This window comes from Bacillus sp. FSL K6-0073, from assembly GCF_038006085.1.
Classification (GTDB): domain Bacteria; phylum Bacillota; class Bacilli; order Bacillales; family Bacillaceae_G; genus Bacillus_A; species Bacillus_A cereus.
In genome coordinates this window covers 320,001-377,671 of sequence record NZ_JBBOUN010000001.1, presented here as the reverse complement: position 1 = coordinate 377,671, position 57,671 = coordinate 320,001, and the positions used below count along the sequence as shown (strand labels likewise).

The following is a 57,671-nucleotide window of genomic DNA, read 5'->3' as shown; positions in this document are numbered from 1 at the left end:
CACCTTTCCTACTCATTATACCCGTAGTCGTTATGGTATTGGTCGCTAAAAAGGTCCCTGCCATACCAGCGATTCTCGTCGGTATTATTTTAGGATTTTTATCACAAGTCTTTATTCAAGGTGGTTCTGTCTCAGCATCTGTCGGTGCACTCCAAGCTGGATTTGTTATAGACACTGGAAACAAGCTAGTAGACGAACTATTTAACCGCGGTGGCTTAGATTCGATGATGAATACAGTCTCTATGACAATTGTCGCTATGACTTTCGGAGGAGTATTAGAACATACAGGTATTCTTCGCTCAATTGTAAATCAAATTTTAAAGTTAGCGAAATCAGCAAAAGGGCTTATCGCTTCTACTATCGCATCTTGTTTTGCAACAAACCTTACTTGCTCTGAACAATATATTTCAATTGTTGTCCCTTCAAGAATGTACGCAAATGCATACACGGAAAAAGGACTACATTCAAAAAACTTATCCAGAGCATTAGAAGATGGTGGAACATTAACTTCTGTCTTCGTTCCTTGGAATACGTGCGGTGTATTTATTCTCGCAACACTTGGCGTAGGTGCATTTGAATATGCTCCTTATGCTATTTTGAATTTCATCGTACCTATTATCTCAATCATTTATGGTATAACAGGCTTCACAATTGTAAAACTATCAGACATTGAAAAAGCAGAACTACTAAAGAAACAAAAAGCTCAACTAGAAGCTTAAAAATAGCGGTAAATTCAGTTCATATAGTGCGCGAGGTCGCCCTTGTTGATAGGGCATTTCCTCGCCGCAAATATGAGCATACCCGTAATCAACTAATTTCTTTAACAACCTTTCTGTCGATCTTCGAGTCACTTGTAAGTACTCAGAAAGGTCAGCTGCTGTAAACTTCAATGACGGGTGCGATTGACTAAATTGAATGATTTTTGACAAATTGGCCGGACTAAGCTTTGTTTCCTTCGCTATTTTCATTAGTTCCGGATTATCATTTTTCAAACTTTGTACTCTCTGTTCTTTCGGGAACGGACCAAACAAATCTTTATCACTTGTTAGTATATAAAAACAACGATCTATTGGATTGTTCTTTGCAAAACTTTGAGCAATTTTTGCATTTTGCTCCGCCTCTTTCACGGTTTTTCCATAACCAAATCCAATAGCTATTGTTCCTTCTACGCTCGCAAACAAGTTATCTATCGCATTTGTTTTAATAATCGATTCGATATCACCACGAGTTGTATACAAAATGCATGTCATTTCATCCACTTGTTTAAATGAACCACGTAGTTCTTTTGAAATGACATCTAGTTTTTCAAGCAAACGCGTTCGTAATTCTAAAGAAGAAATAATACAAGCACCAACAGTAGCTGAATAGCTTTTTGCTAACTCAGCTTTTATTTTTGCATCTTTTAGCCCATGTATAATGGACTGTGTTGGATCAATCATGCGCTCTGAAGGAACACCTATTTTTTGAAGCTCGTCGTAAACAGCGTGAATACTAGTTAAAGCTAAATGAGCTTCTCCAGATTGATATTTAGCTACATGAAAATCGATAACTCTATTTATCTCATCTTTACTCCACAGCATATTTTCATAATCCAACACTTGCGGGCTTTCTTTTATACCAATATCATGGAACACATTTGTAATAAACGAGCGGTCTACTAAATCGATGGAAATGTTATGTGGTTGAATACTTTGATGATACATGATAGAAAGAATTGAAGATGCGACAGTTGTCTCGTTTTGCTGTAAGTATGTACTTGGAATTCGTAATTGTTCTCTTATTTCTTTTGCCATATAATAAGGTAAAGCACCTGAGAAAAAGATGACATCACAAGGCTTTAGACACTTTAATAGTTCAGAAGATTCCGTCGGATGAAGGTAAATATATGGATCAATTTCTATTCCTTCTAATTTTTGAGCAATAGGAAAAAGGTTCTCCATAAACTCCTTTGAACCGACAACTGCAATTTTTATCATCATTTTCTCTAACTCCTTATCATTAATTAACGACCATTTAACGTCAACTATATCAAATGTACAAAACTATTGTAAACAGGAAGGGGTTTCTATTCAATGAAAATCACAGCTATTCATCTTTACGCAATTCGTTTACCGCTTCGCAATCCGTTTGTTATTAGTTATGGCTCTTATTCTGATATGCCCTCTATTATCGTCAAAATGGAAACAGATGAAGGTATTATCGGTTACGGTGAAGGCGTTGCTGATGATCACGTCACAGGTGAATCATGGGAAAGTACTTTCCATACTTTAAAACATACGCTAACCCCGGCCCTAATCGGACAAAATCCAATGAATATCGAAAAAATACACGACATGATGGACAATACAATTTACGGTGTTCCAACAGCGAAAGCCGCAATTGATATTGCTTGTTTTGATATAATGGGCAAAAAACTAAATCAACCTGTATATCAATTAATTGGCGGGCGCTATCATGAAGAATTCCCTGTCACTCACGTTTTAAGTATTGCCGATCCTGAAGATATGGCTGAAGAAGCTGCTTCTATGATTCAAAAAGGTTACCAATCTTTCAAAATGAAAGTTGGTACGAATGTAAAAGAAGATGTGAAACGTATTGAAGCTGTACGAGAACGTGTAGGAAATGACATTGCGATTCGCGTTGATGTAAATCAAGGCTGGAAAAATAGCGCAAACACATTAACAGCACTGCGTTCATTAGGACATTTAAACATTGACTGGATTGAACAACCTGTTATCGCGGACGATATTGATGCCATGGCTCATATCCGTTCTAAGACAGACCTCCCGCTTATGATTGATGAAGGACTAAAAAGTTCTCGTGAAATGCGCCAAATTATTAAATTAGAAGCTGCTGATAAAGTGAATATAAAACTAATGAAATGCGGTGGCATATATCCAGCTGTAAAGCTCGCTCATCAAGCTGAAATGGCCGGCATTGAATGCCAAGTGGGATCAATGGTCGAATCATCTGTTGCCTCTTCCGCAGGATTCCATGTCGCTTTCTCAAAGAAAATCATTACGAGCGTAGAGCTAACGGGACCATTAAAATTCACGAAAGACATCGGAAACTTACATTACGATGTACCATTCATTCGCTTAAACGAAAAGCCCGGACTCGGCATTGAAATAAATGAAGATACACTACAAGAACTAACCGTCTTTCAAGATGTTGTACGCTAAAGGAGGACTATCATATGACGGTTCTATACGAAGGAACATTAAAACAAAATAACGAATCATTTCACGTTACATTACTATCACTAGAGCACATCGAACAAATTTTATCACTACAAAACATTGTAGTTGAAGCACTAGAAGATAAAAGTCGTTTACAACCACTCTCACAAGAAGAATTTCAATACATTCTAGAAGGAAACGGCATGATGATCGGTGCTTTTATCGAAAACGAACTCATCGCATTTCGCGCTCTACTCGTCCCTCCTATCGACGATGAACATTTAGGGTTTGATATTGGTTTGCCAGAAAGTGAACTACACCGCGTCATCTATCAAGAAATCTCAAACGTTCATCCGAACTGCCGAGGAAATGGTATGCAAAAAATATTAGCAAAAGTCATTATGGAAGAATTGCAAAAAGAAGACAGCAAATATGATTATGTATGCTGCACCGTTGCTCCTTTTAACATTCCGAGTTTGAAGGATAAGTTTGCGCAAGGGATGGAGATTGCTGCACTGAAAGAGAAGTATGGTGGTAGTCTGCGGTATGTTTTTGTGAAGGAATTGCGCGGAGATAAAGAAAGAGATTGGACGGATGTTCAAAGTATTCTAATGAATGATGCTGTTGGACAGCAGGCGTTGCTTTCGGATGGATATCGTGGGTATGATATGGAGAAAGTTGATGAAGATTTTATTGTGAAGTTTGGACGATAATCTATATACTCGAAAAGAGGAGATGTCTGCTGTGACATCTCCTTTTACTTTCTCTTCATTGAACATATCGATTGCAACTCCAAATATATCGGCGGTTTTCGAAATATATCGGCGCAACTTCAAATATATCAGCGATTTTCGAAATATATCGACTTACCGACAAAGATTGACAATAATCGCAACCTATACAAAGCGCAACATTAAACCGTCATCTTCCAACTAGATAATGCTAACCAATTCTCCATTTCTTTATAATCAGGCATTATCTTCCCGACAAGACGCCAAAAAGATCGATCATGATTTAAATGAACCATATGACACATTTCATGAACAACTACATAGTCAATTACTCGCTGTGGTGCCATTGCTAGCTTCCAATTGAATGTTAGTTGTAAATTCGAATCGCAAGTACCCCAAGTACGACTACTATCTGTAATACGAATAGAACGTGGTTTTGTCTTAAAGTTACTTTGATGCACTTTAATGCTCTTCTCTACTAAAGTTTTACACTGCTTATAATAAAATCGTTTTAAAGCTTGCTGTATTTTCTCATCCTTTAGCTCTTTTACATAAATATGTAACTTATCCTTTTCAAACACTGCATTGTCTTGCGTAATGCTTGCGTCTTGAGAAATTTGTATCGGATACGTATTTCCTAAATATAAAAAGCCTTCTCCTTGATCATAATCCTTTTCCTGTGGTCCACGCGCTCGCTCCGCCATTTCCTTACGTGTTGTCTGAATCCAATCCCACTTTTCCTCTAGCAACTGGACTAAGTATTCAACAGGTGTCCCTTTCGGAGCTTGCACTTCCACATTTCCATACGAATCCACAAAAAGACGCACGGACTTTTTCTTCTTATAAGTTATATGAAAATTAATTGTCTCACCTAAATATGTATGTACCATTTCATCACCTAGCGTATTATTTTACAAATAAAAAAGAGTAGGATACGAACGTCCTACTCTACCTATTATATCATTTACTGCTTTAACGAACTCATTATCCTCTATACTTTACAGCTAATCCTTTAATGAAGTTCCTTGCGTATTTATCGCCGCACTCTTTGTAATTTTTATGGCCTTTTTTTCTTAATAGAGCGCCTAACTCTCCTTTTGTTACCGTAACGCCCACGCTATCTAATATATCAAGTACATCCTCACTCGTTAAAGATAGTGCGATTTTCATTTTCTTTAGAAGAAGGTTATTGGCACTCTCCTTGCTCTGTACAGGTGCAGGCTGCCCTGGTTTCGGATCTTGCTTCCCTCTTTTTAAGGTAATAAATCCATTTAAAAACGCCTCTAACATCATCATATCGCATATTTTTACGTACTCATCTTCAGCTACCTCATCATTTTCAGCTTCATGCTGAGGCGCTCTCTTTATTTTTGTAAGCATATCAACTACGTCTTCTTTCGTTACTTCCATCCCGCCAAGTTTAAAGATTTCTACCATATCTATATCTTTTATATCTAAAGCGTATCTTACTCTTTTTAATATATCGTTGTTGCTCATTGCCATTGGGTTTCCTCCTGAAATGTTGATTATTTATTCAGCGGTTAAAGTTTATGCTATAACCTGCTTTAAATTATCATGTTTAATCTAACCTTTTAGTTATTGTCCGCTAAATTAATACTTTAACATTTTAAAGATATGTTTTATAGTCTTACCCGAACTTTTCTCTATCATTGTATCTACAGAGCTCTTACATGTTTTTTATATGCCTATAAAAAGATTTCTCTCTTAACATTAACTAAAAGAAAAAAACAGTGCTTTGATTTCTCAAATACACTGTTCTTTTCCAGCTCTGCACTTATTTTCAACTCACTCATGTCATGCACTACATATGAAATGATTTAACTGCTTAAAAGTTAAACCGTCTCACTATCCTGAGCCACACCAACACTATCCTCAAACTTATCCAACAAAGCACGCACTTCATCCGTCGACTTCGTGCTCATCAATTGATTTCTTAGTTCAGCAGCTCCTGGGAAGCCCTTCACATAAATTTTGAAGAAGCGATGTAATCCTGTTATGGATCGTGGTAATACTTCTGCATATTGATCTTGAAGATCAAGTTGTAGTCTTAAAAGATCTAGATGTTCTTTGCTGCTATGCTCTCTTGGCTCTTTTTCAAAAGCAAATGGATTTTTGAAGATGCCTCGTCCGATCATTACGCCATCAATGCCGTATTTTTCAGCAAGTTCCAGCCCCATTTTACGATCAAGGATGTCTCCATTGATTGTTATTAACGTATTGGGTGCAATGCGGTCACGTAATTTTTTAATTTCCGGAATTAGTTCCCAATGCGCATCTACTTGGCTCATTTCTTCTCTTGTACGTAAGTGAATAGAAAGGTTTGCAATATCTTGTTTGAAAATGTGCGTTAACCAATCTTCCCACTCGCTTAACTCTTTAAAGCCAAGTCTTGTTTTTACGCTGACAGGTAGTCCGCCCGCTTTTGCTGCTTGAATAAGTTCTGCTGCAACGTCTGGACGTAGAATAAGGCCACTACCTTTCCCTCTTGATGCTACATTCGGTACTGGGCAACCCATATTAATATCGATGCCTTTAAATCCTAGTTCTGCCATACCGATACTCATTTGACGGAAGTATTCGGGATTGTCTCCCCAAATATGTGCTACCATCGGCTGTTCGTCTTCTGTAAAAATTAAACGGCCACGTACACTTTTCATACCTTCTGGATGGCAATAGCTATCCGAGTTTGTAAACTCTGTGAAGAATACATCCGGACGACCAGCTTCACTTACTACGTGACGGAAAACAACGTCTGTCACATCTTCCATTGGTGCAAGTACGAAAAATGGTCGTGGTAATTCACGCCAAAAATTATCTATCATTTCAAATTCAAATCCTCTCACTATGAATACAATTTCAAAATCTAAATTTATAATTTGTGAAAATCAGCAATATTTATTTTAACTAAAATCGCTTATGAATGGTATTTTTGTAAACCAAAAAGCAGGTGGTATAGATTTTTTCTATATCAACTGCTTTCCTATTATACTAACTTAAGCCAAGCCACACACTCCACATGAGTCGTATGCGGGAACATATCAACAGGTTGTACTTCCTGTGTTTTATATCCGCCTTCTTCTAGTACTTTTAAATCACGTGCTAATGTTGCTGGGTTACATGATACGTATACGACGCGGTTTGGCTTCATGTCAATGATTGTGTTTAGTAATGCTTCGTCACAGCCTTTACGCGGTGGGTCTACGACCATTGTGTCAGCAATTACGCCTTCTTTGTACCATTTTGGAATAACTACTTCTGCTTCTCCTACGCCAAATTCAGCGTTTGTCATGTTGTTTAGTGCTGCGTTTCGGTTTGCGTCTTCGATTGCTTCTGGGACGATTTCAACGCCGTACACTTTTTTCGCTTTTTGCGCTAGGAATAACGAGATTGATCCGATTCCGCAATAGGCATCGATTACTGTTTCGTTACCATTTAATTTTGCGTATTCTAACGTTTTATCGTATAGCACTTTCGTTTGTTCTGGATTTACTTGATAGAATGAACGTGCTGAAATCGCAAATTTAATGTCACCGATAAAGTCATAAATATATTCTGATCCGTATAATACTGTCGTTTTGTCTCCGAAAATTACGTTTGTACGCTTCGTATTTACGTTTTGAACAATCGATTTTACTTCTGGGAATTTCGCTGCAATTTCTTCAATAATTGCTTTTTTGTTCGGCAATTCTGCTGTACGTGTAATGAAGACCAGCATAATTTCTCCTGTTACTTGCCCGTAACGAGCCATTACGTGACGAAGTGTTCCTTTGTTACGCTCTTCGTTGTACGCAGTGATACCGTGCTTTTCACAAATACGTTTTACTTCTTGAATTAATATATCGTTTTCTTCTGCCTGAATTAAGCATGATTCCATATTAATGATATCATGCGTTCCTTGGCGATAGAAACCAGCTACAAGTCCGCCTTCACGTTCTCCGATTGGTACTTGTGCTTTATTACGGTATACCCACGGATTTTGCATGCCAAGTACAGGATGAACAGGAACATCACCTAGTCCTCCAATGCGCTGCATAACGTCACGTACTTGCTTTTCTTTCGCCTGTAATTGTCCCTCATATGATAAGTGCTGAAGCTGACAACCGCCGCACTGATTATATACTGGGCATTCAGCATCTTTACGATATGGGCTTTCTGTATGAAGCTTCATTAAACGACCAAATGCAAAGTTTTTCTTCACTTTAATAATTTTAATTTGCGCTTCTTCACCTGGTAATCCGTTTTTAACGAAAATAGGATAGCCCTTTACTTTCGCAACACCGGCACCATCATGTGTTAAATCTTCAAATACTACATCTATAAACTCGTTTTTCTCAACTGGTGGCGTCATTTTAGTACTCATTTTCCGACCTCTCTTTTTCATAACACTGCGTTACATTTTATCATACTTATATGGTCTTTTTCTATTGGAAGAAAAAAAGCTATTGACGATACTTCTCTGTTAATGTTACGCTACTACTAATTTAATACGGACGATGTTACCTCATATATACTTGATAATATGGATCGAGAGTTTCTACCCGGCAACCTTAAATTGCTGGACTATGGGGAAAACTAATGAATATTAGCCTATGCGCAAAAAAGGACTCATATTGATTAGCTTTCTCTCATAGATGAAAGTGAATCCATATGGGTCTTTTTTTATTTTTATTTTTCTAAAAGGTCAGACATCTTACGTATGACATAAAATCTCATTCCTTTATTTTTAGTAATATAACGAGCGTTTTATGTACAAACTTTATACGAACTTCTGAAAGGGGCAACTACATGCAATATGTAATGAGCATTATCGGTATTATTGCCGTGTTAGGTTTATGTTTTGCTTTGTCAAACAACAAAAGTAAAATCAACTTCCGTGCAATTGCAATTATGATTGGTTTCCAAATTTTAATCGGTTGGTTTATGTTTGCTACAAAGATTGGTCAACAAATCATTATTTTAATTAGTAAAGTTTTCAACAAACTAATTAAACTTGGTACGACAGGTGTCGATTTTCTCTTTAATGGAATTCACAGAGATTTTGTCTTTTTCTTAAACGTATTATTAATTATCGTATTTTTCTCAGCACTACTTTCAATCTTTAGTTATTTAGGTGTTTTACCATTCATCGTTCGTGTTGTCGGCGGTGCAATTTCAAAAATTACTGGTTTGCCACGCGTTGAGTCATTCCACGCAGTAAACTCTGTATTCTTCGGTTCAAGTGAAGCGTTAATCGTTATTAAAAACGATTTACAGCATTTCAATAAAAACCGTATGTTTATCATTTGTTGTTCTGCGATGAGCTCCGTTTCTGCTTCTGTTACAGCATCATACGTAATGATGTTAGATGCAAAATACGTACTAGCAGCTCTTCCGCTAAATTTATTCTCAAGCTTAATCGTTTGTTCGTTATTAACACCAGTTGATACGAAGAAAGAAGATGAAGTGATTCAAAAATTTGATAGAACGCTATTCGGGGACAGCTTTATCGGTGCAATGATTAACGGTGCGCTTGATGGTTTAAAAGTAGCTGGTATCGTTGCCGCATTAATGATCGCCTTTATCGGTGTGATGGAAGTTGTAAACTACGTAATTAGTGCAGCTTCAGGCGCAATGGGACATGCCATTACTTTACAACAAATCTTCGGTTACGTACTTTCTCCATTCGCATTCTTAATGGGTATTCCAACTCAAGATATTATCCCAGCTGGTGGTATTATGGGTACGAAGATTGTTTTAAATGAGTTTGTAGCAATCCTTGATTTAAAAGACACAGCTACAACATTAGCTCCACGTACAGTTGGAATCGTTACAGTATTCTTAATTAGCTTCGCAAGTATTAGCCAAATTGGTGCAATCGTTGGTACAATCCGTGCCCTTTCTGAAAAACAAGGAAGCGTTGTTTCTAAATTTGGTTGGAAAATGCTATTTGCATCAACACTTGCTTCTATTTTATCTGCGACAATCGCTGGATTGTTTATTTAATAAAAAATCATCTTACTTTAACGAGTAAGGTGATTTTTTTGATTATTTATGAAACCGAGTGAAATTCAACTGCTTCTTCTGTATTGATAATCCTATCTTTATATATACCTTTTATTGAAATGTAAATGATAGATTTGTTTATGTTTTTTAACTTTCCTAATGAAAAATGATAAAGCAATCCATTGCTTTTTAAAGTCCACATCTTCCCACTCCATGGACCAGTAGCTTTTTGTTCATCCGACGCCTTTATTTCACCTTCATATTCGCATTCTCCCAAAGGAGTTTTAATTGTATTCTTCTCTGTATCAATTCGAATATTTTTAATTAGATTCAAATTTTCATCAGAGAGAATTTGAATTTCATGATCTTTCTTTTTAAAAAAGAGTTTTCCGTCTTTGGTATTTATATATTCTGCATTATCCATTTTATCTATCATAAAATCATATTCTTCTTTTGTAATACCTAAGTTTTGATGATAAGGAAACGTTTTTTTCGGTATAATTTCTTCTTCGGCATACTTCAAATACCAATCTAAATTATTTGTAATACTATCGCTCATTTTATTTCCGATTTTCTCTAATTTCTCTTTTATCTCATAAGGAAATTCAAGTGTCATAATATCCGCCGTTACTTCCGCATTCATAAGATGCGATGGAATATACTCTTCCACACTATTTGCTTTACTCACTTCACTTTGACAACCAACTATAAATAGCGATATGAAAAAGATATATATTATTTTTTTATATTTCATTTCTATTCTCCACTCCATACATTATTCTTACTTAGTTTTATAGCGGTTTTTATTATAGTATAAAATCTTTATATTTTAATAAAATACATATTCTTATGCAAAATTGCATATTAATAAGTCTGCTTCTTACTTTAAAATTAGCTTAAATTACTTTCCAAATTATACAAATAACAAGCATTAAATGTTATAATTTGTAAAAAACATTGGAGGACCTTATGAAAATTCACGCCCTTTTCGATTTCTTACATTTACTAGTCTTAACCCTGAAAAGCTATTATGTATGGGGAATGCCTATCTATGTCTTCATTATTCCTCTTATCTTTGTAGTCGGTTATATTATTATTAATTCTAATAAGAAACAAAAAAACACATCTATTCAAAGTCACTAATCTATTACATTAATAACCTCCTAAAAATCATATTCCCCTCATTTTCTTCAAATGATATGATGAACAAGGGTATATCCCCACCACTCTTATAGCGGTGGGGATTTTAATGTAAATATGCAACATACTACACAATAGAAGGTGATTTTTATGAGAAAATACGCAGCAATTGCTTTATTTACGTCTGCCATTCTAGCAGGCTGTAATACTAACAATGTAAGTCCAGAACCTAAAAAAGAGAAAACGGCTCAAGGGATTAAGAAACAAGCAGAGACTGTGCAAGAACAAGGTAAAATCTCATATAATGCAATTACACATGAATCTACAAACACAAGTATTCATATTACAGACATAAAAGATTCTTTAAATGAAGTACAATATAAAATTTGGCGCACAGCTGATGGAAAGGAACGTGCTAAATCTTTTTCTTCTAAAGAAAAGGAGAAACAATTTGCAATTCCTTTTGATATAAAAGAATTTGAAGGAAAACGCGGTGAGTTTCAAATTGAAGCAACAGGAATGAAAGAAGATGGGAAAACAATCCCGCTTACGAAATCTACTATTACTTTCGAACAAAAGGTTCCTGTTCTTATGTATCACGCAATCGATGATTATCATGGTCAAGGTATTAAAGACTTATTCGTATCACCAGCTAACTTTGAAGCACAAATAAAATATTTAAAGGATAATGGTTATACGCTTTTAACGTTTGAACGCTGGGGCGATATAAATAAAGTAAATAAGCCGATTTTTGTTACATTTGATGACGGTATGAAAAATAATATGAATGCATTTCACATTTTACAAAAGCTAAAAGATGATACTTTTAAACCGGCAGCAACAGAATATATGATTGTTGATAACGTTGATGTAGAAGGAGCATTGTCTACTTCTGAAATAAAAGAAATGGTTGATTCCGGCATTTTCTCGGTGCAATCTCATACTGCAACACATGCAGACTTACCGAAAATTACAAACTATGAGGAAGAGTTAAAAGGTTCAAAAGAAAAGCTAGAAAAAATAACAGGTAAGCCTGTTATCGCGATTGCTTATCCATTCGGTCATGTAGATGATAAGGTTGTTGCAGAAACGAAGAAGTATTATCAATTTGCGACGACGACAAAGCCTGGGCAATTCATTACGAAGGGTGAACCTGATGAATTGTTAAAGATGAAGCGCGTTCGTATACACCATACAACGACTGTAGAGCAGTTTGCTTCTTCAATTAAGTAAATATAAGGGCTCAATACATTTTGAGCTCTCTTTTTACTTTATATTTATATATATTTTTAGAATTTTCTTGTATTATATATAGTAAGAAATCTTTCAAATTAAAGGAGATTATACATATGTCATTTGAACAAACGTTAGAGAAATATGCTGCTCTTGCAGTTAATGTTGGTGTTAATATTCAACCTGGACAAACTTTATCAATTAGTGCACCTCTTGAAGCTGTACAATTTGTACGCCTCGTTACAGAAAAAGCATATAAATCTGGTGCAAAACACGTATATGTAGATTGGAATGATGAGACGTTAACACGCTTAAAATTCGATCTAGCTCCTGAAGAAGCTTTCGCTGAATTTCCATCTTGGAAAGCACATGCTCGTGAAGAATTAGCAAAAGAAGGCGCTGCATTTATGTCTATCTATGCAGAAAACCCTGATTTATTAAAAGGTGTAGAACCATCGCGTATCGCAACAGCTCATAAAGTAGCTGGAGAAGCAATGAAAGTATACCGTGATTACGTACAAGCAGATAAAGTAAGTTGGTGTGTCATTTCTGTTCCTACGAAAGAATGGGCTGCGAAAGTATTCCCTGACGTAGCGCCAGAAGAACAAGAAGCAAAGTTATGGGATGCTATTTTCAAAGCTACTCGTGCTGATTTAGAAAATCCTGTAGAAGCATGGAAAGAACATGATGAAACATTACATACAAAAGTGGATTACTTAAACGAAAAGCATTATAAAGCTCTTCACTATACAGGTCCTGGAACAGATTTAACAATCGAACTTCCAGAAAAACATGTATGGGCTGGTGCTGGTAGCTTAAATGAAAAGAACGTACCATTTATGGCTAATATTCCAACTGAAGAAGTATTTACAATGCCACTTAAAACAGGTGTAAACGGCCAAGTTTCTAGTACAAAACCGTTAGTATTTGCAGGTAATATTATCGATAATTTCACGTTAACATTTGAAAACGGACGTATCGTAGACTATAAAGCTGAAGCTGGTGAAGAAGCTTTAAAACATTTAGTAGAAACAGATGAAGGTTCTCACTTCTTAGGGGAAGTAGCTTTAGTACCTCATGACTCACCAATTTCAAACACAAATGTTTTATTCTACAATACACTATTTGACGAAAATGCATCTTGCCACCTTGCGATTGGAAATGCTTACGCATTTAACTTAGTTGGCGGAAAAACAATGTCTAAAGAAGAACTTGCTGAAAACGGCGCAAACGCTAGTATCACACACAACGACTTCATGATTGGATCAGCTGAGCTTGATATTGACGGTATTACTGCTGATGGCAGACATGAGCCTATCTTCCGTAAAGGTAACTGGGCGTTTTAAATTTATTACCATAAAGAAACACATTGGATAATCCAATGTGTTTCTTTATTTATTTGGTTTCAATTCAAATTTTATTATTCTATTTTCACGCGTAAACTCTGGTCTATACGTAGCGATATACGTATTTTCTTTCGCTACGTCAAATAGCATGATATCTTGAATTTTTTCTTCTGGTGCTAACTTTTTACTAATAAAGCTATCAGGGTTATTATATTCTTTAAATCTTGTACCTTTCTTATCGGTAATCTCAAATTCATAAAATGCAAAAGGTATTTCCTTTTTACTATTATTTTCCACTTTGAAAATAATCCCCAAAATCTCCTCTTTCTTTTTATCCTCATCATAATCCGGATATCCTAATTTAACTGAATCGATAGTTACTTGCAAACCATCTACTTCTACTGTCTCCCCTATTTTATACACTTTATCTTGAACATCTTCTTGTTTACTTTCATTACTATCTTTAGTCTCAGTGCAAGCACTTAAACTAAAAGCTATGCCAAAAATCAAAAAAATTTGACTCACCTTTTTTAACATACTCTTTCCCCCACATAAGACAATATTTCATATGTATCATAACAAAATGCTTTACGCTTTCTTGTCATATTTTGTCGTATTAATTGCTAACTGCACAAATAGAAAAAAGCTATCTTCTACAAAAGATAGCTTTCATGATGCCGATGAAACCTTAAGCCCAATGACACCCAAAACAATAAAAAGAATACAAAATGCTTGGAATAAACTAATATGCTCTTTAAAAAAGTAAACACTAATGATTGTAATAAGTAATGTTCCAACGCCAGACCAAATAGCATAAGCAATGCTTAAATGAATCTTTTTAACGACGATGGCAAATACGCTAAAACAAATACCATAGAATACGAAAATCAGTACACTCGGAACGAGCTTTGTTAAACCATTTGATAGTTTCATCGCAATTGTTCCAGCTACTTCAAAAATAATTGTAACAAGTAATAATAGCCAATATACCATACTAAAATCTCCTTCTCTGTTACCTTATAGAGATTCTAGTATACTACTTATAGTCCCAATGAAATATATTTAATTTCTAAATATTCCTCGATGCCGAAATGGCCTCCTTCACGACCGATACCACTTTCTTTAAAGCCACCGAATGGTGCTTGTGCAACTGATGGAAGACCGTCGTTTAGACCGATAATACCGTACTCTAACGCTTCACTAATTTGGAATGCTTGGCTAATGTCTTTCGTGAAAATATACGCAGCTAAACCGTATGGTGTATTATTTGCACGTTCGATTACTTCATCAACTGTTTTAAATTTCGCAACTGGTGCCACTGGCCCAAATGTTTCTTCATTCATACAAAGCATCGTATCATTTGCCAATCCAATTACAGTCGGTTGAATGAAATGTCCCTCTAACTCTGCGACCTTTTGACCACCATATAAAACTGTTCCACCTTTTTGAATAGCATCTTCAATATGTTCTTGTACTTTTGAAATTGCATTCTCATCAATAAGTGGTCCGACAGTCGTTCCGTCACTGAAACCGTCTCCTACTTTCAACTGCCCTACTGCCTTTTGGAACTTCTCTACAAATACTTCGTATACTTCTTCTTGAACGAATACTCGGTTTGTACATATACACGTTTGTCCTGCGTTACGGAATTTCGAACCAATCACCGCTTCTACTGCTTTATCTAAATCTGCATCCTTCATTACGATAAACGGAGCGTGACCACCTAACTCAAGTGAAACTTTTTTCATCGTTTGCGCCGCACTAGCCATTAACTCTTTCCCAATTTCCGTTGACCCTGTAAAGGACACTTTTCGAACGCGACTATCTTCCATCCATGTATCAGCAATTGCTTTTGCACTACCTGTTACGATATTGATTACGCCCTTTGGAATATCTGCTTCATGAGCTAATTCAGCTAATTTCAATGCAGTTAATGGCGTTTGACTCGCCGGTTTCACAACGGCTGTACAGCCTGCTGCAAGCGCTGGGGCTACCTTTCTCGTAATCATCGCTGCCGGGAAGTTCCAAGGTGTAATAGCTGCCATAACGCCAACTGGTTGCTTCATAACTAAAATGCGCTTATTCGGATGAGAAGCAGGAATCATTTCACCATACACACGTTTCCCTTCTTCTGCATACCATTCAACAAAACTATTTGCATAATTTACTTCACCAAGCGCTTCTGCAAACGGCTTTCCTTGTTCCTTTGTCATAATCGCTGCGATCTCTTCTTTGTTTTTATCAATAAGCATGAACCACTTTTTTAACTTCGTTGCACGGTCTGCTGCCGTTAACTTAGACCACGTTTTAAAAGCTTCATGTGCAGCATCAACAGCTTGCTTTGCCTCTGTTACTCCGCCTTTTGGTACAGTTGCAAATATTTCCTTCGTCGCAGGATTATTTACTTCAATTTGTTCTTGTAGTGTAATCCACTCACCATTTATATACATCGCCTTTTTATCTATACTTACGAAAGTCGCCTTTTTATCCAATGTTTTCTTCCTCCTCTATGAACTTCTTAATTTTCCTAGTAGCAGCAGATTGACTAATTTGCAAAAACTCAGCCACTTTATAACTTGATCCATACGTTTTATACGCTTTAAGAATAATATTTCTCTCTACCTCTTCCAGCATTTTATAAAGGCTTTGCCCCGATTGTTCAACTGCAGCCTCTTGCATAGAGAGTGGCAAATCCTCTACCGTTACAACATCATCGACAGTAATAACAATTCTCTCAATTACATTCTCTATTTCTCTATTGTTTCCTTCCCACGGATATCCAACAAACATTTGTAACGTACTCGGCGCTAGTTTCACATCACGTCCGTACTTTTTATTAAAGTGCTGCAAGTAATGATAAATAAGCGGCAAAATATCTTCTGTTCTTTCCCTAAGCGGGGGAATTGCAATTGGAATAACATTCAGACGATAGTATAAATCTTTCCGAAATGTTCCTTGTTTCACCATCATACTTAAATCTCTATTTGTTGCCGCCACAATTCGAACATCCACTTTTTTTAATTCTCTTCCGCCTATAGGACGAAATGTTTTTTCTTGCAATACTTGCAAAAGCTTCGCTTGAATTTCCAGCGGCATTTCACCGATTTCATCTAAAAAAAGAGTTCCTTTATGCGCGGATTCTAATAGTCCCTTTTTCCCTTCACGATTCGCACCTGTAAAAGATCCACCTGAATATCCAAAAAGCTCCGATTCAATTAAATTAGTTGGCAATGCCGCACAATTAATTTCATAGAAACTTTCATTCTTACGGTGACTCACTTCATGTAAATGGCGTACTAATCGACTTTTCCCAACTCCAGTCTCGCCTAAAACGAGAACAGTACTATCCACTACAGATACTTTTTTGATTGTATCGACTATTTTTTGCATAGCTAGACTTTTAAAAATAAGTCCTTCATGCTCATATGTTTCTCTTAATTCTTTTTTATATGTTTTTAGCTGATTATCCATTTCCTCTACCTTTTGACGTAATTGATAGAGTTCAGTAAGGTCCCGAGAATAACTAATCACTCTTCTTAAATTTCCCTCATCATCAAAAACAGGCCTTGTACGAACGTGTAAATACTCTCCTGATTTTGTAGTTTGAACGAGTTCAATTGGCCTCTTTTTTTCAATCACTTCTAATGTCGCTGATGGATAAAAGATTCCATCCTTTTGTAGTTCTTTTACATGCTTACCAACTAACTCTTCGGCAGCTAGTTGGTAGTGCCTTTCACATGTACTATTTACACGCACAACGATCCCCTGCTCATCTGTAACAAAAATTTCGTCAAACGCATATTCAAATACATCTTTTAAATCCATTAACACTCGTTCCTTTTCTGCAACCATCCTAGCCACCCCTAACTTCAAATCCATCGATCCACTTCACTACCTTTATTATAAAGTGAATTTTCTGCATTTAATATAGAGTCAGCTAGAATGTTTGCTATTTATACTTCAGTTTTTAAACGCGAGCGATGTTTGTTTGCTCATAACAAGCTTGCAATGATTCTTCAATTATTGTTAAACCTTCTTCAAGTTGCTCATCTGTAATAACTAAAGGCATTAACACACGGATAACATTTCCATATGTTCCTGCTGATAATAACAGTAACCCACGCTTATTTGCTTCTGCACATAGATTAGCCGTTAACGTTTTGTCAGGTGCTTTCGTCTTACAATCTTGAACGACCTCAAATGCACACATTGCACCTAACCCACGCACATCGCCGATGCAATGATATTTATTTTTCATCTCCTTGAATCGGTTCATTACGACTTTTCCTAATTCTATCGCTCTATCATTTAATTTCTCATTTTCTATTACATCGAGAACAGCTAATGCAGCCGCACATCCTAATGGACTTCCTGCATACGTTCCACCAAGTTCACCTGGTGCAGACTCATTCATAATTTCTTTACGTCCAATGACACCACTTATCGGTACACCAGCACCTAATGATTTAGACACTGTAATTAAATCTGGAACGACATCATAGTGATCAATTGCAAAATATTTTCCTGTACGACTAAAGCCTGTTTGTATTTCATCCGCTACAAATAAGATGCCGTTCTCTGAACAAATGCGGCGTACTTCTTGAACAAATTTCTTACTTGGGACGATAAACCCACCTTCCCCTTGAACAGGTTCCATTACAACAGCTGCGATTGTTTCTGGTGCTACTTCCGATATGAAGAAGTTCTTAAACTCTTCAATAATAAAATCATCATACTGCTCTTCCGTTAATCCCTCTGGGCGACGGTATTCGTATGGAAATGGCGCTTTATATACTTCTGGAGCAAATGGACCAAACCCAAATTTATATGGCTTCACTTTACTTGTCATCGTCATTGTCATTAATGTACGCCCGTGGAAACCTTTAGAAAATGCGATAATACCAGGTCTCTTCGTATATTTACGAGCGATCTTCACCGCGTTCTCAACTGCTTCTGCACCACTATTTAAAAAGAGGACTTGCTTATCGAAACTTCCCGGTGCCAATGCCGCAAGCTTTTCCGCTAATTCAATATATGGCTCATACATCATGACATTAAATCCAGTATGAATGTATTGATCGACTTGTTTATGGAGCGCTTCTTTAACCGTTGGATGACAATGCCCTACGTTAATTGTCCCAATTGCTCCTGCAAAATCAATGTACTGATTACCATCAACATCTGTTACAAGAGCACCATTTGCAGATTGTACAAACGTTGGGATGCCGTTACTTACTCCTTTTGGTACTATATTTTGACGGCGTTCTAATAAAGATGCCGCTTTCGGTCCTGGAATTTGTTCATTTACTTTAGCAAATTTTTTTGTGTTCATTGCGTACCCCATCCTTTTCTTTACATTGTTTTCTCTTTTTATTGCAAAATGTATGCCAACTTTCTTTTCTAGCATTTATCCTATATTCTTTGTATCCAGGCATAAAAAATAAGTCTATAAAGACTCATTAAGAGTCTTTATAGACTTATTTTCCTTACACATTAGACTTTTCTTTCTCCCAGAAAAACTCACCCGATTGAGAAATAAACTCTTCAACAGAATCTAACACTAAATCAGCAAGTGGTTCTAATGTTGGACGGTCTCCCGTACCAGATAGCACCCCAATTGCATAGCAATCGCCATTTTTGGCTAAATGTAAATCAGTTGGCGTATCTCCAACAACCGCAACCTCACATGATGCTAAATTAAATTTCTCACAAAACACTTCTATAATCTTTTTATCTGGTTTTTGCGCAGGGAATGTATCCGAGGCTATAATATAATCAAAAAAGTTCTCCAACTTATATTGTTTTAAAAATAATTCTGTTGGTGCAAAATCATCCGCCGTGACAACCCCTAATATAAATCCTTTATCTTTTAATGCCTGTAACACTTTCGGTAAATCTGCTGTCATTTTCATATGCGAACGATGCTCATACATAAGGGAAAATAACTTCTCACTTACCCAATGATGCATCTCTTCTTCTCTAGCAGACTCAATATAATTACAAAGCCCCTTCGCTACATCAAGGCTTGTTCCAGCAGCTATTGCACTCCTCGGATTAACAAATGCTCCCTCTACACCGATCTCTTCTAATAAGGTCTGCCCTATTGTACTTGGTAAATGATATAAACTTATACATTCAGCTACAAGTTCTTCAGCTACTTTTATCCATATTGAATGAAAATCCATTAATGTCCCATCTTTATCAAATAATATCGCCTTTACCTTCTCCATAGCACCCTACCTCTCATTTCTTATCTCTTCCAGTGTATCAATAAAGTATGGATGTAAAATAAAAGAATTGTAAAAATACCATAAAAATCAAACTAACTCCCAATTTACAATTCATTTTAACAAAGTAAAAAGGATGCCTTTACAGGGCATCCTCTTGATGTTCAGGAACAAATAGTTCTAAACAATGATATATATTTTCGAATTCCATCGGTGCATCTCCACCATACTCACCATCTAAATTAATCATTAGTTTATCTGGTGAATGTACTTTAATTCGGTTCGCTTGTGTATATAACACTTTTGGATTATTAATATGTTCACCACGTTGTGCTTGTGTTGCTGCTTTAATTAAATCAGCGATAGAACCTTTTTTCAGTACTAATAGGTCAAATAACCCATCGTTAATAGATGCATACGGTGCTACCTTTTCAAATCCACCTACTGAACGAGTATTCGTAATTAAAAACATCGTAATTTCTTCTTGTAGTAACTTTCCATCATACTCAATTTCAACATATGTCGGATGCAATGATGGTAACATCTCGATACCTTTTAGGTAATAAGCAAGTTGTCCTAATACTGTCTTTAACTTACTCGGTACTTCGTATGTTAATTCTGTAATACGACCGCCACCAGCGATGTTAATAAAATATGTATCGTTCGCTCTACCAAGGTCTAATGGCACTGTTTTTCCTTCGCAAATAATATCTGCTGCCTCTTCAATAGAACGAGGTACACCAATTGCACGTGCAAAGTCATTTGTCGTTCCAACTGGAATAATTCCAAATTTCGGACGGAATTCATGCCCAACTAAACCGTTTACTACTTCATTTAATGTACCGTCGCCACCAGCCGCAATAACAACATCAAACTTACGATCCGCAGCTTGTCTCGCCGCCACAGTAGCGTCTCCAGGACCCGTTGTCGCATGACAAGATGTCTCATAGCCAGCTTGTTCTAATTTTTGTAATACTTCTGGTAAGCTCTTCTTAAATAGCTCACGCCCAGAAGTAGGATTATAAATAATTCTTGCTCGCTTCATCATTTATTAGCACAGGAAATTTCTTTATATATCGAAAAAGAACATACTGAACTTCTATTCAGTATTCCCATGCCTACCTCCTCTCATCTTGCTATCCTTCTTTTATCCCGCTCAAACAGGCAGTAAGAACCCGATTCGTGTAGTCCATCAAAAGTAAATATTCATTTCAATGGTTTTTTATTTGACTCCAAAATTTATCCCGCTATTTGCGGGCAGTAAATGCCCGATTGGTGAGGGCTAATAATCAATGGTGGATGAACCTCCTACTGATTAAAGTTTCACTTTATTTCTATCCATTCTTCCATAAAAATTTACATATAACGAATAATAACTATCTATTATTTCATGAGATGAAAAAAACCTCTATGTTTAGATTTATCATTATTCCCACCTTTTTGCAACTATCATACCATAGTTGCTATACAAACATTTTTCCACTTTTGACAGTTAATCAAACGTTTGTTTAAACGATTTTGTCTCATTTAAACAAACGTTTGATTAACCTAGAAAAACACCCATGTACGGGTGTTTTTCTGCTTAATCTTTAAAAGTCACTACTATTATCGCTTATTAATCTCTTCAAGTAAGATTTTGTTAACAAGCGGTGGATTTGCTTGTCCTTTTGTAGCTTTCATAATTTGACCAACTAAGAAGCCAATTGCACGGTCTTTACCGTTTTTAAAGTCTTCGATAGATTGCTCATTATTATCAAGAATTTCTGTTACAACTTTACGAAGTGTACCCTCGTCAGAAATTTGAACAAGACCTTTCGCTTTAACGATTTCTTCTGGGTCTCCACCTTTTTCAATTAATTCATTAAATACTTTCTTCGCGATTTTAGAAGAAATTGTACCTTTTTCAATTAATTGAACCATTTTAGATAAACCAGCAGGCGTTAATGCAACGTCTTTTAATTCTTTTTGTTGTTTGTTTAAGTATGCAAGTACTTCACCCATTAACCAGTTCGATGTTAATTTCGCATCAGCACCGTCTGCAACAGTTGCTTCAAAGAAATCAGACATTTCTTTCGTTAATGTTAACACGTGTGCATCATAAGCTGGTAAGCCTAGTTCTGCAACGTAGCGAGCTTTACGTGCATCTGGAAGTTCTGGAATAGAAGCTCGAACTGCTTCTTTCCACTCATCATCGATGTAAAGTTCAACTAAGTCTGGCTCCGGGAAGTAACGGTAATCGTCAGATCCTTCTTTCACACGCATTAAGATTGTTTTCTTCGTTGCTTCATCATAACGACGTGTTTCTTGTTGGATGATGCCACCAGATAACAGTTCTTTTTCTTGGCGCACTTGCTCATGCTCAAGACCTTTTTGTACGTAAGTGAATGAGTTTAAGTTTTTCAGTTCCGCTTTTGTACCGAACTTCTCTTGTCCAACTGGACGAAGAGAAATGTTCGCATCACAACGTAAGGAACCTTCTTCCATCTTACAATCAGATACACCAGTGTATTGAATGATTGATTTTAACTTCTCTAAGTATGCATATGCTTCTTCTGGCGTACGCATATCTGGCTCAGATACGATCTCGATTAAAGGCATACCTTGACGGTTGTAGTCTACTAATGAACCATCAGCTGTATGCGTTGATTTACCAGCATCTTCTTCTAAATGAAGACGTGTAATACCGATACGTTTCTTTTTACCGTCTACTTCGATTTCAATCCAACCATTTTCACCAATTGGCTTATCAAATTGAGAGATTTGGTAAGCTTTCGGGTTATCTGGATAGAAATAGTTTTTACGGTCAAACTTCGTTTCCGTTGCGATTTCACAGTTTAATGCCATTGCAGCTTTCATTGCAAAGTTAACTGCTTCTTTATTTAAAGTAGGAAGTACCCCTGGGTATCCTAAGTCAATTACACTTGTTTGTGTATTTGGCTCCGCTCCGAATTCTGTTGGACTCGCAGAGAAAATTTTCGAATTTGTTTTTAACTCAACGTGAACCTCTAAACCAATAATTGTTTCTAAATTCATCTATGCTCGCCTCCTTACAGACTTGCTTTTTTTGTATGATAGTCTGTTGCTTGCTCAAACGCATGTGCAACGCGGTAAATTGTCGCTTCATCGAAGTGTTTACCAATGATTTGTAGACCAAGTGGCATGTTGTTAGCACCGAATCCACATGGAACAGAAATCGCTGGAACACCCGCTAAGTTTACTGGGATTGTTAAAATGTCATTTGCATACATTGTCATTGGATCATCAACTTTTTCGCCCACTTTAAATGCCGGAGTTGGCGTTGTTGGTCCAATAATAACATCATAGTTAGCAAATACATTTTCAAAGTCGTTTTTAATTAATGTACGTACTTGTTGTGCTTTCTTGTAATATGCATCATAGTAACCAGAGCTAAGTGCAAAAGTACCAAGCATAATACGACGTTTAACTTCATCACCGAAACCTTCACTACGTGTGTTTTTGTAAAGATCTAATAAGTTATTTACATTATCAGAACGAACACCGTAACGCACGCCATCAAAGCGTGAAAGGTTCGCAGATGCTTCAGAAGAAGATAGTAAGTAATACGTTGCTAGAGCGTATTTAGAGTGTGGAAGAGATACTTCCTCCCAAGTTGCGCCCATACCTTCTAATACTTTTAAAGCAGCTAGTACTGACTCACGAGCTTCTTCGCCAACACCTTCGCCTAAGTATTCTTTCGGTACAGCAATGCGTAAACCTTTAACATCGCCTGTTAAACCAGCTAAATAGTTTCCAACTTCAACGTTTGCAGAAGTTGCATCCATGCGGTCAATACCTGAAATAGCTTGTAATAAGTATGCATTGTCTTCGACTGTACGTGTAATCGGTCCGATTTGGTCAAGTGAAGATGCGAATGCTACTAATCCGTAACGAGATACGCGTCCGTAAGTTGGTTTTAAACCTACAACACCGCAATATGCAGCTGGCTGACGGATAGAACCACCCGTATCAGAACCTAGAGAGAATAGTACTTCTCCTGCTGCTACAGCTGCTGCAGAACCACCACTAGATCCGCCCGGAACGTAATCTAAGTTCCATGGGTTTTTCGTAGCGTAGAATCCTGAGTTTTCATTTGAAGAACCCATTGCAAACTCGTCCATGTTTAATTTACCGATTGTAATCGTGTCAGCAGCTTTTAGCTTTTGCACAACTGTCGCATCATAAATTGGATCGAAGTTTGCTAGCATTTTGCTCGCACAAGTTGTACGAAGGCCGTTAGTTACAATGTTATCTTTTACACCAATTGGCATACCGAATAATAAACCATTATCTTCAGCGCCGATTTTTGCATCTAATTCTTTCGCTTTTGCGCGTGCATTTTCTTCATCTAATGTAAGAAAAGCTTTTACGTTATCTTCAACATCCGCAATACGTTTGTAAGATTCTTCTACTAAATCCGTAACGGAAATTTCTTTGTTGTTTAACTTCTTATGTAACTCTGATACTGAATGATCAAATAATGACATCGAAATTCCCCTCCTCTATTCTAATACTGCTGGAACACGGATTTGATTATCTTTGTGATCCGGTGCATTTTTTAATACTTCTTCAACTGGTAAACCTTTTTCTGGTACATCTTCACGCATAACATTTTTCATAGTTAATACATGAGTTGTTGGTTTTACATCTGTTGTATCTAATTCATTTAACTGTTCTGCAAATGTAACAATTGCATCTAGTTGTTTTTGAAATTTTTCTGCTTCTTGATCAGTAATTGCAAGACGTGCTAAATGTGCTACGTGCTTTACATTCTCAACGGAAATTCTTGACACGGCTAGGCCACCTCCATAATATATCGTTCAATCTACAATACTATTGATGATACCAAATTTTCAGTACTTCAAGCAAGTCAACACAGAGTACTTACGCCATTTTTACATAAAAAAAGAAAGGCAAATGCCTTTCTTTACAATTTACTCTTTATCTAACGTTTTATTTTTCGGAAATCTCTCGTTATCTTCTTCATTATCACGAATTGTTTTTTGTAATACAAAACAAGACATCGTTAAAAATAATGTTCCAATTAAATAGTATCCTTTTACACTAAGCGTTTCATCTAACGTATAAATCCCAATTAGCATACCTGAAAGCGCACAAACAAATGAAGTCCATGCTAAAAACGTGAACGCTTGCGTATTACGTCTTCTCATCGTTCTCCCCCTCGTTAGCTGTATACCCATTATAGATAAGTATATTTACCATGATGGATTTTTATGTAAATTCTAGTTTTATATTTATAAATCTACCATAAAAGAATACTATTTTAAAGAAAGTTTTCTGCCTAATCTGAAAAAACAATTAAAATCATTGACAATTATTTCTATTCTACATAAAATAAATATTACGAACCTCGAAATATACGGGAGTGGAATTAATTGTTGCAATATGAACATTTTTTAGACTTACTGCTAGATAACGCCAAGAAACTTTTCTATCCTGAAGAATGGGTAAGCCTAGATTTAACACTTTCTAAAACAGAAGTATTTTGTTTACTTTGGATGGAACGAAATACAGATATTACAATGACGAAAATTGCTGATCTTCTTGATATACCGATGAGTACAACAACGGGCGTTGTAAATCGCCTTGTAAAAAAGGGATATATTGAACGCTACCGTGATGAAAATGACCGACGTATTGTATTAATTCGGTTAACAGAAAACGGCGTAATGCTCGTTCAAGAAGTAAAACAAAATGCGGCCCATTACTTTAGCTTAGTAACAGAAGCATTATCAGAAGAAGAAAAAGCATTCTTACTACAAATCTTCCAAAAAATCATGAATCACATCGCTACGTCACAGCGAAAAACAGAAGAAAAGATTTCTACACCTAAAATGAAAAACATTCCGATTGAATAAAACCCTATCTGGGTTTTTATTCAATCATTTACTTCGACACTCGTAATATTCGACATTCGAAACAAAGGGGATATGAATGATGAGAATTATCTTGTATACAGGTAAAGGCGGCGTAGGAAAAACTAGCATTTCAGCAGCAACAGCAATTCAAAGTGCGAAACAAGGATTAAAAACATTAGTAATGAGCACAGATCCTGCTCATAGTTTAGGAGATTCATTTGGTATAAGGCTATCTTCTGAACCACTAGAAATTCGTGAAAATTTGTGGGCACAAGAAATTAATACGATTTATGAAATGGAAAAAGGCTGGGGAAAATTACAGAAATATATTACACTACTCTTCACTTCCAAAGCAGCTGATGATATTACAACAGAAGAGTTAACGATGTTTCCTGGTATGGAAGATTTAATTAGCCTACTTCGCGTACTCGATTATTATAAACAAAACACATATGATGTTATTATCATTGATTGTGCTCCAACAGGAGAAACATTAGCAATGCTAAGCTTTCCAGACATGCTCGGCTGGTGGATGGAAAAATTATTTCCTATTAAAAGAAAAGTTTTAAAAGTCGTTCGTCCTGTAGCTCAACCACTCCTTGGTGTCCCTCTTCCAACCGACGATATTATGGACGAATTAACAAGTACACTTGAACAGCTCGGAGAAATGAGAGATATTTTATCAAATCGAGAAGTAACAAGTATCCGCATCGTTGTAAATCCTGAAAAAATGGTCATTAAAGAAGCCCAGCGCAGCTTTACTTATTTGAATTTATACGATTATAACGTAGATGCCATTATGATTAACCGCGTCATCCCTAACACTGTCACCGATCCTTATTTTCAGGCATGGAAAGATACACAGAAGAAATATAAAACATTAATTAAAGATAGTTTTCAACCCCTTCCTATTTACGAAGCTCCAATGTTTGAACAAGAAGTTGTTGGTTTGTCTATGTTAGAACGTGTAGGAGATTCTTTATTTAAAACTGATCATTCCCCTACAGAAGTGAAATTTAACGGGCGCACTCAATATGTAAAAAAGGATGGCGATGAGTATATTTTCGTTCTGTCCATTCCCTTCTCAAACAAAAGTGAACTTTCCTTAAATCAAAAAGGTGATGAACTTATTATTCGAGCTGGTTCTGTTAAACGGAACATCACGTTACCAAAAACATTAACACACCTTTCTATTCAAGGAGCAAAATTTGAAGAAGATGTACTAAATATTCGGTTTGGAGGTGTAGTACATGCATGAGGAATTACTACGAAGGGTAATTCGTACAAAAGTAAAAGTCGGGATGCATATATTAGAAGAGCTACCTAATCCCATCCAGCATTCAGCTAAGCAAATATTAAATATTTTACAAGAGGAACTAGCTGCTTATCCGAAAGAACAAGAGCATCATGAAGTTAATTTAAAAAATATCATAATTGAATAACTATCTCTGTATAGAGGGCCTTTTTTAGGCTTTCTATACTTTATTGGAGTGATGTAAATTGATGAAAAAACATCCCACTACTATATTCTGGATCATTCCCTTATTATTTTTCATTCATAACCTTGAAGAAGCTTTCCAAATGCCACAATACCTTGCTAATCAATTTTCAATCCGTCTTATAACTAGCCAACAATTTTTCATTGCCATTTCCGTATTAACAATCTTTGTATTACTTATCGTCTTTCTATATCAACTTAACTTCTTGTCTTCTATATGCTGGATTATTTTTATACAAGGGGCCATCTTCTTCAACTCTGTTCAACATATTATTTTGTTTTTCATTTATCGCTCCTATAACCCCGGCGTAATATCAGCATTTTTCATTACTCTCTTTTCTATTTTCTTTTTTTTATCAAAAAAACACTTAATTCATCCAAAGCAATTCGTAATTACACTCCTTTTCAGCTTATTTTCTTATCCCATTATAATTTGGATTACCTTACTGTTCGCTAGCTACTTTCATTCATAAAAAAAGACCAGGAAAACTCCTGGTCTATCACTCTACTTAACAAACATTGGATTCTATGTTATACAAAATTGGAAAGTACAGAATTAGGGTTTGTTTGTTAAGTTTATATGTTGAACGAACTAACAGCGGAGGGGTTCCTTCTGTTAGTCCATTAAACCCAATGATTATTTTACGATTTTTTCAAGCTCATCAAGTGAAAGATCTACTGAAATGGAACCATCATTTGTTTCTTTCTTAATTGCGTCTGTTACTTCTTTTGAATGATATAGTTCAATTACTTTTTTCAATGTTGGATCATCTTTATCTTTCGTACGAGCTGCAAAAATATTAATATATGGCTTCGCATTTGCATTCTTTGGATCTTCTAAGAAAATAGGATCCTTAGCTGGATCTAATCCAGCTTGACCAGCAACACCGTTATTAATAACTGATGCCGCTACATCTTTTAACACACGAGGTGTTTGCTGTGCGATAACCGGTGTAATTTTTAATTTCTTCGGATTTTCAGCAATACCACTTGGATCTCCAAATAGACCAAAGTCTTTTTTAAGCTTTAATAATCCAGCTGCATCAAGAAGTTTTAATGCCCGTGCTTGGTTCGTTGGATCGTTTGGAATTGCAATTTCTGAACCATCTGGGATTTCATTTGCTTTCTTATATTTTTCAGAGTATAAACCCATTGGCGCAATTTGCGTTGTACCAACAGCTGTAATATCTAACTTATGCTCTTTTTTAAATTGCTCTAAGAAAGCAATATGCTGGAATGAGTTTAATTCAATATCTCCATCAGCTAACGCTTTATTTGGCTTTGTGTAATCAGAGAACTCCACCAGTTTAATCTTAATCCCTTCTTTTTCAGCTTTTTTCTTCAAAATTTCCCAAGCGTCTCCATCCGTTCCAGTTACACCGACGCGAACTACTTTTTCTTTCGCTCCTGCACCCGTGTCTCCACTTGAGCAGCCGCTTAATGCTGAGACTCCTACAATCGCTGATAATGCAAATGCTAAAATTTTCTTCATTTTCTTTTCCTCTCTTCCTTTTTATGATCTGCGTAACAAGACTTTCGCAAAGTAGTTTCCTAAATTTTGAGCTATCTGTACGAGAATGATAAGTAACACGACCGTTACGAACATAACTGATGTATCAAAACGTTGATAACCATATGTCATTGCCAAGTCACCAAGACCGCCACCACCGACAAGCCCAGCAACTGCAGAGAATTCAATTAAACCAACTGTCATAAATGTGACACCTAAGATTAATGGTGCTAACGCTTCTGGTACAAGGATTTCAAAAACAATTCTAATTGGCGAGGCGCCCATTGCTTGCGCTGCTTCAATTACTCCTTTCGGAACGGAAACAAGGTTTGTTTCAACCATTCTAGCAATACCAATTGATGCGACTAACGTCATCGGGAAAATTGCCGCTGCTGTTCCAATCGTCGTTCCGATAACACTTCTTGTTAGTGGACTTAAGGCTACTAAAAAGATAATGAATGGTACCGGACGAATTGTATTAATTATGATGTTAAGAATAGAAAAGACCCATTTATTTTCTAAAAAGTTTCCTTTTCTCGTTACATATAAAAGTAAACCTAGAGGTATACCCAGAATTGTAGCAAATATAAGGGTTACAATTACCATTAAGAGGGTATCCCCCGTCGCATCTAGTATACGCGGCCAAAATATACTCCAATCAACTCGCATGAGCTTCTACCTCCTTCAGCTGCACTTGCAGTCTTAGATGTTGTAATGCTTTTTGAATTTCCCTCTGCTCACCTTGCAACTCTACAAGAAGATTTCCAAATAGCACATTTTGAAGTTCAATAATATTTCCGTACAGTACATTTACATCGACGTTATAGTTTTTTGCGATATATGATAGTACCGGCTGTCCTGTCTCCTCACCAGTAAATGTTAGACGATAAATTTGACCACCATTTTGAATTTTCGCTAGAACACTTTTCGGTAAATGATCATTAATGACAGAACGTACAAAGTTTTGAGTCGTCTTTGTTTTTGGTTGTGTGAAAACATCAAACAGTTTTCCTTCTTCAATAACTTTTCCCTTCTCCATTACAGCTACACGGTGACAAATTTCTTTCACAACATGCATTTCATGTGTAATAAGAAGAATTGTTAAATTGTATTCTCGATTTACTTTCTTTAATAAGTTTAGAATTTCTGTCGTTGTTTCTGGATCTAAGGCTGATGTTGCCTCATCACATATAAGAATATCTGGCGATGTCGCAAGTGCTCTAGCAATGCCCACACGCTGCTTTTGTCCACCTGATAGCTGCTCTGGGTAATAGTTTGCTTTATCTTCTAACCCTACAAACTTCAGCAGTTCATTTACTCTTTTTTTTATCTCATTCTTTGGTACTTTCGCTAACTTTAATGGATAAGCAATATTTCCAAATACTGTTCTTGAATTAAATAAATTAAAACTTTGAAAAATCATTCCAATTCTTTGTCTCAGTTTACGTAATTCTTTCGTCGATAATGATGTAATATCTTTATCATCTATTGAAATCGTTCCTGCCGTCGGTCTCTCTAACATATTTACTAAGCGTAATAACGTACTCTTTCCAGCGCCACTAAAACCGATAATGCCAAAAATTTCGCCTTTCTCAACTGATAATGTTACATCCTCCACCGCATGAACAGATTGGCCAGCTGATTCATACACTTTACTTACATTGTTAAAAGAAATCATTTTTTTCCCTCCTATATGCTGTAAAAACTTGAAGCAGAGCTTTCGAGGTAAAATAAAAAGTGCCCTCCTTCTTATCAACCATAAAGATAAGAAGGAGAGCACTTATATGTACTCGTTCACATCTTCTCATCTTCCAAGCCTTTATATGGCTTGCTGGAGTTAGCACGGTATTAAAAAACCCGTTGCTGAGGTATCGTAGGGCCAGTCCCTCCACCTCTCTGGATAAGAATGTATCGATTTAATTGTCGTTTAATTAATTCTCATTATAGAACTCAGAATAATAAGAGTCAATACATTTTTTAGAAAAATATTAATTATTCCTTTATTAAAATTTTCAGATGAATATTCATCTGAAAAATAGTAACTTTCAAGGTTATTTAAAATTCTTCTTCCTCATATTTTTAAACAGGAGAATCCTCTCTACGAATTGAATAAATTTATTTGAATATGAAACTCGGAGGAAGATAAATATATGAAAACAGCTCTTTTACTCGTCGATATTCAAAACGATTATTTTCCAAATGGAAAGATGGAATTGCGTAATCCAGTAGAAGCAAGCGAATATGCTAATCAGTTATTACAACACTTTAGAACAAACAGCGAACCTATTTTTCATATCCAACACGTAGCTATAAAAGATGACGCTACTTTTTTCCTACCTAATACAGAAGGTGTACATATTCATGAAAGCGTACGTCCACTTAGAGAAGAAACAGTTATAGTCAAACATTATCCAAATAGCTTCCGAGAAACTAATCTTCTAGAGCAATTAAAACGTTTAAATATTGAACATGTCGTTGTATGCGGGATGATGACTCATATGTGTATCGATGCAACAGTAAGGGCTGCATTCGATTTTGGCTTTCAATGTACCGTTATACATGACGCTTGTGCTACAAAAGACCTTTCTTTTAAGAACGCTACTATACCAGCTGTTTATATTCACAATACAATTTTAGCTAGTTTAAATGGCGTATATGCAAATGTAATAAGCACGCAAGAATTTTTAGCTACATAAAAAAACACTCCTTTCAGTGAGCAAAACTGAAAGGAGTGTTCCTTGTCGAACCATAGATTTTCTTTCAAATTGTATTATACAGGAAATTCTCAAAATGAATACTAAAAAATATGACTAATAAGTCAACTTTTCTCATCATTTTATTTCTGTTCACATGTTTATCACGCTATTAATAGGTTTTAGCTCATTCTCTTCGAACGACGGTAATATATGGGGGTTCAATTTTAAAAGGAGCTCTTCACATTCTGTGAAGAGCTCCTCTACTATTTCTTATAAAGTTTCAGAAGTAGTTTTTGCTTGCATGTGAAGTGCTAAGTAATCAGGTCCACCAGCTTTAGAGTCTGTACCAGACATGTTAAAGCCACCGAATGGTTGGTAACCTACGATTGCACCAGTACATCCACGGTTGAAGTATAAGTTACCAACGTGGAAGTCTTCGCGTGCTTTTTCAATATGGTCACGGTTGTTAGTAATAACAGCACCTGTTAAACCGTATTCCGTATTGTTTGCAATTGCAAGTGCATGATCAAAGTCTTTCGCTTTACAGAATGCTACTACTGGTCCGAAGATTTCTTCTTTCATTAAGCGAGCATCTTCTGCAACGTCAGCAACGATTGTTGGTTGGATGAACCAGCCTTTAGAATCGTCTCCTTCGCCACCTGCTAAGATTCTACCTTCTTCTTTACCAATTGCAACATAGCTCATTACTTTATCAAATGCAGCTTGGTCATTAACAGGACCCATGTTTGTACCTAATACTGCTGGGTTAGCAACTTTTAATTCTTTTGTTAATTCAACAGCACGATTTAATACGTGATCGTATACATCTTCATGGATTACTGCACGAGAACATGCAGAACATTTTTGTCCTGAGAATCCGAATGCTGATGCAACGATAGACTTAGCTGCTAATTCAAGATCTGCTTCTTTATCAACAACGATTGTATCTTTACCGCCCATTTCAGCGATAACACGTTTTAACCAAATTTGTCCTGGGTTTACTTTCGCTGCACGCTCGTAGATACGGATACCTACATCACGAGATCCCGTGAAGCTTACGAAACGTGTACGAGGATGATCTACTAAGTAGTCACCAACTTCAGAACCGTTACCTGGAACGAAGTTTACTACGCCAGCTGGTAAGCCAGCTTCTTCTAATACTTCCATAAATTTCGCTGCTACTACAGGAGTTGTACTAGCTGGTTTTAGTAATACTGTGTTACCAGAAACTAAAGCAGCTGTTGTCATACCTGCCATAATTGCGAATGGGAAGTTCCAAGGAGAAATGATAACACCTACTCCTAATGGAATGTAAGAGAAACGATTATATTCAATTGGACGGCTTTCTACTGGAATACCGTCTTTTAATTTTAACATTTGACGACCATAATATTCCATAAAGTCGATTGCTTCTGCTGTATCAGCATCTGCCTCATTCCATGGCTTACCTGCTTCTTTTACAAGAATAGCAGAGAATTCATGTTTTCTGCGACGAACGATTGCTGCAGCACGGAATAAAATATCTGCACGCATTTCTGGCTTTGATTTTCTCCAAGTTTGGAATGTTTCATCCGCTACTTGCATTGCTTTTTCAGCTAACTCACGGCTTGCTTTTGAAACACGACCAACAAGTTCCTCTTTATTTGCAGGGTTTACAGAAACAATTTTGTCTTCTGTAGTGATTTTTTCTCCCCCAATAATTAATGGATAGTCTTGTCCAAGATAAGATTCTACTTTCTTTAAACCTTCTTCAAACGCTAATTTGTTAGCCTCCACTGAAAAATCTGTAAATGGCTCATGTTTGTATGCTACTACCATTTTTTTAGCCTCCCCTTAGAAAAACGTTTACATTTTACAACATTATTCTACACGATAATTTAGATTTATTCAAATATTCCTAGACTTATATTTTAAAAATTAATAAATTTTTAAAATATAATAAAAAAAAGAGATTCATACATGCGTATGAATCTACAAAATATGAGTATATTCCAAAACATTTTTCCCAATCAATAATATAGTAACTAATAAAAATAAAGTTCTTACATATCCAACACCTTTTTGAACCGCAAACTTCGATCCAAAATAAGCACCTAAGATCATTGATAATCCCATGATAATACCGTATTCAAAATGAATTATGTCTAAAAATAAAAAAGTAATTAAAGATACAATATTACTAACAAAGTTCAAAAGTTTTCCAGATGCTGCCGCTTGAATAAAATCCAAGCCAATTAATAAAAATGCAAAAATTAAAAACGACCCTGTCCCTGGTCCAAAAAAACCATCATAAAATCCTATCATTAAAATAGCAAAGAAAAATATTAATGTTTTTCTTTGCGTCATCTTCTTATAGGTAGACACACTTCCCCAATTCTTTTTTGCAATAATATAAATAGCAATAAATACCAACATTACAAGTACTAATGGGCGTAAAATATCCGATGGAATAAATTTTACTACTAAAGCACCTGCAACAGCTCCAACAATAGTTAACGGGATTAACTTTCCTACAATTTTAAAATCAACTTTTCCTGATCGAATGAAATACATCGCACTCGTAAACGTCCCCATTGTTGCCGCTAATTTATTCGTTGCAATTGCCGAAGCTGGCGATAAGCCAACAAACATAAGTGCAGGAAGCGAAATTAACCCTCCTCCTCCAACAACGGAATCAATAAAAGCTGCTAAAAAACCGAATGCAATTAATAAAATAATGACTTGAAAACTTAATTCTTCCATGAGCTTTACCCCTTACCCCTATTTTTTACAACATTTTAAATTATAACAAAATTATATAAGAAAAAAAGCTGTTCCATAGAGGAACAGCCTTCATATTTAATCTAAAATTTTCACAAGTGGTTCATCTTGTTTTGCTTCACGTATAATAATAGCTTCTGGGCGTTCTACAGATTTAATCGTTACTTGTACTTTCATATAATTCGGGAAGTATTCCATAACAAGCCCTGCCACATATTGTGTAAAACCAACTATTTCAGCTTTTCCATTAAACTGGACAGGAATATCAAGCTTCATTTCTCTTAATTCATCATCTCTATACATACCAGTACCAATAACAGCTGTATAGTCGCCTTGGAAATAATCGCTTAGTTTTGCCTTAAAGTTGGATACTCTTGCAAGATCTTCACGTTTATTATCTGTTTTCGCTTGCTCTGATGGGAACAAATAATATTTTTCATTAATTTGTTTCCAATTTTCAACCGTTTCACTACCTTTTTCGACATTTGCATAAGAAACAAAATTACCTGGCACGAGCGAAGACTTTGGAGCTTGGCGATAAATCGCAAATGTTATCGGAATATTTTTTGTTTCAGGTTCTTTTTGATGTATGACTTTCAAAATTTCTTGCGCCATTTTTTTCCCTTCAGCTAACATCTTTTCATCTGGGATTGCAGCTTCACGTGGGTAACCATGCTCTTCGTTAAAATATTGAACAGAATTCATCGCTAATCCAACTACCATACCAACACGTTCCTCGCCGTTATCGCCTTTTTTCACGTAATAATCATGCTCTAAAATATTTGAAATATATATTGGATTTTTTTTATTTTTCACTTCTAGTGATTCGGATCCTGTTCCTAATGCAGGATTTAATCCTATATTAGGAAATTTAACTGCATCTTTTTTTAATTTTTCCTCTAGTTCCTTTTGTTCAGCATCTGTACGTTTTCTTTTAACAAGCATCTGTATAGTTTGAGTATCTAGAGCTTTTCCGCCTTTTAAAAAATTATCTTTCGTACTAAATGATTCTTTTGCAATTCGCATTAATCCTGTTTCAAATTCATCTATATCAAGGCGACTATTTAACCCTTGCACCACTAAACCACGTGCCTTTCCACCATCAAATGGAATAGTCGTCTTATAATATTCATCCGAAATAGCGTATTTTGGAACAACTGATTGTTCTTTTGCTTTCCCCGATTTCCCAGCCACTTTTTCATCTTTGTCGGCACCTGCACTACACCCACTTACAAGTAGGCCAAGGCTTAATACCGCTAATGCTATTTTTTTCATGGTAAGTTTGCACCTCTTACTTATTTAGCTCTTGTAAGAACCTCTCTTCATTCCAAACCTCAACATTATGTTTCTCCGCTTGTGCTAATTTCGAACCAGCTGCTTCACCTGCAACAACTAAATCCGTACTCTTACTAACACTTCCTGTTACTTTTCCACCTAATGCCTCAATCTTCTTCTTCGCTTCACTTCGTCCCATAACTTCTAGCTTACCTGTTAAAACAACCGTTTTTCCTGCGAAGTAAGATTCAACATTTTGTAAATCTGCAATTTTTATACCTTTGTATGTCATATTCACGCCATACTCTTTAAACTGCTGTAATAACTCTAATACATCTTCATTATCAAAATATGTCACAACAGATTGAGCCATTTTTTCGCCAATTTCATTAATTGCTTTTAGTTCTTCTTCCGTTGCTTTTACAAGCTCATCCATCGTTTCAAAGTGCTCTGCAAATGTACGTGCTGCTTTCGCTCCAACGTGGCGAATTCCAAGACCAAATAATAATCGCTCTAACGAGTTTTCTTTAGAATTTTCAATTGCTTGTATTAAGTTTGTTGCTGATTTTTCACCAAAACGTTCTAACTGTAATAATTGCTCTTTCGTCAATGCATATAAATCAGCAAATGTACGAATGTAATCAGCATCAAAGAGTTGTGTAATGACACGTTCTCCAAGTCCATCAATATTCATTGCATTTCTTGAAACGAAATGGATTAACCCTTCTCGAATTTGAGCAGGACAAGTTGGATTTATACAACGAAGTGCTACTTCTTCTTCTAAACGAACAAGTTCACTCTCACATGCTGGACAATGAGTTGGCATGCGGTATTCTTCTTCCTCACCAGTACGCTTATCAAAAATAACGTTCACAACTTCAGGAATAATATCTCCAGCCTTCTTCACAACAACGTAGTCACCAATTCGAATGTCTTTTTCACGAATTAAATCTTCGTTATGTAAAGAAGCACGACGAACAATCGTACCAGCAACTCTCACTGGCTCTAGTTCTGCAGTCGGTGTTACAACCCCTGTTCGGCCAACACTTAATTCAATGCCTGTTAATCTCGTTACAACTTCTTCAGCCGGGAATTTATAAGCAATCGCCCATCTTGGACTCTTCGCTGTAGTTCCTAGACTTTCTTGAAGGGCAACATCATCTACTTTTATAACGATTCCATCAATCTCATAATCAAGATGCGGACGTTTTTCTTGCCATTCTTCTACATAAGCTATAACTTCTTCAATTGTTTCACATGTACGGCGATTTGGATTTGTCTTAAATCCAAGTTCACCTAAGAAATCCAGCGATTCACCATGTGATGAAATTGTTTTTTCTTCTACATTCGCAAGACCATACACAAACATAGATAAGTTACGCTTCGCTGCAATTTTCGGATCAAGTTGACGTATTGAACCTGCTGCTGCATTACGCGGATTCGCAAATACATCTTCTCCATTTTGCTCTTTTTCTTCATTTAGTTTAACGAATGAACGCTTCGGCATATATGCTTCGCCTCGTGCTTCTAACGTTACTTCTTCATTTAAACGCAGTGGGATAGCTTTAATCGTTTTTAAATTTTGAGTAATATCTTCACCCGTTACACCATCACCACGTGTCGCCCCTTGAATGAAGCGTCCTTTTTCATAATGAAGCGAAACGGCAAGCCCGTCAATTTTTAATTCACATATATATCTTACATTCGCACCATCAATTCCTTGACGTACTCTTCTGTCGAAATCACGTAAATCTCCTTCGTTAAATGCATTTCCTAAACTTAACATTGGTGACTTATGTGTTACTTTTTCAAATATATCAAGAACAGTCCCCCCAACGCGAACGGAGGGAGAATCTTCACTCATAAACTCTGGGTTCTCTGCTTCTAATTTTATAAGCTCCTGCATATTACGGTCATATTCCGCATCAGAAACAGAAGGATTGTCTAATACGTGATATTGATAGTTAAATGTATTTAACAAGTCACGTAATTCTTCTATACGTTTTTTTACTATCTCTTTTGACATATCCTCATTCCTTTCCTATTGTTTCGTCACAGGTGCAAATTTTGCTAACAAACGTTTAACACCAATTGGGCTTGGGAACGCAATATCTAATTCTTTTGCATCACCTTCACCTTTTACACTTACAACTGTACCGACTCCCCATTTTTGGTGGGAAGCTTTATCTCCTACAGCCCAGCCAATTTGTTCGCCACCTGTCGTCTTAGCTGCAGGGCGCGCGAAAGCTGAACGAGAGCGTGTTGCTGTTGTGATTGTCGTTTTGCCGCTACTTGCCGTTCTGCCTTTTGTACCAAACGATGTTTCACGCTTCGGCGCTGTTTCATTTAATGATTCCACTAGTTCTGTCGGTATTTCTGTAATAAATCGAGACGCAGCGTTCATACTTGTTCTACCAAATAATGTACGCATTTGCGCGTTAGATAAATATAGCTCTTCTTCTGCACGAGTAATACCTACATAAGCAAGACGACGTTCTTCTTGCATTTCATCCTCTTCCATAAGAGAACGAGTATGAGGGAATATCCCTTCCTCTAAGCCAACAATAAAGACAACCGGGAACTCTAATCCTTTCGCCGAGTGCATCGTCATTAAAATAACTTCTTCACCAGCAGTTGGGTCTTCATCTACACGATCAATATCAGCAACAAGTGCTAAATCTGTTAAGAATGCAACAAGGCTCTTATCTTCGCTTTGAGATTCAAATGTTTGCGTAACAGATAAGAACTCGTCTAAGTTTTCTAAACGACCTTCCGCTTCTAAAGAACGTTCATTTTTCAACATATCGCGATAGCCTGTTTTTTCAATAACTTCTTCTACTAATTCTGTAACAGATAAATACTCTTGCATATTTACCCAGTTATTTAATAAATTCGCGAATTCTTTTACTGCCTTTGTAATTTTTGCACTTACTCCAACATGCTCAATCTCATCAAATACAGCAGTTAATGAAATTCCATTTTGCACACCGTAATTAATAATTTTATCGATAGAAGTCGCACCAATGCCACGCTTTGGCACATTTATAATACGTGCAAAACTAATTTCATCATCTGGATTACCGATTAAACGTAAGTACGCCAAAATATCTTTAATCTCTTTACGATCGTAGAACTTCGTACCCCCGACAATTTTATACGGAATGTTAGATTTAAGGAAAATCTCCTCGACCATACGAGACTGAGCATTCGTACGATATAGCACTGCAAAATCAGTATATTTTCGTTTCCCCATTTGAATATCGTCACGAATTTTTTTTGCAACAAAATACGCTTCGTCCTTTTCAGTTGCAGCACGATAATACGAGATTTTACTTCCAACTTGATTGTCTGTCCATAATTTCTTCGGCTTACGATTCGTATTTTTTTCAATAACAGCATTCGCTGCATTTAAAATATTTTGTGACGAACGATAGTTTTGTTCTAACAGAATTACTTGTGCATTCTCATAGTCTTTTTCGAATGACAAAATGTTAGAAATATCTGCACCACGCCAGCGATAAATAGACTGGTCAGAGTCACCCACAACGCAAAGATTTTTAAAACGCGCTGCCAAATGTTTAACAAGAAGATATTGCGCTTTATTTGTATCTTGATACTCATCAACATGAATATATTGGAACTTACGCTGATAAAACTCTAATACTTCTGGAACACGTTCAAATAGCTGAATCGTCGTCATAATTAAATCATCAAAGTCTAATGAATTATTTTTCAAAAGACGTTTTTGATACTCTGTGTATACATCGCTCGTTAATTTTTCATATGGATCAGCCATTGTAATTTTTTTTGCATATTTATCCGCAGATAACAGTTCATTTTTCGCATTACTAATGCCCGCTAAAATAGAGCGCGGCTCAAATTTCTTCGGATCAACATTGCGCTCTTTCATAATTTTTTTGACTACAGTTAGCTGATCACCTGAATCTAAGATTGTAAAGTTACGATTAATACCAATACGATCGATATCGCGTCGTAAAATACGTACACACATAGAGTGAAACGTCGAAATCCAAATATCTTCTGCTTCTGGTCCCACAAGTGTATCAATACGCTCACGCATTTCACGAGCTGCTTTATTTGTGAAGGTAATAGCTAGTACATTCCATGGTGCTACACCTTTTTCACCAAGTAAATACGCAATACGATGTGTTAACACACGTGTCTTACCACTACCTGCACCTGCCATTAATAGAAGTGGTCCATTCGTTGTTTGTACTGCTTTTTGTTGCTGTGGATTTAAACCGTTTAATAACTTATCTGTCATACTCATATACGCCTGCACCTACTCTCCTTTTACTGCTTTAACTGTTTTTAACGCCGATTTTATATCATCATAAATAATATTTCCAACAACTACTGTATCAGCATATTGTGCCATTTCTTTCGCCTGTTCTGCATTAGAAATACCACCGCCATAATATAACTTAGCTTGTTTCAATTCTGCTTTTACATTTTTAACAAGTTCAACATCTCCATACGTACCGCTATATTCTAAATAAAATATCGGTAAACGTAATAGCTTGTCTGCTAAACGAGCATATGCAATAACGTCATCTTCTGTTACATCACATTTCGCTTCTGTAAGCTGGGCTACTTTCGCTTCTGGATTTAAAACACAATACCCTTCCATAAAAATTTCGTCCCAGTCCATAATATCCCCAAATTCTTTCAATGCCTCATGATGAACACCTGTTACCCATTCTACTTTTCGGCTATTTAAAACACTTGGGATGTAATAAAAATCAAATCCTGGTGTAATTGCTTCTACATCAGAAACCTCTAATACACAAGGAACTGCATATCTACGAATGCTAACTAGCATGTGTAATACGTTATCAATTGTAACTCCATCACTTCCGCCTACAATAACCGCATCAGTTCCAGACTCACAAATCATTTCTAAATGTTCATCGCTTAACTCCTTATTTGGATCAAGCTTAAATACATGTTTCCATCCGGAAATATCGTACATGAAAACACCCTTCCTTTTCTCTAGTTATATATATTTCTGTTCAAAATAACAGTTTATTTTCATCATTATTGTTTTAACTTCATCTTAAATATTTGTTTAAAACGGAGAATTAAGTTTGGAATTACCTCTTCCATATTTTTTAAACTAGAGGATTTAATTTTGAAGTTCCTTTTATGCATTCTTTCATTATAACAAAAAAAGTTACTTACACACACGCACATTCCAACATCTTTTTCCACGTCAAATGTTGGATTACATATCCCAAAAATCAAACGGGATACTAATAAAAGAAATAGTATTATCTATTTCAACTTTCATAAAAAGGAGTGTTTTTCTAATGAAGCAAAATATCGGGACAATAAACGCTCTAATTCGAATTACACTTGGTCTCGTCCTCTTCGGATGTAGTGCAACTAAACTTGTACGCAAGCCGTGGTGCACTTGGTCTAACATTTTTCTATGGATTGGTGCAATGAAAGTTGCAGAAGGAATTGTTCGTTTCTGCCCTGTTGTTGAAATGTGGAAATTCGGAAAATACATGAATATGGGGGCATTTAAAATGCCTAGCATGAATTTTGCTGAAAAAGGACATGCTAAAGAAGAAGTGAATCAAACTTCCACTCATGACAAGCCAGAGTCAAAAGGAAGTTATGACGCTTCTGACAAAGAGATTGAGTCAGCGATTGAAGATATAATCCTGGCAAAACCGCTTTGAATCATTTGTCACGATGCAAGATGCTCTCAAAGGGACTTAGCTGCTGCAGTGGGCGGTTAAGTCTTCTTTATTTTACCACAAAACAGAACGTACATTCTCTTTTTGAACCTTAAAATGTATATAAAAGATATCAACCAATAAAATTCAGAAAATTAGATGCATACCTCTTGCTTAAAATGATATAAAAGTGATATCATTTTTATATCAGGAGGCGATCATATGAAAGAAAAACAAGTATTTTATGTAAATGGTTTTCTCGGTATTATTGGAATTTTGATTTTAGCTGCTATCGGTGTATTTTTCCTTGCACAAGAAATTTTCATAGGAGCGGCACTAACTATTATATTAGCCGCAGTTCTCGCTACAGGTATCGGTATTGTTCAACCGAATCAAGCGAAGGTTATTACGTTCTTCGGTAATTATTTAGGAACAATTCGTCAAAACGGTTTATTTTTAACGATTCCGTTCGCATTCCGTCAAACTGTATCTTTACGTGTTGAAAACTTTAACAGTAAAAAATTAAAAGTAAATGACGTTGATGGAAATCCAATTGAAATTGCAGCTGTTATCGTATATAAAGTTGTTGATTCTGCAAAAGCAATGTTTGGTGTTGAACATTATGATCGATTTGTAGAAATTCAAAGCGAAACGGCAATCCGCCATGTTGCAACAAAATATCCTTATGACAATTTCCAAGATGAAACCTGCGTTACGTTACGCGGAAATACTGAAGAAATCTCTGAGGAATTAAAACGTGAGTTAGAGGCGCGTCTTGAAATTGCTGGTGTAGAAGTATTAGAAACTCGTTTAACGCACTTAGCTTACGCAACAGAAATTGCCCATGCAATGCTACAACGCCAGCAAGCAAAAGCAGTATTAGCTGCTAGAAAAGAAATTGTTGAAGGTGCTGTGAAGATGGCGAAAGACTCCATCCATATGTTAGATGAAGAAGGCGTACTAGAACTCGATGACGAGCGTAAAGCAAATATGGTAAACAACTTATTAGTTGCCATCGTTTCAGATAAAGGTGCGCAGCCAGTTATTAATACAGGAAGCCTATACTAAGGGCTATAAGTAATTATGGCTAAAAAGAAAAGCTTTCCATTACGTATTGATCCTGAATTACACGCAGTCATCGAAAAATGGGCAAATGATGAATTTCGTAGCGTCAATGCACACATCGAGTATTTACTTCGAGAAATGGCAAAGCAAAAAGGGAAATTAAAAAAAGATAAAGATGCATAAAAAATCCCGCTGATTCCTCAGCGGGATTTTTACATATTAACTTTTCGTCATCTCATGCCCAATTGCACGATATCCTATGTCACTTCGATAAAATAGACCATCACTCTCAATTTTACCGATTTCTTTATATACTTTATCTTTTGCTTCTTGTAAACTACTTGCCTTACAAGCAACAAATAATACACGGCCACCGTTCGTTACAAAGTCCCCATGTTTCATTGCTGTACCTGCATGGAAAACAATCACATTTTGCAGTGCATCTAGTCCGCTAATAATATCACCTTTTTTATATGCTTCTGGATATCCTTTAGAAGCAAGTACAACACCGATTACCGCTTCTTCTGACCATTGTAACGTTAGTTCACTTTCATCTAATACAGCGTTACATACATCAACTAAATCGTTTTCTAATCGAGGTAATACAACTTCTGTTTCAGGATCACCGAAGCGTGCATTAAATTCAATTACCTTCGGACCATCATTTGTTAAAATAAGACCTGCGTATAAAATACCTGTAAACGAACGGTTTTCTTCAATCATCGCCTTAGCAGTTGGATGCAATACGGTTTGAATCGCTTCTTGAACTGCTGATTCTGGAATTTGTGGTACTGGAGAATATGCACCCATTCCGCCCGTATTTGGACCTTTATCACCATCAAAAGCTCTTTTATGATCTTGGGCGATTACCATTGGATGTACAGTTGTTCCATTCACGAATGCCATTAATGAAAATTCTTGTCCATCTAAAAACTCTTCAATAACAACCTTCTTACTTGCCGCGCCGAATTTCACATCTTGCAGCATTTCTTTCACAGCTTGTAATGCCTCTTCAAGCGTCATCGCTACCGTTACACCTTTACCCGCAGCTAAGCCGTCAGCTTTAATAACGATTGGTGCACCAACTTTTTGAATGTACTGTACTGCTTCTTCATAATCTGTAAAAGTTTCGTACGCCGCAGTTGGAATATCATACTTTTTCATAAGCTCTTTTGTAAAAGCTTTACTACCTTCAATAACAGCAGCCGCTTTATTCGGACCAAATACGCGAAGTCCCTCTTCTTTAAAACGATCAACAATTCCATTCATAAGCGGAATTTCTGGTCCAACGAAAGTTAACTCAACATTATTCTCTTTTGCAAATAAAACTAATGCATCAAAATCATTTTCATCAATATCAACTGGTGTTGCAACATCTCTCATACCTTCATTACCTGGTGCTACATATACCTTTTCTACTTTTTCAGATTGTGCAAACTTCCAAGCTAAAGCATGCTCACGCCCACCGCGGCCAATTACTAAAACATTCATATTTCATCCCCCAATAATTAAATAAGTACAAACTAGAAGCTATGCTCCTAGTTTGCTTTTTCATATCAATAAAAGGTTATCTCGACCGGACTTTTTAAACATCCATATCAATAAAGGTTTAAAAAGGAGGATTAAGAGAACCGAGCAGGTCTAGGCGCATTTGCCAGGAGGACACGGAGTGTAGCTTTCCTACATGAGTACCGTACTGGCATTGCAACGACGACATGCGAAGGTTATCTTAACCGGACTTTTTAAACATCCTCTATTAGTGTTTGAAATGACGTACGCCAGTGAACACCATAGCAATCCCATAAGTATCTGCCACTTTAATAGAATCTTCATCACGGATTGATCCGCCCGGTTGAATGATTGCTGTAATTCCTGCTTTTGCTGCTTCTTCTAATGTATCTGGCATTGGGAAGAAAGCATCAGATGCAAGCGCGCTACCTTGTGTTTTTTCACCAGCTTGTGTAATTGCGATTTTTGCAGAACCTACACGGTTCATCTGTCCCGCACCGACACCAATTGTCATGTCATCTTTCGCTAAAACAATTGCGTTTGATTTCACATGTTTTACAACTTTCCAAGCTAGTTTTAAATCTTTCCATTCTTGCTCTGAAGGTTCACGTTTCGTTGGAATTGAAATTGTACTTTCATCTAATGATAACGTATCTTCCTCTTGAACGAGAAGTCCACCTTGTATAGAAGTTAGTTTTTTGCTTGCACTTGTCGCTTTTTCAATATTTATAGTTAATAAACGTAAGTTCTTCTTACTTTGCAACACTTCTAAAGCTTCTTGTGAGAACGAAGGTGCGATAACAATTTCTAAGAAAATTTCATGTAACTTTTCTGCTGTAGCTTTATCAATTTCACGATTTGCTGCGATAATACCGCCGAAGATTGATACTGGATCTGCTTCATAAGCACGAGTATATGCTTCGTGAATATTAGTTCCTACTCCAACACCACATGGATTCATATGTTTTACTGCTACTACTGCTGGTTCTGTAAATTCTTTTACGATGCTAAGCGCTGCGTCTGCATCATTAATATTGTTATACGATAATTCCTTACCGTGTAATTGTTCTGCGTATGCAACAGAAGAAGTTGCTGCGAATGGCGCTTTATAGAAAGTTGCTTTTTGATGTGGGTTCTCGCCATAACGTAAGTCTTGCTTTTTCTCAAATGTCACGGTTAATGTTTCTGGACTTTCTTCACCCATTTGCTCTGTTAAGTAGTTAGAAATTAGCGCATCATACGCTGCTGTATGACGGAATACTTTCGCTGCTAGTTTACGTTTTGTTTCCTCTGCTACTTCACCGTTCTCTTTCAGTTCTGCTAACACAATATCATAATCTACTGGATCTACAATTACCGATACGAATTTATGATTTTTCGCAGCAGAGCGAATCATTGTTGGGCCACCGATATCAATATTTTCAATTGCATCAGCAAATGTTACATCAGGCTTAGCGATTGTTTCTTTAAATGGGTATAAGTTAACAACAACAAAGTCAATTGGCTCTATACCTAACTCATTCATTTGTGTTACATGTGTTTCATTATCACGAACTGCTAATAGACCACCATGAATATTTGGATGTAATGTTTTCACACGGCCATCCATAATTTCAGGGAAACCAGTTACTTCAGAAATGCCGATTACTTGTAAGCCGTTTTCTTCTAGTAACTTTTTCGTACCACCTGTTGAAATAACTTCAATCCCTTGTTCTAGTAATCCTTTAACAAATTCTACTACTCCTGTTTTATCTGAAACACTTACTAATGCACGCTTTTTCATTTATCCTTCACCCCTGGTTGTATGTTAGTTAACAGTTGATTCTTTCACAGACTGAACAATTTGATTCACTGTATTTACGTATAATTTATGTTCAACTTGTTGAATTTTCTTTTGTAAGCTTTCTCTCGTATCCCCTTCAGAAACAGCCACTGCTTCTTGTGCAATAATTGGCCCTGTATCCATACCTGCATCTACATAATGAATTGTTACTCCAGTTATTTTCACACCTGCTTCTAACGCTTGACCGACAGCATCTTTACCCGGAAAGCTCGGTAGTAATGATGGATGAATATTAATAATCTTCCCGCCGTATGCTTCTAATAACGTCGGCCCGATTAAACGCATATATCCAGCTAAAATAACATAATCAATTTCATATTCTTCTAGCTTCTTTAATATCTCTTTTTCAAACGCTTCTTTTGACTCATATGCTTTCGCTGAAAAAGCAAAACACGGAATATGATGATAATTTGCCCGTCCAACAGCGCGTGCTTCTGGTTTATCACATACTAATAAACTAATTTCTGCATCCAATCTTTTTTCTTCTACCGCATTAACGAGAGATTGAAAGTTAGATCCGCTTCCAGAAGCAAAAACTGCTAATCTACTCATAGTGCTGTGCCCCCATTAAAAGTAACGCCAGCTCCTTGTATAGTACGTCCAATAATACGAGCCATTTCTCCTTGCTCTTCAAGAAGACGAACAACATCTTTTGCATCTTCTTCCTTCACTGCTACTACCATACCAATACCCATGTTAAAAATATTGAACATTTCTTTCTCTTCCAGTTTTCCAACTTCTTGAAGCAAACTAAAGATCGGCTGAATTTCCCAAGATCCTAGTTCAATCTCAGCACCGATTCCTTCTGGCAACATGCGTGGAATATTTTCAATAAATCCGCCACCTGTAATATGCGCCATACCGTATACTTCATGTTTCTTCAATAGTTCTAAAATAGGTTTGACATAAATTTTCGTTGGTTTTAATAATTCTTCACCAAGAGGTAGTTCTAAGCGGCCATAAATACGCTCTAAAGATAGTTCTCCATCTTCTAGTAACACTTTTCGTACTAAAGAGTAACCATTGCTATGAATACCGCTAGATGCTAAGCCAATTAGCACGTGACCAGCTTCAATCTTTTCACCTGTTACAATTTTCTTTTTATCAACAATCCCAACTGTAAAACCAGCTAAATCATATTCTTCCGTAGAATACATTCCTGGCATTTCAGCTGTTTCTCCACCGATTAATGCACAACCAGCTTGGCGACAGCCCTCTGATATACCTTTGACGATGTTTTCAATTTTACTAGGTTCAGCTTTACCACAAGCAATATAATCAAGGAAGAAAAGCGGCTCTGCGCCTTGGACAACAATATCATTTACACACATTGCTACTGCATCAATACCAATTGTGTCATGTTTATCTGCCATAAAAGCGAGCATCAATTTCGTTCCCACGCCATCTGTTCCAGATACTAATACAGGTTCTTCTAATGCAAATTTTGATAGATCAAACATACCTCCAAAACCGCCTAAACCGCCTAGTACTTCTTTTCTCATAGTTGTTTGTACGTGTTTTTTCATGCGAGATACCGCTTCATATCCAGCTTCAATATCTACTCCTGCTTGCTTATATGCATTCGCCATCGTTATTTACACCTCGTCTTTTAATTTCTCCCCATCCAGGGCGGGCTATTTTAAGAAAGGATCTAGCTTCTACATCAAAAGAAGTAGAAGCTTTTCTCACTTTTCTTATTTCATGCTTTCTAAAAGCTCTTGCTCATAATCATAAAGAGCTGTTGGATAGTCCCCATTAAAGTAAGCCATGCATAGGCCGCCATATTTCCCTTCATATGGACGTCCAATTGCATCTACTAATCCATCTTCACTTAAAAATGTTAAAGAATCTGCTCCGATCATTTCACGGATTTCTTCTACTGTATGATTTGCTGCAATTAATTCTTTTCTCGTTTGAATATCAATGCCATAGAAACATGGATATTTCAGAGGTGGTGAAGCAATTCTTACGTGAACTTCTGTCGCTCCAGCCTCACGAAGCATACGAACAATTCGTTTACTTGTCGTTCCTCTTACGATAGAGTCATCAATCATAACAACTCGTTTCCCTTCAACTACACCTCTTACTGCGGAAAGCTTCATCTTAACCCCTTGCTCGCGCAGTTCTTGAGAAGGTTGAATAAACGTACGTCCAACGTAACGATTTTTAATTAATCCTAACTCATATGGAATACCTGTCGCCTCCGCATAGCCAATCGCAGCTGAAATACTAGAGTCTGGTACACCAGTAACAACATCTGCTTCAATAGGAGCTTCTGCCGCTAAACGTTTCCCCATATTCTTACGTGCTGCATGAACATTAACGCCTGCAATATTAGAATCTGGTCGTGCAAAGTAAATATATTCCATACTACAAATTGCATGTTCTACATCGTTTGTGAAACGATCTACGTGAATTCCTTCATCATTAATGATAAGTAATTCACCCGGTTCTACATCACGAATGTATGTTGCACCTACTACATCAAAAGCACATGTTTCAGATGCTACAACGTAAGCATCCCCCATCTTTCCAATTGAAAGCGGACGGAACCCATTCGGATCTAATGCAACGATCATTTCATTTCCAGTTAGTAAAAGATACGCAAACGCACCTTTCACTTTATTTAAAGCCTCTTTTACACTTTCAATTAAAGAATCTTTCGTGCTACGTTTAATAAGATGTAAAAGTACTTCTGTATCTGAACTAGTTTGAAAAATACTGCCCTCTGCTTCTAATTCACGACGAAGCATTTTTGCGTTAATTAAATTTCCGTTATGAGCTAACGCCATACTATGATCGGAAAAACGGAACAACAATGGTTGAACGTTAGCAACTTCACTTCCACCAGCTGTTGCATATCGTACATGTCCGATTGCTGATTTTCCATTTAATCCTTCTAGCTCACCTCTTGAAAACACTTCTGATATTAAACCTAACCCCTTGTGACCGACGATTTTTTCCCCATTATTTACGACAATGCCTGCGCCTTCTTGCCCACGGTGCTGTAAACTGTGCAATCCGTAGTATGAAACTTGTGCTGCATTTTCATGCCCCCAAATTCCGAAAACGCCACATTCTTCGTTTAACCCCTTTATTTCAGCAAGCATGGGATTGCCCCTTTCCAAGCCTTTCTCATTTCATCTACATTTGCTGTAAGTAATACTTCATTTTCTTCATTATGAATTGTTACTTCATTTGTACTTGTTACTTCTCCAACTTGGATTGCTTCTACTGCTTTCTCAAACGCCTCTTTATTTTCACGTTTTACAGTTATCACGAAGCGAGACTGTGATTCAGCGAATAATGCTGCTGTTGCTTCTCCATCTAATTTCACAGTAGCACCTAAGCCTTTAGCACCAATTGCACTTTCTGAAATCGCAACTGCTAAACCACCTTCAGCAACATCATGTGCAGATTGAACAAGACCAGCCTGAATTGCTTCTAATACTTGTTTTTGGCGTTTTAATTCTACATCTAAATCGATACTTGGTGATTGACCGAAAATTTTGCCGTGAATCATTTTCTGTAATTCACTTCCGCCAAACTCAGCTTTCGTCTCACCAATTACATACACTAAATCACCAGCTTGCTTAAACTCTTGTGTTGTTACATGTTTTAAGTCATGCACAAGTCCCACCATCCCAACAGTTGGTGTTGGATATACAGCTTCACCACTACGCTCGTTATACATCGATACGTTTCCGCCGATAACTGGTGTTTGTAATGTGCGACAAGCTTCACTCATACCGTCTACTGATTTCTCAATCTGCCAGAAGATTTCTGGTTTTTCTGGGTTACCGAAGTTTAAGCAATCTGTAATTGCAAGTGGCTCTCCGCCAGAACATACGATATTACGCGCTGCCTCTGCTACTGCAATTTTACCGCCCATCTCTGGGTCTAGATAAATGTAGCGAGAGTTACAATCTGTCGTCATTGCTAATCCTTTTTCTGTACCGCGTACACGTACAACTGCAGCATCTGAACCTGGCGTAACAACTGTGCTTGTGCGAACCTGGTAATCGTATTGATCGTATACCCACTCTTTACTTGCAATTGTTGGTTGCTGTAATAAAGCAAATAACGCGTCTTTATAATTTTCTACTTTTGGCGTTTCCATTTTCATTGCTTGGAATTCAGCAAAGTATGCTGCTTCTTTTGATGGCTTATGATAAATTGGTGCTTCTTCTGCTAAAGCATCTGCTGGAACTTCAGCTACCTTTTCACCTTTATGGAATAAACGAAGCATTTTATCTTCTGTTACTTTCCCCATCGTAACCGCTGCAAGACCATACTTCTCAAATAAATCTACTATTTCTTGTTCTCTACCTTTTTTCACGACAATTAACATACGCTCTTGTGATTCAGATAGCATCATTTCATATGGTGTCATTCCTGTTTCACGCTGTGGTACATCATCTAAGTACATTTCAATACCCATTCCTGCTTTACTTGCCATTTCTGCAGATGATGATGTTAAACCAGCCGCACCCATATCTTGAATTCCAACAAGTGCATCAGATTGAATTAATTCTAAACACGCTTCAATAAGAAGTTTTTCCATAAATGGATCCCCTACTTGAACCGCTGGACGTTTCGCTTCTGAGCTTTCAGATAGTTCTTCCGACGCGAATGTTGCACCGTGAATACCGTCACGACCAGTTGATGCTCCTACGTACATTACTGTGTTACCAGCACCGTGCGCTTGCCCTTTTTTAATGTCTTCGTGGTTAATCAAACCTACGCACATTGCATTTACAAGTGGATTTCCTTCATAACATGGATCAAATTGTACTTCGCCGCCAACAGTCGGAATACCGATGCAGTTACCGTATCCTGCAATTCCTGCTACTACTTCTTCGAATAAATATTTCACACGTGGTGACTGTAATTCACCGAAACGAAGTGAGTTTAATAGAGCTACCGGACGTGCTCCCATAGAGAATACGTCACGAATAATACCACCAACACCTGTTGCAGCTCCTTGATATGGTTCAATAGCTGAAGGATGGTTATGACTTTCCATTTTAAATACAACTGCTTGATTATCACCGATATCTACAATTCCAGCACCTTCTCCAGGTCCTTGCAGAACGCGCTCACCTGTAGTTGGAAACTTACGAAGAACTGGTTTCGAATTTTTATAACTACAATGTTCAGACCACATTACAGAGAATAACCCTGTTTCTGTATAATTTGGCAGACGACCTAAAATCTTTTCAACCATGGCAAACTCTTCGTCTGTTAGCCCCATTTCCGCATATATACGCTCTTCTTTAATTTGTGTTGGATTTGGTTCAAGCATTAACGACATATGTTTCCCTCCACTGTTTTAAGATAGATTGAAAGACTTTTAACCCTTCAGCACCGCCAAGTAATTCATCTACAGCACGCTCTGGGTGTGGCATCATACCAAGTACATTTCCTTTTTCATTTACAATACCAGCAATATCTGAAACGCTACCGTTAGGGTTTTCTACGTAACGGAATGCGATTTGATTGTTCTCTTCTAATTGTTTAAGAGTCGCTTCATCACAATAGTAATTCCCCTCACCATGCGCAATTGGAATATTAATTACTTCATTTTTTCCATATTGTGATGTAAACATCGTTTCATTATTTTCAACTCGCAACTGAACAGTGCGACACATAAATTTTAAGTTTTCGTTTCTCATTAACGCTCCTGGTAGTAATCCTGATTCAACAAGAATCTGGAATCCATTACATACACCTAAAATCGGCTTTCCTTGCTCAGCAGCTTTTTGCACTGCTTTCATTGCATTAGCAAAGCGAGAGATAGCACCGCAGCGTAAGTAGTCACCATAAGAAAATCCACCTGGTAGTAGAATTGCATCATATTCATCTAAATTCTCTGTATCGTGCCAAACGTAATCTACTTCTTCGCCAAGCTCATCTTTAATTGCATGGAACATATCGACATCACAGTTCGAACCCGGAAATACTATTACGGCAAATTTCACTGTGCGACAACCTCCTCAACTTCATAACGGAAGTCTTCCATTACAACGTTCGCTAATAGTTTTTCACACATTTCCTTTACCTTGCTATCTAAATCAGATACAGATTTATCAATTGTTAGTTCCATGTACTTTCCGATTCGAACATCTTGTACTTCTGTGAATGAAAGACTATGAAGTGCTCCTTTTACTGCTGTTCCTTGTGGATCTAATACGCTCTCTCTTAATGTTACATATACCTTAACTTTATACATGTGAAATTCCCCCTAAACGTTTTAAAATCTCTTCATAAGCATCTGTTAAATTTCCAAGATCACGACGGAATACGTCTTTATCAAACTTTTCATTGCTCGTTTCATCCCATAAACGGCAAGTATCTGGTGAAATTTCATCCGCTAAAATGATTTCTCCTTCTTCCGTTACACCAAACTCTAATTTGAAATCTACTAATCTTACACGACAGCTTGCGAAATGATCAATCAACACTTGATTGATTTGTAGAGCCATATCTCGTAATACACTTACTTGCTCTGGTGATGCAACGTTTAATACACGAATATGATCTTCCGTTACAAGCGGATCTCCTAAATCATCATCTTTGAAGTAAAATTCTACGATTGGTTCTGCAAGTACAGTTCCCTCTTCCATTCCTAATCGTTTTGAAAGACTTCCTGCAATTACATTTCTTGTGACAACTTCTAAAGGAATAATACTCACTTTTTTAACAAGTTGTTCTGTTTCAGATAACTTCTCAACAAAATGCGTTTTAATTCCCACTTCTTGTAACTTTCTGAACAATAAAGTTGTAATTTCATTGTTCAAACGACCTTTTCCTGTAATCGTCTCTTTTTTCTCCCCATTGAAAGCAGTCGCACTATCTTTGTACTCTACCCAAACCATATCTGCTGATTCTGTACGATAAATTCTTTTTGCCTTACCTTCATACAGCAATTCTAGCTTTTGCATTTCGCAAGCCCCCTGTAGTTTGAAAAATGTGAATAATGTTTTTATAAAGAATGGCACAGAATGACTCTATTCTGTGCCATATGAAATTTTACGCTTCGTTTAATCCAAGGCGTTCAAAGATTGTATCAACGTGTTGCATATGATGCTCATAGTTGAAGCATTCATTAATTTCTTCTTGTGTTAACTTGCTTGTAATACGCTCATCAGCTTCTACAAGCTCTTTAAATTGTACTTGTGTTTCCCAAGCTTCCATCGCTTTAGGCTGTACGATATCATAAGCTTCTTCACGTACCATACCTTTGTCAATTAGTGTAAGCATTACGCGCTGAGAATAAATTAAGCCGTATGTTCTTGTCATATTGCGTTTCATATTCTCTGGGTATACAGTTAAGTTTTTAACGATATTACCAAAGCGATTTAACATGTAATTTAATGCGATTGTAGCATCTGGTAAAATTACGCGTTCTGCCGAAGAGTGAGAAATGTCACGCTCATGCCATAATGGAACATTTTCGTAAGCTGTCATCATATAACCGCGGATAACACGAGCTAAACCAGTCATATTTTCAGAACCAATTGGATTACGTTTATGTGGCATTGCAGAAGAACCTTTTTGACCTTTTGCGAAAGCTTCTTCAACTTCACGTGTTTCACTCTTTTGTAAACCACGAATCTCAACTGCCATCTTTTCGATAGATGTTGCAATTAGTGCAAGTGTTGACATGTAGTGTGCATGACGATCACGTTGCAATGTTTGTGTTGAAATTGGTGCTGCTTCTAATCCTAAATTTTCACAAACATATTTTTCTACGAATGGATCGATATTTGCATATGTACCAACCGCACCAGATAGTTTACCAACACGAACTGTATCAGCAGCTTGTTTGAAACGCTCTACGTTACGTTTCATTTCTTCATACCAAAGACCAAGTTTTAAACCAAATGTCGTTGGTTCTGCATGAACACCATGTGTTCTTCCCATCATGATTGTGTATTTATGCTCTTTCGCTTTGTTAGCTAAAATGCTTACAAAGTTCTCTAAGTCTTTTAATATAATTTCATTCGCTTGTTTTAAGATGTAAGATAATGCTGTATCTACTACGTCTGTAGATGTTAAACCGTAATGAACCCATTTACGTTCTTCGCCTAATGCTGGCGTTTCTGATACAGCACGAGTGAATGCAACTACGTCATGACGTGTTTCTTTTTCAATTTCATAAATACGATCAATATCAAATGATGCATGTTCACGAATTTTTTTAACATCTTCTTTTGGAATATCGCCAAGCTCAGCCCATGCTTCACAAGCTAAAATCTCAACTTCTAACCACGCTTTAAATTTGTTCTCTTCCGTCCAAATCGCACCCATTTCAGGGCGTGTATAACGACTAATCATCTTTTTCCCTCCAACAGTTGTTCTTGATGGTCCCAAATATGCAAACTCTTCGCTTTTTCTAGAGCGACTTCAATATTATCATTTAAAATATTAACATGCCCCATTTTTCGCTGTGCTTTTGCTTCTTCTTTTCCATACAAGTGTAAATAGCACCCGGTTAATCTATTCACTTGTCTTAGGACCCCTTCTATATGTTCGCCTAAAATGTTTACCATGACAACTGGTTTTAACAAATTTGTTTCTCCTAGAGGTAAATTACAGATTGCTCGAATATGTTGACCAAATTGACTCGTCTCACATGCATCCTGTGTATAGTGTCCTGAATTGTGAGGTCGTGGCGCTAATTCATTAATATAAATCTCACCATTATCTGTAGCAAACATCTCTACAGCTAGTGTTCCCACAAGTTCTAATTCATCCGCAAGTACCTTTGCATAAGCAATTGCTTTTTGAGAAAGCTCTTCTGTAATGCGAGCTGGAACGATAGATTCATGTAAAATGTTATTTACATGAATATTTTCTGCTACTGGAAACACTTTTGTTTCACCACTTACACTACGAATCACAATAACTGATACTTCTTTTTCAAAAGGCACCCATTTCTCTAAAATACATTCTGCTTTATCCACAAGATTTCTTGCTGTCTCAACATCAGCTTCTCTTCTTAAAACAACTTGCCCTTTCCCATCATATCCACCTGTCGTCGTTTTTAAGACGGAAGGGAATGATAACTCAGCAATTGCTTCTGTAAGCTGATCTTGATTTTGAACTAGTCTATACGTTGCTACTGGTAACCCAGCCTTCTCAATCGCATTCTTTTCTGTAAAACGATTTTGCGTTGTATTTAACAACTGACTACCTTGTGGTAAGTACGCATGTTTTTCAAGCCATTGTAAACATCTATAATCAATATTCTCAAATTCATATGTGACAACATCACTTATCTCTGCTAAATGCTGAATTGCTTTTAAATTATCATATGGTGCAACAATTTCAATATCAGCAACTTGTGCACATGGCGAATGCTTTGTAGGATCTAAAACAGCAATTTTATATCCCATCTCCTTAGCTGCCAATGCCATCATTCTTCCTAGCTGGCCGCCTCCAATAATGCCGATTGTTTTTCCAGGTAAAATGATTCTCGTCATACTAGCTCACTACCTTCACGCACATCTTTTTCAATCGCTTCTCGTCTCAATTCTAATGCATCATGTATGTCATCATGGAATGATCCAAGTATTTGTGCGGCAAGTAATCCAGCATTCGTTGAACCGGCTTTACCAATTGCAACAGTTGCAACTGGAACACCTCCTGGCATTTGGACGATGGATAATAATGAATCTAAGCCGTTTAATGCTTTTGATTGAACTGGAACTCCAATTACAGGAAGATTTGTCTTCGCTGCAACCATTCCTGGTAAATGTGCTGCTCCACCAGCTCCAGCAATAATAACTTTCAATCCACGTTCACGAGCCGTCTCTGCATATTCAAACATATAATCCGGAGTCCGATGAGCGGATACAACTTTTTTCTCATACGGTATATTTAATTCATCTAAAATGTCACAAGCATATTTCATTGTTTCCCAGTCTGACGTACTTCCCATTATGACTCCAACTAGTGATTTCATATTAGAATCCCCCCGATTCAAATAAAAAAAGCCTGAAATAGAACAGTTTCTCTTTTACTATGAGAGAAAGCGCTCTACTCAGGCATACGTATCCCTTGTGAATAGAAAAATACCGAGTGACTTTCCCTCATAGTCTAACGAATAACGGTCGTTAGGTAGAGACTTGCAGGCCATATCCCCGCGATTATATGAGGTCTTATATTATTGTTTCTATGGTTATATTAACAATATTTCATAAACAATGTCAATAAATAATCGAATGTTTTTTTATTAGTAGTCAATAACGTTCGTGTTTTAGTTGTATTCAAAAGAAGAATTGCAACTATATGCAAGAAGAAAAGGGAATTAGAATATATATTTCTAGACATCTATTTTACGTATAATCTTTTAAATGGCACTTCAGTATGTTTTAAATCAAAATATATACACTCTTGTATTATTATAACGATTTAATTTCTAAGGAGGATAACTGTTAAAGAAAGAACTATGCTATTATCCTATTTATTTTTCTCTATTGCAGTAATTTCTGTAATTATTAAATACTTATTTATAGCATCTCATTATTTAAAATATATACTTATGATAGAAATAATGTGTCCTATTTTAAGTATTACTTTAGTGGCTATTTCATTCTTTTTCGTCTTTAGCTTTATTAAATTTATGGATTATAGCATTCGGTAAATAAAAATAAACACAAAAAAACCTAAGTCGAAATGACTTAGGTTCTTGCTTGGCGACGTCCTACTCTCACAGGGACAAGGTCCCAACTACCATCGGCGCTAGAGAGCTTAACTTCCGTGTTCGGTATGGGAACGGGTGTGACCTCTCTGCCATCATCACCAAACTATTGAAGGCATATTCCTTCAAAACTAGATAACATTGCTACATATTATATGGTTAAGTCCTCGATCTATTAGTATTCGTCAGCTCCACATGTCACCATGCTTCCACCTCGAACCTATCAACCTGATCATCTTTCAGGGATCTTACTAGCTTACGCTATGGGAAATCTCATCTTGAGGGGGGCTTCATGCTTAGATGCTTTCAGCACTTATCCCTTCCGCACATAGCTACCCAGCTATGCCCTTGGCAGAACAACTGGTACACCAGCGGTGCGTCCATCCCGGTCCTCTCGTACTAAGGACAGCTCCTCTCAAATTTCCTACGCCCACGACGGATAGGGACCGAACTGTCTCACGACGTTCTGAACCCAGCTCGCGTACCGCTTTAATGGGCGAACAGCCCAACCCTTGGGACCGACTACAGCCCCAGGATGCGATGAGCCGACATCGAGGTGCCAAACCTCCCCGTCGATGTGGACTCTTGGGGGAGATAAGCCTGTTATCCCCGGGGTAGCTTTTATCCGTTGAGCGATGGCCCTTCCATGCGGAACCACCGGATCACTAAGCCCGACTTTCGTCCCTGCTCGACTTGTAGGTCTCGCAGTCAAGCTCCCTTATGCCTTTGCACTCTACGAATGATTTCCAACCATTCTGAGGGAACCTTTGGGCGCCTCCGTTACACTTTAGGAGGCGACCGCCCCAGTCAAACTGCCCACCTGACACTGTCTCCCGGGTCGATAAGACCCGTAGGTTAGAATTTCAATACAGTCAGGGCGGTATCCCACCAGCGCCTCCACCGAAGCTAGCGCTCCGGTTTCAATGGCTCCCGCCTATCCTGTACAAACTGTACCAAAATTCAATATCAGGCTACAGTAAAGCTCCACGGGGTCTTTCCGTCCTGTCGCGGGTAACCTGCATCTTCACAGGTACTATAATTTCACCGAGTCTCTGGTTGAGACAGTGCCCAAATCGTTACACCTTTCGTGCGGGTCGGAACTTACCCGACAAGGAATTTCGCTACCTTAGGACCGTTATAGTTACGGCCGCCGTTTACTGGGGCTTCAGTTCAGAGCTTCGCTTACGCTAACCCCTCTCCTTAACCTTCCAGCACCGGGCAGGTGTCACCCCCTATACTTCGCCTTACGGCTTCGCAGAGAGCTGTGTTTTTGCTAAACAGTCGCTTGGGCCTATTCACTGCGGCTTTCCGTTAAGAAAGCACCCCTTCTCCCGAAGTTACGGGGT

51 protein-coding genes, 2 rRNA genes, 2 pseudogenes and 3 riboswitches (2 of these 58 cut by a window edge) are annotated in these 57,671 nt (G+C 37.0%); of the genes and pseudogenes, 15 read left to right on the top strand and 40 right to left on the bottom strand.

All coding sequences use genetic code 11. The features are described from left to right. Window positions 1-719, top strand: the 3' portion of a protein-coding gene (gene nhaC / locus MHB52_RS02010) for a Na+/H+ antiporter NhaC (RefSeq protein WP_000711525.1). 703 nt of this gene lie to the left of the window's left edge; 719 of the gene's 1,422 nt are visible here — the last part of the coding sequence; its start codon lies off the left edge, out of view; it ends in the stop codon at window positions 717-719. Here nhaC and MHB52_RS02005 read toward each other — a convergent pair. Next, the gene (locus tag MHB52_RS02005; RefSeq protein WP_061662928.1) at window positions 708-1,979 is read right to left on the bottom strand and encodes a hypothetical protein; all 1,272 of its coding nucleotides are present in this window, start codon (window positions 1,977-1,979) and stop codon (window positions 708-710) included. The two genes, nhaC and MHB52_RS02005, sit on opposite strands and share 12 nt — an antisense overlap. Before the next feature lie 93 nt (window positions 1,980-2,072). Here MHB52_RS02005 and MHB52_RS02000 point away from each other — a divergent pair, with 93 nt between their 5' ends. Both MHB52_RS02000 and MHB52_RS01995 read left to right on the top strand, forming a co-directional pair. Continuing rightward, the gene (locus tag MHB52_RS02000) at window positions 2,073-3,182 is read left to right on the top strand and encodes a mandelate racemase/muconate lactonizing enzyme family protein (protein WP_016117088.1); all 1,110 of its coding nucleotides are present in this window, start codon (window positions 2,073-2,075) and stop codon (window positions 3,180-3,182) included. A gap of 14 nt (window positions 3,183-3,196) precedes the next feature. After that, window positions 3,197-3,892 (top strand): hypothetical protein, encoded by a 696-nt coding sequence (locus MHB52_RS01995; protein WP_061662927.1) that lies wholly within the window; start codon window positions 3,197-3,199, stop codon window positions 3,890-3,892. A 200-nt stretch (window positions 3,893-4,092) separates the two neighbouring features. Here MHB52_RS01995 and MHB52_RS01990 read toward each other — a convergent pair whose 3' ends face one another. From MHB52_RS01990 to rlmD, 4 genes are all read right to left on the bottom strand, one after another. Then, on the bottom strand, window positions 4,093-4,800 hold the full coding sequence (locus MHB52_RS01990) for a M48 family metallopeptidase (protein WP_000233762.1): 708 nt from the start codon (window positions 4,798-4,800) through the stop codon (window positions 4,093-4,095). A gap of 94 nt (window positions 4,801-4,894) precedes the next feature. Beyond that, the gene (locus MHB52_RS01985; RefSeq protein WP_061662926.1) at window positions 4,895-5,413 is read right to left on the bottom strand and encodes a YehS family protein; all 519 of its coding nucleotides are present in this window, start codon (window positions 5,411-5,413) and stop codon (window positions 4,895-4,897) included. Between the two features lie 350 nt (window positions 5,414-5,763). Then, window positions 5,764-6,753 (bottom strand): tRNA dihydrouridine synthase, encoded by a 990-nt coding sequence (locus tag MHB52_RS01980; RefSeq protein WP_000566708.1) that lies wholly within the window; start codon window positions 6,751-6,753, stop codon window positions 5,764-5,766. Between the two features lie 161 nt (window positions 6,754-6,914). Continuing rightward, complete coding sequence (gene rlmD, locus MHB52_RS01975; RefSeq protein WP_000105018.1) at window positions 6,915-8,291, bottom strand: 23S rRNA (uracil(1939)-C(5))-methyltransferase RlmD; 1,377 nt, start codon at window positions 8,289-8,291, stop codon at window positions 6,915-6,917. Window positions 8,292-8,412: 121 nt separating this feature from the next. Beyond that, window positions 8,413-8,514: riboswitch (purine riboswitch) on the top strand. A gap of 202 nt (window positions 8,515-8,716) precedes the next feature. Here rlmD and MHB52_RS01970 point away from each other — a divergent pair. After that, window positions 8,717-9,913, top strand: a complete 1,197-nt coding sequence (locus MHB52_RS01970; RefSeq protein ID WP_001200488.1) for a NupC/NupG family nucleoside CNT transporter — start codon at window positions 8,717-8,719, stop codon at window positions 9,911-9,913. Between the two features lie 46 nt (window positions 9,914-9,959). Here MHB52_RS01970 and MHB52_RS01965 read toward each other — a convergent pair whose 3' ends face one another. Continuing rightward, a complete protein-coding gene (locus MHB52_RS01965) occupies window positions 9,960-10,667 on the bottom strand; it encodes a hypothetical protein (protein ID WP_000875595.1) in 708 nt (235 codons plus the stop codon). 536 nt (window positions 10,668-11,203) lie between these two features. On the opposite strand from MHB52_RS01965, the gene MHB52_RS01960 reads away from it, so the two are divergent. Further along, the gene (locus MHB52_RS01960) at window positions 11,204-12,286 is read left to right on the top strand and encodes a polysaccharide deacetylase family protein (RefSeq protein WP_001233758.1); all 1,083 of its coding nucleotides are present in this window, start codon (window positions 11,204-11,206) and stop codon (window positions 12,284-12,286) included. A gap of 116 nt (window positions 12,287-12,402) precedes the next feature. After that, window positions 12,403-13,632, top strand: a complete 1,230-nt coding sequence (locus MHB52_RS01955) for an aminopeptidase (RefSeq protein ID WP_000007357.1) — start codon at window positions 12,403-12,405, stop codon at window positions 13,630-13,632. Window positions 13,633-13,677: 45 nt separating this feature from the next. Here MHB52_RS01955 and MHB52_RS01950 read toward each other — a convergent pair whose 3' ends face one another. The 11 genes from MHB52_RS01950 to MHB52_RS01900 all read right to left on the bottom strand — a co-directional run bounded on the left by MHB52_RS01950 (window position 13,678) and on the right by MHB52_RS01900 (window position 25,048). Further along, on the bottom strand, window positions 13,678-14,169 hold the full coding sequence (locus tag MHB52_RS01950; RefSeq protein ID WP_000915099.1) for a DUF4352 domain-containing protein: 492 nt from the start codon (window positions 14,167-14,169) through the stop codon (window positions 13,678-13,680). Window positions 14,170-14,301: 132 nt separating this feature from the next. After that, window positions 14,302-14,625, bottom strand: a complete 324-nt coding sequence (locus tag MHB52_RS01945; protein WP_000263262.1) for a DMT family transporter — start codon at window positions 14,623-14,625, stop codon at window positions 14,302-14,304. Between the two features lie 47 nt (window positions 14,626-14,672). Beyond that, window positions 14,673-16,124 (bottom strand): NADP-dependent succinate-semialdehyde dehydrogenase, encoded by a 1,452-nt coding sequence (gene gabD / locus MHB52_RS01940; protein ID WP_044795614.1) that lies wholly within the window; start codon window positions 16,122-16,124, stop codon window positions 14,673-14,675. Next, entirely contained in the window at window positions 16,117-17,484 is a 1,368-nt protein-coding gene (locus tag MHB52_RS01935; RefSeq protein WP_044795613.1) for a sigma-54 interaction domain-containing protein, read from the bottom strand. Before MHB52_RS01935 ends, gabD begins: the two co-directional genes overlap by 8 nt. Before the next feature lie 115 nt (window positions 17,485-17,599). Further along, complete coding sequence (gene gabT / locus MHB52_RS01930) at window positions 17,600-18,964, bottom strand: 4-aminobutyrate--2-oxoglutarate transaminase (RefSeq protein WP_061662942.1); 1,365 nt, start codon at window positions 18,962-18,964, stop codon at window positions 17,600-17,602. Between the two features lie 154 nt (window positions 18,965-19,118). Further along, window positions 19,119-19,862 (bottom strand): HAD family hydrolase, encoded by a 744-nt coding sequence (locus MHB52_RS01925; protein ID WP_000416659.1) that lies wholly within the window; start codon window positions 19,860-19,862, stop codon window positions 19,119-19,121. Window positions 19,863-20,001: 139 nt separating this feature from the next. After that, window positions 20,002-20,907: a diacylglycerol kinase gene (locus MHB52_RS01920; RefSeq protein ID WP_000977679.1), complete on the bottom strand. Its 906-nt coding sequence runs from the start codon at window positions 20,905-20,907 to the stop codon at window positions 20,002-20,004. Between the two features lie 557 nt (window positions 20,908-21,464). Continuing rightward, window positions 21,465-22,892: an Asp-tRNA(Asn)/Glu-tRNA(Gln) amidotransferase subunit GatB gene (gene gatB / locus MHB52_RS01915; protein WP_001047685.1), complete on the bottom strand. Its 1,428-nt coding sequence runs from the start codon at window positions 22,890-22,892 to the stop codon at window positions 21,465-21,467. A 14-nt stretch (window positions 22,893-22,906) separates the two neighbouring features. Continuing rightward, window positions 22,907-24,364: an Asp-tRNA(Asn)/Glu-tRNA(Gln) amidotransferase subunit GatA gene (gatA, locus tag MHB52_RS01910; RefSeq protein ID WP_000051441.1), complete on the bottom strand. Its 1,458-nt coding sequence runs from the start codon at window positions 24,362-24,364 to the stop codon at window positions 22,907-22,909. Between the two features lie 15 nt (window positions 24,365-24,379). Beyond that, entirely contained in the window at window positions 24,380-24,670 is a 291-nt protein-coding gene (gene gatC, locus MHB52_RS01905; RefSeq protein WP_000086999.1) for an Asp-tRNA(Asn)/Glu-tRNA(Gln) amidotransferase subunit GatC, read from the bottom strand. A gap of 141 nt (window positions 24,671-24,811) precedes the next feature. Next, on the bottom strand, window positions 24,812-25,048 hold the full coding sequence (locus tag MHB52_RS01900; RefSeq protein WP_001254395.1) for a YiaA/YiaB family inner membrane protein: 237 nt from the start codon (window positions 25,046-25,048) through the stop codon (window positions 24,812-24,814). 225 nt (window positions 25,049-25,273) lie between these two features. On the opposite strand from MHB52_RS01900, the gene MHB52_RS01895 reads away from it, so the two are divergent. From MHB52_RS01895 to MHB52_RS01880, 4 genes are all read left to right on the top strand, one after another. After that, complete coding sequence (locus MHB52_RS01895) at window positions 25,274-25,756, top strand: MarR family winged helix-turn-helix transcriptional regulator (RefSeq protein ID WP_000942484.1); 483 nt, start codon at window positions 25,274-25,276, stop codon at window positions 25,754-25,756. 76 nt (window positions 25,757-25,832) lie between these two features. Beyond that, window positions 25,833-27,014: an ArsA family ATPase gene (locus MHB52_RS01890; RefSeq protein ID WP_016117076.1), complete on the top strand. Its 1,182-nt coding sequence runs from the start codon at window positions 25,833-25,835 to the stop codon at window positions 27,012-27,014. Continuing rightward, window positions 27,007-27,198 (top strand): DUF3926 domain-containing protein, encoded by a 192-nt coding sequence (locus MHB52_RS01885; RefSeq protein ID WP_000544104.1) that lies wholly within the window; start codon window positions 27,007-27,009, stop codon window positions 27,196-27,198. Before MHB52_RS01890 ends, MHB52_RS01885 begins: the two co-directional genes overlap by 8 nt. A 61-nt stretch (window positions 27,199-27,259) precedes the next feature. Further along, complete coding sequence (locus MHB52_RS01880) at window positions 27,260-27,727, top strand: HXXEE domain-containing protein (protein WP_016117075.1); 468 nt, start codon at window positions 27,260-27,262, stop codon at window positions 27,725-27,727. 164 nt (window positions 27,728-27,891) lie between these two features. On the opposite strand, the gene MHB52_RS01875 is transcribed toward MHB52_RS01880, so the two are convergent. Genes MHB52_RS01875 through MHB52_RS01865 form a run of 3 tightly spaced genes read right to left on the bottom strand, consistent with a single transcriptional unit; the run spans window position 27,892 to window position 30,442 of the window. Continuing rightward, complete coding sequence (locus tag MHB52_RS01875; RefSeq protein ID WP_061662925.1) at window positions 27,892-28,746, bottom strand: MetQ/NlpA family ABC transporter substrate-binding protein; 855 nt, start codon at window positions 28,744-28,746, stop codon at window positions 27,892-27,894. Between the two features lie 21 nt (window positions 28,747-28,767). Further along, complete coding sequence (locus tag MHB52_RS01870; protein WP_001261865.1) at window positions 28,768-29,433, bottom strand: methionine ABC transporter permease; 666 nt, start codon at window positions 29,431-29,433, stop codon at window positions 28,768-28,770. Beyond that, window positions 29,423-30,442, bottom strand: coding sequence for a methionine ABC transporter ATP-binding protein (locus MHB52_RS01865; RefSeq protein WP_061662924.1), 1,020 nt, complete (start codon window positions 30,440-30,442; stop codon window positions 29,423-29,425). Before MHB52_RS01865 ends, MHB52_RS01870 begins: the two co-directional genes overlap by 11 nt. Window positions 30,443-30,565: 123 nt before the next feature. Continuing rightward, window positions 30,566-30,671, bottom strand: a riboswitch (SAM riboswitch). Between the two features lie 243 nt (window positions 30,672-30,914). Between MHB52_RS01865 and MHB52_RS01860 the strand changes: the two are divergent. Beyond that, window positions 30,915-31,480, top strand: a pseudogene (locus tag MHB52_RS01860) (cysteine hydrolase family protein). A 250-nt stretch (window positions 31,481-31,730) separates the two neighbouring features. On the opposite strand, the gene pruA reads toward MHB52_RS01860, so the two are convergent. The 6 genes from pruA to MHB52_RS01830 form a co-directional block, all read right to left on the bottom strand. Then, window positions 31,731-33,278, bottom strand: coding sequence for an L-glutamate gamma-semialdehyde dehydrogenase (pruA, locus tag MHB52_RS01855; protein ID WP_000259552.1), 1,548 nt, complete (start codon window positions 33,276-33,278; stop codon window positions 31,731-31,733). A 153-nt stretch (window positions 33,279-33,431) separates the two neighbouring features. After that, complete coding sequence (locus tag MHB52_RS01850) at window positions 33,432-34,202, bottom strand: TSUP family transporter (RefSeq protein ID WP_000391975.1); 771 nt, start codon at window positions 34,200-34,202, stop codon at window positions 33,432-33,434. Window positions 34,203-34,298: 96 nt separating this feature from the next. Continuing rightward, window positions 34,299-35,495, bottom strand: coding sequence for a CamS family sex pheromone protein (locus MHB52_RS01845; RefSeq protein WP_061662923.1), 1,197 nt, complete (start codon window positions 35,493-35,495; stop codon window positions 34,299-34,301). Window positions 35,496-35,511: 16 nt separating this feature from the next. After that, window positions 35,512-37,521 (bottom strand): NAD-dependent DNA ligase LigA, encoded by a 2,010-nt coding sequence (ligA, locus tag MHB52_RS01840; protein WP_000031612.1) that lies wholly within the window; start codon window positions 37,519-37,521, stop codon window positions 35,512-35,514. Window positions 37,522-37,536: 15 nt separating this feature from the next. Continuing rightward, on the bottom strand, window positions 37,537-39,786 hold the full coding sequence (gene pcrA, locus MHB52_RS01835) for a DNA helicase PcrA (protein ID WP_002100669.1): 2,250 nt from the start codon (window positions 39,784-39,786) through the stop codon (window positions 37,537-37,539). A gap of 12 nt (window positions 39,787-39,798) precedes the next feature. Next, complete coding sequence (locus MHB52_RS01830) at window positions 39,799-40,488, bottom strand: heptaprenylglyceryl phosphate synthase (RefSeq protein ID WP_000272103.1); 690 nt, start codon at window positions 40,486-40,488, stop codon at window positions 39,799-39,801. 337 nt (window positions 40,489-40,825) lie between these two features. Here MHB52_RS01830 and MHB52_RS01825 point away from each other — a divergent pair, with 337 nt between their 5' ends. From MHB52_RS01825 to MHB52_RS01815, 3 genes are all read left to right on the top strand, one after another. After that, the gene (locus MHB52_RS01825; RefSeq protein WP_000812345.1) at window positions 40,826-41,203 is read left to right on the top strand and encodes a YgaP family membrane protein; all 378 of its coding nucleotides are present in this window, start codon (window positions 40,826-40,828) and stop codon (window positions 41,201-41,203) included. Between the two features lie 219 nt (window positions 41,204-41,422). Further along, entirely contained in the window at window positions 41,423-42,268 is an 846-nt protein-coding gene (locus tag MHB52_RS01820; RefSeq protein ID WP_000660669.1) for an SPFH domain-containing protein, read from the top strand. Window positions 42,269-42,283: 15 nt separating this feature from the next. Continuing rightward, the gene (locus tag MHB52_RS01815; RefSeq protein ID WP_001085171.1) at window positions 42,284-42,448 is read left to right on the top strand and encodes a toxin-antitoxin system HicB family antitoxin; all 165 of its coding nucleotides are present in this window, start codon (window positions 42,284-42,286) and stop codon (window positions 42,446-42,448) included. Window positions 42,449-42,484: 36 nt separating this feature from the next. Here MHB52_RS01815 and purD read toward each other — a convergent pair whose 3' ends face one another. From purD to purE, 12 genes are all read right to left on the bottom strand, one after another. Continuing rightward, window positions 42,485-43,756 (bottom strand): phosphoribosylamine--glycine ligase, encoded by a 1,272-nt coding sequence (purD, locus tag MHB52_RS01810; RefSeq protein ID WP_061662922.1) that lies wholly within the window; start codon window positions 43,754-43,756, stop codon window positions 42,485-42,487. A gap of 265 nt (window positions 43,757-44,021) precedes the next feature. Then, window positions 44,022-45,557 (bottom strand): bifunctional phosphoribosylaminoimidazolecarboxamide formyltransferase/IMP cyclohydrolase, encoded by a 1,536-nt coding sequence (purH, locus tag MHB52_RS01805; RefSeq protein WP_000745433.1) that lies wholly within the window; start codon window positions 45,555-45,557, stop codon window positions 44,022-44,024. Between the two features lie 24 nt (window positions 45,558-45,581). Next, window positions 45,582-46,169, bottom strand: coding sequence for a phosphoribosylglycinamide formyltransferase (purN, locus tag MHB52_RS01800; RefSeq protein WP_000088588.1), 588 nt, complete (start codon window positions 46,167-46,169; stop codon window positions 45,582-45,584). Next, window positions 46,166-47,206, bottom strand: coding sequence for a phosphoribosylformylglycinamidine cyclo-ligase (purM, locus tag MHB52_RS01795; protein ID WP_001262439.1), 1,041 nt, complete (start codon window positions 47,204-47,206; stop codon window positions 46,166-46,168). The genes purN and purM overlap by 4 nt, the downstream gene beginning before the upstream one ends. Before the next feature lie 105 nt (window positions 47,207-47,311). Continuing rightward, entirely contained in the window at window positions 47,312-48,727 is a 1,416-nt protein-coding gene (purF, locus tag MHB52_RS01790; protein WP_000879025.1) for an amidophosphoribosyltransferase, read from the bottom strand. Beyond that, entirely contained in the window at window positions 48,712-50,931 is a 2,220-nt protein-coding gene (gene purL, locus MHB52_RS01785; protein WP_000055558.1) for a phosphoribosylformylglycinamidine synthase II, read from the bottom strand. The genes purF and purL overlap by 16 nt, the downstream gene beginning before the upstream one ends. After that, on the bottom strand, window positions 50,915-51,598 hold the full coding sequence (purQ, locus tag MHB52_RS01780; RefSeq protein ID WP_000666790.1) for a phosphoribosylformylglycinamidine synthase subunit PurQ: 684 nt from the start codon (window positions 51,596-51,598) through the stop codon (window positions 50,915-50,917). The genes purL and purQ overlap by 17 nt, the downstream gene beginning before the upstream one ends. Then, entirely contained in the window at window positions 51,595-51,849 is a 255-nt protein-coding gene (purS, locus tag MHB52_RS01775; RefSeq protein ID WP_000278823.1) for a phosphoribosylformylglycinamidine synthase subunit PurS, read from the bottom strand. Before purS ends, purQ begins: the two co-directional genes overlap by 4 nt. Further along, window positions 51,842-52,561: a phosphoribosylaminoimidazolesuccinocarboxamide synthase gene (gene purC, locus MHB52_RS01770; RefSeq protein ID WP_001170544.1), complete on the bottom strand. Its 720-nt coding sequence runs from the start codon at window positions 52,559-52,561 to the stop codon at window positions 51,842-51,844. The genes purS and purC overlap by 8 nt, the downstream gene beginning before the upstream one ends. An 88-nt stretch (window positions 52,562-52,649) precedes the next feature. Next, complete coding sequence (purB, locus tag MHB52_RS01765; protein ID WP_000625682.1) at window positions 52,650-53,957, bottom strand: adenylosuccinate lyase; 1,308 nt, start codon at window positions 53,955-53,957, stop codon at window positions 52,650-52,652. After that, entirely contained in the window at window positions 53,954-55,105 is a 1,152-nt protein-coding gene (gene purK, locus MHB52_RS01760; protein ID WP_061662921.1) for a 5-(carboxyamino)imidazole ribonucleotide synthase, read from the bottom strand. The genes purB and purK overlap by 4 nt, the downstream gene beginning before the upstream one ends. Then, entirely contained in the window at window positions 55,102-55,587 is a 486-nt protein-coding gene (gene purE / locus MHB52_RS01755; RefSeq protein ID WP_000839367.1) for a 5-(carboxyamino)imidazole ribonucleotide mutase, read from the bottom strand. Before purE ends, purK begins: the two co-directional genes overlap by 4 nt. Before the next feature lie 110 nt (window positions 55,588-55,697). Then, a riboswitch (purine riboswitch) is annotated at window positions 55,698-55,799 on the bottom strand. Between the two features lie 274 nt (window positions 55,800-56,073). Between purE and MHB52_RS01750 the strand changes: the two are divergent. Further along, window positions 56,074-56,272, top strand: a pseudogene (locus MHB52_RS01750) (hypothetical protein). Between the two features lie 43 nt (window positions 56,273-56,315). On the opposite strand, the gene rrf reads toward MHB52_RS01750, so the two are convergent. Both rrf and MHB52_RS01740 read right to left on the bottom strand, forming a co-directional pair. Then, a 5S ribosomal RNA gene (gene rrf / locus MHB52_RS01745) occupies window positions 56,316-56,431 on the bottom strand. A 49-nt stretch (window positions 56,432-56,480) separates the two neighbouring features. Continuing rightward, window positions 56,481-57,671, bottom strand: a 23S ribosomal RNA gene (locus tag MHB52_RS01740) (it continues 1,732 nt past the right edge of the window).

What these genes read in the sequence shown, in the direction of transcription:
- purB (WP_000625682.1), bottom strand. Translation starts at nt 53,957, where the DNA reads ATGATTAGTCGTTATACACGCCCTGAAATGGGTGCGATTTGGACGGAA.
- MHB52_RS01830 (WP_000272103.1), bottom strand. Translation starts at nt 40,488, where the DNA reads ATGTACGATATTTCCGGATGGAAACATGTATTTAAGCTTGATCCAAAT.
- MHB52_RS01990 (WP_000233762.1), bottom strand. Translation starts at nt 4,800, where the DNA reads ATGGTACATACATATTTAGGTGAGACAATTAATTTTCATATAACTTAT.
- MHB52_RS02005 (WP_061662928.1), bottom strand. Translation starts at nt 1,979, where the DNA reads ATGATGATAAAAATTGCAGTTGTCGGTTCAAAGGAGTTTATGGAGAAC.
- purE (WP_000839367.1), bottom strand. Translation starts at nt 55,587, where the DNA reads ATGAAATCACTAGTTGGAGTCATAATGGGAAGTACGTCAGACTGGGAA.
- MHB52_RS01995 (WP_061662927.1), top strand. Translation starts at nt 3,197, where the DNA reads ATGACGGTTCTATACGAAGGAACATTAAAACAAAATAACGAATCATTT.
- MHB52_RS01880 (WP_016117075.1), top strand. Translation starts at nt 27,260, where the DNA reads ATGAAAAAACATCCCACTACTATATTCTGGATCATTCCCTTATTATTT.
- gabT (WP_061662942.1), bottom strand. Translation starts at nt 18,964, where the DNA reads ATGAACACAAAAAAATTTGCTAAAGTAAATGAACAAATTCCAGGACCG.
- MHB52_RS01935 (WP_044795613.1), bottom strand. Translation starts at nt 17,484, where the DNA reads ATGGTTGCAGAAAAGGAACGAGTGTTAATGGATTTAAAAGATGTATTT.
- MHB52_RS02000 (WP_016117088.1), top strand. Translation starts at nt 2,073, where the DNA reads ATGAAAATCACAGCTATTCATCTTTACGCAATTCGTTTACCGCTTCGC.
- purK (WP_061662921.1), bottom strand. Translation starts at nt 55,105, where the DNA reads ATGACGAGAATCATTTTACCTGGAAAAACAATCGGCATTATTGGAGGC.
- purD (WP_061662922.1), bottom strand. Translation starts at nt 43,756, where the DNA reads ATGAATGTTTTAGTAATTGGCCGCGGTGGGCGTGAGCATGCTTTAGCT.
- purL (WP_000055558.1), bottom strand. Translation starts at nt 50,931, where the DNA reads ATGTCGTTAATGCTTGAACCAAATCCAACACAAATTAAAGAAGAGCGT.
- purC (WP_001170544.1), bottom strand. Translation starts at nt 52,561, where the DNA reads ATGCAAAAGCTAGAATTGCTGTATGAAGGTAAGGCAAAAAGAATTTAT.
- MHB52_RS01825 (WP_000812345.1), top strand. Translation starts at nt 40,826, where the DNA reads ATGAAGCAAAATATCGGGACAATAAACGCTCTAATTCGAATTACACTT.
- MHB52_RS01900 (WP_001254395.1), bottom strand. Translation starts at nt 25,048, where the DNA reads ATGAGAAGACGTAATACGCAAGCGTTCACGTTTTTAGCATGGACTTCA.
- pcrA (WP_002100669.1), bottom strand. Translation starts at nt 39,786, where the DNA reads ATGAGTATGACAGATAAGTTATTAAACGGTTTAAATCCACAGCAACAA.
- gatA (WP_000051441.1), bottom strand. Translation starts at nt 24,364, where the DNA reads ATGTCATTATTTGATCATTCAGTATCAGAGTTACATAAGAAGTTAAAC.
- purF (WP_000879025.1), bottom strand. Translation starts at nt 48,727, where the DNA reads ATGCTTGCTGAAATAAAGGGGTTAAACGAAGAATGTGGCGTTTTCGGA.
- MHB52_RS01980 (WP_000566708.1), bottom strand. Translation starts at nt 6,753, where the DNA reads ATGATAGATAATTTTTGGCGTGAATTACCACGACCATTTTTCGTACTT.
- purM (WP_001262439.1), bottom strand. Translation starts at nt 47,206, where the DNA reads ATGGCGAATGCATATAAGCAAGCAGGAGTAGATATTGAAGCTGGATAT.
- MHB52_RS01885 (WP_000544104.1), top strand. Translation starts at nt 27,007, where the DNA reads ATGCATGAGGAATTACTACGAAGGGTAATTCGTACAAAAGTAAAAGTC.
- MHB52_RS01945 (WP_000263262.1), bottom strand. Translation starts at nt 14,625, where the DNA reads ATGGTATATTGGCTATTATTACTTGTTACAATTATTTTTGAAGTAGCT.
- MHB52_RS01870 (WP_001261865.1), bottom strand. Translation starts at nt 29,433, where the DNA reads ATGCGAGTTGATTGGAGTATATTTTGGCCGCGTATACTAGATGCGACG.
- MHB52_RS01925 (WP_000416659.1), bottom strand. Translation starts at nt 19,862, where the DNA reads ATGGAGAAGGTAAAGGCGATATTATTTGATAAAGATGGGACATTAATG.
- purS (WP_000278823.1), bottom strand. Translation starts at nt 51,849, where the DNA reads ATGTATAAAGTTAAGGTATATGTAACATTAAGAGAGAGCGTATTAGAT.
- purH (WP_000745433.1), bottom strand. Translation starts at nt 45,557, where the DNA reads ATGAAAAAGCGTGCATTAGTAAGTGTTTCAGATAAAACAGGAGTAGTA.
- rlmD (WP_000105018.1), bottom strand. Translation starts at nt 8,291, where the DNA reads ATGAGTACTAAAATGACGCCACCAGTTGAGAAAAACGAGTTTATAGAT.
- MHB52_RS01890 (WP_016117076.1), top strand. Translation starts at nt 25,833, where the DNA reads ATGATGAGAATTATCTTGTATACAGGTAAAGGCGGCGTAGGAAAAACT.
- MHB52_RS01850 (WP_000391975.1), bottom strand. Translation starts at nt 34,202, where the DNA reads ATGGAAGAATTAAGTTTTCAAGTCATTATTTTATTAATTGCATTCGGT.
- MHB52_RS01815 (WP_001085171.1), top strand. Translation starts at nt 42,284, where the DNA reads ATGGCTAAAAAGAAAAGCTTTCCATTACGTATTGATCCTGAATTACAC.
- purN (WP_000088588.1), bottom strand. Translation starts at nt 46,169, where the DNA reads ATGAGTAGATTAGCAGTTTTTGCTTCTGGAAGCGGATCTAACTTTCAA.
- MHB52_RS01985 (WP_061662926.1), bottom strand. Translation starts at nt 5,413, where the DNA reads ATGGCAATGAGCAACAACGATATATTAAAAAGAGTAAGATACGCTTTA.
- MHB52_RS01970 (WP_001200488.1), top strand. Translation starts at nt 8,717, where the DNA reads ATGCAATATGTAATGAGCATTATCGGTATTATTGCCGTGTTAGGTTTA.
- gatB (WP_001047685.1), bottom strand. Translation starts at nt 22,892, where the DNA reads ATGAATTTAGAAACAATTATTGGTTTAGAGGTTCACGTTGAGTTAAAA.
- MHB52_RS01820 (WP_000660669.1), top strand. Translation starts at nt 41,423, where the DNA reads ATGAAAGAAAAACAAGTATTTTATGTAAATGGTTTTCTCGGTATTATT.
- MHB52_RS01865 (WP_061662924.1), bottom strand. Translation starts at nt 30,442, where the DNA reads ATGATTTCTTTTAACAATGTAAGTAAAGTGTATGAATCAGCTGGCCAA.
- MHB52_RS01965 (WP_000875595.1), bottom strand. Translation starts at nt 10,667, where the DNA reads ATGAAATATAAAAAAATAATATATATCTTTTTCATATCGCTATTTATA.
- ligA (WP_000031612.1), bottom strand. Translation starts at nt 37,521, where the DNA reads ATGTCAAAAGAGATAGTAAAAAAACGTATAGAAGAATTACGTGACTTG.
- MHB52_RS01955 (WP_000007357.1), top strand. Translation starts at nt 12,403, where the DNA reads ATGTCATTTGAACAAACGTTAGAGAAATATGCTGCTCTTGCAGTTAAT.
- MHB52_RS01920 (WP_000977679.1), bottom strand. Translation starts at nt 20,907, where the DNA reads ATGATGAAGCGAGCAAGAATTATTTATAATCCTACTTCTGGGCGTGAG.
- MHB52_RS01960 (WP_001233758.1), top strand. Translation starts at nt 11,204, where the DNA reads ATGAGAAAATACGCAGCAATTGCTTTATTTACGTCTGCCATTCTAGCA.
- MHB52_RS01875 (WP_061662925.1), bottom strand. Translation starts at nt 28,746, where the DNA reads ATGAAGAAAATTTTAGCATTTGCATTATCAGCGATTGTAGGAGTCTCA.
- pruA (WP_000259552.1), bottom strand. Translation starts at nt 33,278, where the DNA reads ATGGTAGTAGCATACAAACATGAGCCATTTACAGATTTTTCAGTGGAG.
- MHB52_RS01950 (WP_000915099.1), bottom strand. Translation starts at nt 14,169, where the DNA reads ATGTTAAAAAAGGTGAGTCAAATTTTTTTGATTTTTGGCATAGCTTTT.
- MHB52_RS01845 (WP_061662923.1), bottom strand. Translation starts at nt 35,495, where the DNA reads ATGAAAAAAATAGCATTAGCGGTATTAAGCCTTGGCCTACTTGTAAGT.